Origin of the sequence: Nonomuraea bangladeshensis, from assembly GCF_039529455.1 — a bacterium.
GTDB classification, from domain to species: domain Bacteria; phylum Actinomycetota; class Actinomycetes; order Streptosporangiales; family Streptosporangiaceae; genus Nonomuraea; species Nonomuraea bangladeshensis.
Genome location: NZ_BAAAMV010000021.1, coordinates 1 through 56179, shown reverse-complemented (window position 1 = coordinate 56179; position 56179 = coordinate 1). Strand labels below are relative to the sequence as shown.

General features: G+C 73.6%; 51 protein-coding genes (1 of these 51 cut by a window edge). 17 read left to right on the top strand and 34 right to left on the bottom strand.

The genetic code is table 11. The annotated features are described in order from the left end of the window. Positions 1 to 1375: the 3' portion of an FAD-dependent oxidoreductase gene (locus ABD292_RS46005; RefSeq protein ID WP_344219244.1), read on the top strand. It extends 284 nt beyond the left edge of the window; only the last 1375 of its 1659 coding nucleotides appear in the window; the start codon falls outside the window, past its left edge; its stop codon occupies positions 1373 to 1375. Between the two features lie 20 nt (positions 1376 to 1395). Here the strand turns inward: ABD292_RS46005 and ABD292_RS46000 are convergent, their stop codons facing one another. From ABD292_RS46000 to ABD292_RS45960, 9 genes are all read right to left on the bottom strand, one after another. Beyond that, the gene (locus ABD292_RS46000) at positions 1396 to 1593 is read right to left on the bottom strand and encodes a hypothetical protein (protein WP_344219242.1); all 198 of its coding nucleotides are present in this window, start codon (positions 1591 to 1593) and stop codon (positions 1396 to 1398) included. A 160-nt stretch (positions 1594 to 1753) separates the two neighbouring features. After that, entirely contained in the window at positions 1754 to 2926 is a 1173-nt protein-coding gene (gene manA, locus ABD292_RS45995) for a mannose-6-phosphate isomerase, class I (RefSeq protein WP_344219241.1), read from the bottom strand. A 69-nt stretch (positions 2927 to 2995) separates the two neighbouring features. Further along, positions 2996 to 4222, bottom strand: coding sequence for a cytochrome P450 family protein (locus ABD292_RS45990; protein ID WP_344219239.1), 1227 nt, complete (start codon positions 4220 to 4222; stop codon positions 2996 to 2998). A gap of 3 nt (positions 4223 to 4225) precedes the next feature. After that, positions 4226 to 5317 (bottom strand): NAD(P)/FAD-dependent oxidoreductase, encoded by a 1092-nt coding sequence (locus ABD292_RS45985; RefSeq protein ID WP_344219237.1) that lies wholly within the window; start codon positions 5315 to 5317, stop codon positions 4226 to 4228. Then, complete coding sequence (locus ABD292_RS45980) at positions 5314 to 6255, bottom strand: cucumopine synthase-related protein (protein WP_344219235.1); 942 nt, start codon at positions 6253 to 6255, stop codon at positions 5314 to 5316. The genes ABD292_RS45985 and ABD292_RS45980 overlap by 4 nt, the downstream gene beginning before the upstream one ends. Positions 6256 to 6345: 90 nt before the next feature. Continuing rightward, on the bottom strand, positions 6346 to 7773 hold the full coding sequence (locus ABD292_RS45975; protein WP_344219233.1) for an RICIN domain-containing protein: 1428 nt from the start codon (positions 7771 to 7773) through the stop codon (positions 6346 to 6348). A gap of 16 nt (positions 7774 to 7789) precedes the next feature. Beyond that, complete coding sequence (locus ABD292_RS45970) at positions 7790 to 8611, bottom strand: carbohydrate ABC transporter permease (protein WP_344219231.1); 822 nt, start codon at positions 8609 to 8611, stop codon at positions 7790 to 7792. Beyond that, positions 8608 to 9558: a carbohydrate ABC transporter permease gene (locus ABD292_RS45965; protein WP_344219229.1), complete on the bottom strand. Its 951-nt coding sequence runs from the start codon at positions 9556 to 9558 to the stop codon at positions 8608 to 8610. Before ABD292_RS45965 ends, ABD292_RS45970 begins: the two co-directional genes overlap by 4 nt. Next, positions 9555 to 10850: an ABC transporter substrate-binding protein gene (locus ABD292_RS45960; protein WP_344219227.1), complete on the bottom strand. Its 1296-nt coding sequence runs from the start codon at positions 10848 to 10850 to the stop codon at positions 9555 to 9557. Before ABD292_RS45960 ends, ABD292_RS45965 begins: the two co-directional genes overlap by 4 nt. Before the next feature lie 216 nt (positions 10851 to 11066). On the opposite strand from ABD292_RS45960, the gene ABD292_RS45955 reads away from it, so the two are divergent. The 4 genes from ABD292_RS45955 to ABD292_RS45940 all read left to right on the top strand — a co-directional run bounded on the left by ABD292_RS45955 (position 11067) and on the right by ABD292_RS45940 (position 15964). After that, complete coding sequence (locus ABD292_RS45955; protein ID WP_344219225.1) at positions 11067 to 12155, top strand: LacI family DNA-binding transcriptional regulator; 1089 nt, start codon at positions 11067 to 11069, stop codon at positions 12153 to 12155. 130 nt (positions 12156 to 12285) lie between these two features. Beyond that, entirely contained in the window at positions 12286 to 13278 is a 993-nt protein-coding gene (locus ABD292_RS45950) for a hydroxyacid dehydrogenase (RefSeq protein WP_371247575.1), read from the top strand. Then, positions 13278 to 14933, top strand: coding sequence for a heparinase II/III domain-containing protein (locus ABD292_RS45945; RefSeq protein WP_344219221.1), 1656 nt, complete (start codon positions 13278 to 13280; stop codon positions 14931 to 14933). The genes ABD292_RS45950 and ABD292_RS45945 overlap by 1 nt, the downstream gene beginning before the upstream one ends. Positions 14934 to 15049: 116 nt before the next feature. Next, complete coding sequence (locus ABD292_RS45940; RefSeq protein WP_344219219.1) at positions 15050 to 15964, top strand: ornithine carbamoyltransferase; 915 nt, start codon at positions 15050 to 15052, stop codon at positions 15962 to 15964. 2 nt (positions 15965 to 15966) lie between these two features. Here the strand turns inward: ABD292_RS45940 and ABD292_RS45935 are convergent, their stop codons facing one another. From ABD292_RS45935 to ABD292_RS45925, 3 genes are read right to left on the bottom strand one after another with little or no spacing between them, the layout of a single operon-like run. Beyond that, entirely contained in the window at positions 15967 to 16608 is a 642-nt protein-coding gene (locus ABD292_RS45935; RefSeq protein ID WP_344219217.1) for a GvpL/GvpF family gas vesicle protein, read from the bottom strand. Positions 16609 to 16610: 2 nt separating this feature from the next. Next, entirely contained in the window at positions 16611 to 17930 is a 1320-nt protein-coding gene (locus ABD292_RS45930) for an SRPBCC family protein (protein ID WP_344219215.1), read from the bottom strand. 5 nt (positions 17931 to 17935) lie between these two features. Next, a complete protein-coding gene (locus tag ABD292_RS45925) occupies positions 17936 to 18517 on the bottom strand; it encodes a hypothetical protein (RefSeq protein WP_344219212.1) in 582 nt (193 codons plus the stop codon). 185 nt (positions 18518 to 18702) lie between these two features. Between ABD292_RS45925 and ABD292_RS45920 the strand changes: the two genes are divergently transcribed. Continuing rightward, positions 18703 to 19875, top strand: a complete 1173-nt coding sequence (locus ABD292_RS45920; RefSeq protein WP_344219210.1) for an SRPBCC family protein — start codon at positions 18703 to 18705, stop codon at positions 19873 to 19875. Positions 19876 to 19886: 11 nt separating this feature from the next. Here ABD292_RS45920 and ABD292_RS45915 read toward each other — a convergent pair whose 3' ends face one another. Further along, positions 19887 to 20147 (bottom strand): hypothetical protein, encoded by a 261-nt coding sequence (locus tag ABD292_RS45915; protein WP_344219208.1) that lies wholly within the window; start codon positions 20145 to 20147, stop codon positions 19887 to 19889. 81 nt (positions 20148 to 20228) lie between these two features. Between ABD292_RS45915 and ABD292_RS45910 the strand changes: the two genes are divergently transcribed. Further along, positions 20229 to 20804, top strand: a complete 576-nt coding sequence (locus ABD292_RS45910) for a carboxymuconolactone decarboxylase family protein (protein WP_344219206.1) — start codon at positions 20229 to 20231, stop codon at positions 20802 to 20804. Between the two features lie 26 nt (positions 20805 to 20830). Here the strand turns inward: ABD292_RS45910 and ABD292_RS45905 are convergent, their stop codons facing one another. Then, positions 20831 to 21280 carry a MarR family winged helix-turn-helix transcriptional regulator gene (locus ABD292_RS45905; protein WP_344219204.1) on the bottom strand — a complete coding sequence of 150 codons (450 nt, stop codon included), beginning with the start codon at positions 21278 to 21280 and terminating at the stop codon, positions 20831 to 20833. 78 nt (positions 21281 to 21358) lie between these two features. On the opposite strand from ABD292_RS45905, the gene ABD292_RS45900 reads away from it, so the two are divergent. After that, positions 21359 to 22807 (top strand): MFS transporter, encoded by a 1449-nt coding sequence (locus ABD292_RS45900; protein WP_344219202.1) that lies wholly within the window; start codon positions 21359 to 21361, stop codon positions 22805 to 22807. Between the two features lie 10 nt (positions 22808 to 22817). On the opposite strand, the gene ABD292_RS45895 is transcribed toward ABD292_RS45900, so the two are convergent. Beyond that, positions 22818 to 23567: an SDR family NAD(P)-dependent oxidoreductase gene (locus tag ABD292_RS45895; RefSeq protein WP_344219200.1), complete on the bottom strand. Its 750-nt coding sequence runs from the start codon at positions 23565 to 23567 to the stop codon at positions 22818 to 22820. Positions 23568 to 23631: 64 nt separating this feature from the next. Between ABD292_RS45895 and ABD292_RS45890 the strand changes: the two genes are divergently transcribed. Beyond that, positions 23632 to 24192 carry a TetR family transcriptional regulator gene (locus ABD292_RS45890; RefSeq protein WP_344219198.1) on the top strand — a complete coding sequence of 187 codons (561 nt, stop codon included), beginning with the start codon at positions 23632 to 23634 and terminating at the stop codon, positions 24190 to 24192. 13 nt (positions 24193 to 24205) lie between these two features. Here the strand turns inward: ABD292_RS45890 and ABD292_RS45885 are convergent, their stop codons facing one another. Beyond that, entirely contained in the window at positions 24206 to 24487 is a 282-nt protein-coding gene (locus ABD292_RS45885) for a hypothetical protein (RefSeq protein WP_344219196.1), read from the bottom strand. 91 nt (positions 24488 to 24578) lie between these two features. Beyond that, positions 24579 to 25031 (bottom strand): hypothetical protein, encoded by a 453-nt coding sequence (locus tag ABD292_RS45880; RefSeq protein ID WP_344219194.1) that lies wholly within the window; start codon positions 25029 to 25031, stop codon positions 24579 to 24581. A gap of 322 nt (positions 25032 to 25353) precedes the next feature. Here ABD292_RS45880 and ABD292_RS45875 point away from each other — a divergent pair, with 322 nt between their 5' ends. Continuing rightward, positions 25354 to 26913, top strand: a complete 1560-nt coding sequence (locus ABD292_RS45875; protein WP_344219192.1) for an alpha/beta hydrolase — start codon at positions 25354 to 25356, stop codon at positions 26911 to 26913. A gap of 18 nt (positions 26914 to 26931) precedes the next feature. Here the strand turns inward: ABD292_RS45875 and ABD292_RS45870 are convergent, their stop codons facing one another. Further along, positions 26932 to 27738, bottom strand: a complete 807-nt coding sequence (locus ABD292_RS45870; RefSeq protein WP_344219190.1) for a peptidoglycan recognition protein family protein — start codon at positions 27736 to 27738, stop codon at positions 26932 to 26934. Between the two features lie 124 nt (positions 27739 to 27862). Next, complete coding sequence (locus ABD292_RS45865; RefSeq protein ID WP_344219188.1) at positions 27863 to 28855, bottom strand: NAD(P)-dependent alcohol dehydrogenase; 993 nt, start codon at positions 28853 to 28855, stop codon at positions 27863 to 27865. Positions 28856 to 29018: 163 nt separating this feature from the next. Here ABD292_RS45865 and ABD292_RS45860 point away from each other — a divergent pair, with 163 nt between their 5' ends. Further along, on the top strand, positions 29019 to 29696 hold the full coding sequence (locus ABD292_RS45860; RefSeq protein WP_344219186.1) for a DUF2306 domain-containing protein: 678 nt from the start codon (positions 29019 to 29021) through the stop codon (positions 29694 to 29696). Here the strand turns inward: ABD292_RS45860 and ABD292_RS45855 are convergent. The 6 genes from ABD292_RS45855 to ABD292_RS45830 all read right to left on the bottom strand — a co-directional run bounded on the left by ABD292_RS45855 (position 29669) and on the right by ABD292_RS45830 (position 36452). Continuing rightward, positions 29669 to 30343: a response regulator gene (locus tag ABD292_RS45855; RefSeq protein ID WP_344219184.1), complete on the bottom strand. Its 675-nt coding sequence runs from the start codon at positions 30341 to 30343 to the stop codon at positions 29669 to 29671. The genes ABD292_RS45860 and ABD292_RS45855 overlap by 28 nt on opposite strands. Continuing rightward, positions 30340 to 31494 carry a sensor histidine kinase gene (locus ABD292_RS45850; protein ID WP_344219182.1) on the bottom strand — a complete coding sequence of 385 codons (1155 nt, stop codon included), beginning with the start codon at positions 31492 to 31494 and terminating at the stop codon, positions 30340 to 30342. Before ABD292_RS45850 ends, ABD292_RS45855 begins: the two co-directional genes overlap by 4 nt. 27 nt (positions 31495 to 31521) lie before the next feature. Then, the gene (locus tag ABD292_RS45845) at positions 31522 to 32955 is read right to left on the bottom strand and encodes an L-fucose/L-arabinose isomerase family protein (RefSeq protein ID WP_344219180.1); all 1434 of its coding nucleotides are present in this window, start codon (positions 32953 to 32955) and stop codon (positions 31522 to 31524) included. Between the two features lie 17 nt (positions 32956 to 32972). Then, positions 32973 to 33905 carry a discoidin domain-containing protein gene (locus ABD292_RS45840; RefSeq protein ID WP_344219178.1) on the bottom strand — a complete coding sequence of 311 codons (933 nt, stop codon included), beginning with the start codon at positions 33903 to 33905 and terminating at the stop codon, positions 32973 to 32975. Between the two features lie 16 nt (positions 33906 to 33921). Continuing rightward, positions 33922 to 35502 (bottom strand): alkaline phosphatase D family protein, encoded by a 1581-nt coding sequence (locus ABD292_RS45835; protein WP_344219176.1) that lies wholly within the window; start codon positions 35500 to 35502, stop codon positions 33922 to 33924. A 164-nt stretch (positions 35503 to 35666) separates the two neighbouring features. Then, the gene (locus ABD292_RS45830; RefSeq protein WP_344219174.1) at positions 35667 to 36452 is read right to left on the bottom strand and encodes a DeoR/GlpR family DNA-binding transcription regulator; all 786 of its coding nucleotides are present in this window, start codon (positions 36450 to 36452) and stop codon (positions 35667 to 35669) included. 150 nt (positions 36453 to 36602) lie between these two features. Here ABD292_RS45830 and ABD292_RS45825 point away from each other — a divergent pair, with 150 nt between their 5' ends. Genes ABD292_RS45825 through ABD292_RS45810 form a run of 4 tightly spaced genes read left to right on the top strand, consistent with a single transcriptional unit; the run spans position 36603 to position 43400 of the window. Then, on the top strand, positions 36603 to 37907 hold the full coding sequence (locus tag ABD292_RS45825; RefSeq protein WP_344219172.1) for an extracellular solute-binding protein: 1305 nt from the start codon (positions 36603 to 36605) through the stop codon (positions 37905 to 37907). Further along, positions 37904 to 38815: a carbohydrate ABC transporter permease gene (locus tag ABD292_RS45820; RefSeq protein ID WP_344219170.1), complete on the top strand. Its 912-nt coding sequence runs from the start codon at positions 37904 to 37906 to the stop codon at positions 38813 to 38815. The genes ABD292_RS45825 and ABD292_RS45820 overlap by 4 nt, the downstream gene beginning before the upstream one ends. Beyond that, positions 38815 to 39627 (top strand): carbohydrate ABC transporter permease, encoded by an 813-nt coding sequence (locus tag ABD292_RS45815; RefSeq protein ID WP_091086146.1) that lies wholly within the window; start codon positions 38815 to 38817, stop codon positions 39625 to 39627. The genes ABD292_RS45820 and ABD292_RS45815 overlap by 1 nt, the downstream gene beginning before the upstream one ends. After that, positions 39624 to 43400, top strand: a complete 3777-nt coding sequence (locus ABD292_RS45810; RefSeq protein ID WP_344219167.1) for a hypothetical protein — start codon at positions 39624 to 39626, stop codon at positions 43398 to 43400. Before ABD292_RS45815 ends, ABD292_RS45810 begins: the two co-directional genes overlap by 4 nt. Here the strand turns inward: ABD292_RS45810 and ABD292_RS45805 are convergent. The 5 genes from ABD292_RS45805 to ABD292_RS45785 form a co-directional block, all read right to left on the bottom strand. Beyond that, positions 43385 to 45808 carry an ATP-binding protein gene (locus tag ABD292_RS45805; RefSeq protein WP_344219165.1) on the bottom strand — a complete coding sequence of 808 codons (2424 nt, stop codon included), beginning with the start codon at positions 45806 to 45808 and terminating at the stop codon, positions 43385 to 43387. The genes ABD292_RS45810 and ABD292_RS45805 overlap by 16 nt on opposite strands. Positions 45809 to 45890: 82 nt before the next feature. Next, positions 45891 to 47285, bottom strand: a complete 1395-nt coding sequence (locus tag ABD292_RS45800; protein WP_344219163.1) for an amino acid permease — start codon at positions 47283 to 47285, stop codon at positions 45891 to 45893. A gap of 108 nt (positions 47286 to 47393) precedes the next feature. After that, positions 47394 to 48572, bottom strand: a complete 1179-nt coding sequence (locus ABD292_RS45795; RefSeq protein WP_344219161.1) for a glycosyltransferase family 4 protein — start codon at positions 48570 to 48572, stop codon at positions 47394 to 47396. Beyond that, positions 48569 to 49444, bottom strand: a complete 876-nt coding sequence (locus ABD292_RS45790; RefSeq protein WP_344219159.1) for a sulfotransferase family protein — start codon at positions 49442 to 49444, stop codon at positions 48569 to 48571. The genes ABD292_RS45795 and ABD292_RS45790 overlap by 4 nt, the downstream gene beginning before the upstream one ends. Before the next feature lie 47 nt (positions 49445 to 49491). Beyond that, complete coding sequence (locus tag ABD292_RS45785) at positions 49492 to 51054, bottom strand: acyl--CoA ligase family protein (protein ID WP_344219157.1); 1563 nt, start codon at positions 51052 to 51054, stop codon at positions 49492 to 49494. Between the two features lie 140 nt (positions 51055 to 51194). On the opposite strand from ABD292_RS45785, the gene ABD292_RS45780 reads away from it, so the two are divergent. After that, complete coding sequence (locus ABD292_RS45780; protein WP_344219155.1) at positions 51195 to 51578, top strand: hypothetical protein; 384 nt, start codon at positions 51195 to 51197, stop codon at positions 51576 to 51578. Here the strand turns inward: ABD292_RS45780 and ABD292_RS45775 are convergent. From ABD292_RS45775 to ABD292_RS45760, 4 genes are read right to left on the bottom strand one after another with little or no spacing between them, the layout of a single operon-like run. Further along, entirely contained in the window at positions 51575 to 52594 is a 1020-nt protein-coding gene (locus ABD292_RS45775; protein WP_344219153.1) for a nitrilase-related carbon-nitrogen hydrolase, read from the bottom strand. The two genes, ABD292_RS45780 and ABD292_RS45775, sit on opposite strands and share 4 nt — an antisense overlap. After that, positions 52591 to 53031, bottom strand: coding sequence for a hypothetical protein (locus ABD292_RS45770; RefSeq protein ID WP_344219151.1), 441 nt, complete (start codon positions 53029 to 53031; stop codon positions 52591 to 52593). The genes ABD292_RS45775 and ABD292_RS45770 overlap by 4 nt, the downstream gene beginning before the upstream one ends. Positions 53032 to 53034: 3 nt before the next feature. Next, positions 53035 to 54429 (bottom strand): aldehyde dehydrogenase family protein, encoded by a 1395-nt coding sequence (locus tag ABD292_RS45765; RefSeq protein WP_344219149.1) that lies wholly within the window; start codon positions 54427 to 54429, stop codon positions 53035 to 53037. Continuing rightward, a complete protein-coding gene (locus ABD292_RS45760) occupies positions 54426 to 55223 on the bottom strand; it encodes a DUF1838 family protein (RefSeq protein WP_344219147.1) in 798 nt (265 codons plus the stop codon). Before ABD292_RS45760 ends, ABD292_RS45765 begins: the two co-directional genes overlap by 4 nt. A 247-nt stretch (positions 55224 to 55470) precedes the next feature. Between ABD292_RS45760 and ABD292_RS45755 the strand changes: the two genes are divergently transcribed. After that, positions 55471 to 56179: SRPBCC family protein (locus ABD292_RS45755; RefSeq protein ID WP_344219145.1), on the top strand; the 709-nt coding region annotated here is incomplete at its 3' end.

Genomic DNA, 56179 nt, shown 5'->3' with positions numbered 1-56179 from the left:
CCGGGTGACGCTGGCGGACGGGACGGAGGTCGTGGCCGAGCGGCTGCTGCTGGCCACCGGCCTGGTGGACGAGCTGCCGGACGTGCCGGGCCTCGCCGACCGGTGGGGCAAGGACGTGCTGCACTGCCCGTACTGCCACGGGTGGGAGGTGCGTGACCGGGCCATCGGGGTGCTGTCCACCGGGCCGCTGGGGGTGCACCAGGCGCTGCTGTGGCGGCAGTGGAGCGAGCGGGTGACGTTCTTCCTGCACGACGGGCCCCGGCCGGACGACGAGCAGCGCGAGAAGCTGGCCGCGCGGGGCGTCACCGTGGTCGAGGAGCGGGTGGCCGGTCTGGAGATCGACGGGGACCGGCTGACCGGGGTGCGGCTGGACGGCGGGCGGGTGGTGCCGTGCGAGGCGCTCGCCGTCGGCTCCCGGCTCAGCGCCCGCGCCGACCTGCTGCCCGGCCTGGGACTGGAGACCGAGGAGCTGGTCATGGCCGGGCACGTGATCGGCACCCACGTCCCCGGGGACGCGACCGGCGCCACCCGCGTGCCGGGCGTGTGGGTGGCGGGCAACGCCGTCAACGTGACCGACCAGGTCATCGCCGCGGCGGCGGGCGGCGTACGGGCGGGGGCGGCCATCAACGCGGACCTGATCGAGCAGGAGAACCGCCAGGCGGTCGCCGCACTTCGCGCGACCGCCCAGAACCAGCACGGTCACGGTCACGGGCATGGGCACGGTCACGGGAACAGCGGGTTCGAGGTGCCGGAAGGGGTCACGGCGGAGGAGTTCTGGGACGGCCGTTACGGCGAGCAGGACCGCATCTGGAGCGGCGCGCCCAACGTCGCCCTCGTCCGCGAGGCCGCGGACCTGCCGTCCGGCCGCGCGCTCGACCTCGGCTGCGGCGAGGGAGCCGACGCCGTCTGGCTGGCCCAGCGCGGCTGGCGGGTCACCGCCGCCGACATCTCCCAGGTGGCGCTGGACCGCGCCGCCGAGGAGGCGGAGCGGGCGGGCGTGGCCGACCGGATCGAGTGGCGCCGCCACGACCTGGCGACGTCCTTCCCCGACGGCTCCTACGACCTGGTGAGCGCGAGCTACCTGCACTCCCCGGTGCAGTTGCCGCGCGAGGAGGTCCTGCGCAAGGCCGCCGCGGCCGTCGTCCCCGGCGGGACGCTGCTGATCATCGGGCACCTGGGCTGGCCGTCCTGGGTGGAGAAGCCGCCCGTCGAGGTCGCCTTCCCGACGCCGGGCGACGTCCTCGACGCGGTCGAGCTGACCGGGCCCGGGTGGGAGGTGCTGACCTGCGAGGAGTTCACCCGCGAGCGCACCGCGCCCGACGGCACCCCCGGCGCCCACGTGGACTACGTCATCAGGGCTCGCCGGCGCCCCTGACGCCCGGGGGCCGGGAGGTCTCAGGGAGTGGGGGCCAGGGGACGATCGTCCTCGCGGGCGCGTACGCGCTCGTCGAGCCCTTCCATCGCGCGGACGAGGGCCAGGTTCGCCGCGCTGAGCGTGCGCACCTGCTCCTCCAGCTCGGCGAGCCGCTTCTTGACCGCCAGCAGTTCGACGTCGAGAGCCGGCGCCTCCATGAGCATGCGACCGCCAACCATGATCGGTTCACCTCCGATGAGCGGGGACACCATGATGATGGCCGGGCGGCGGAACCTGGGGGTAGTGGCGAAGGGCCGCGGGCACCGGGACCTACGGCACTGTTCGCCGCGGATCAAGCTGCATCGTCGAGATGCCCGGTTTGTCAAGCATGCCCGGTTTTCAAGCTCCTGGGGCCGCCCGGTAGGCCGTCCCCTTACCCTCAAGGCGGGTGGTCGAAACCTCGGCGGGGATGAAAGCCGACTCTCCGGGGCGCAGCGCCGTGGCTCCGGCCAGCCGGGCCTCGCCCTCGACGCAGACCACGATCTGCGGCACCCCGCCCGGCAGCTCGTGCGCCCGCTCGCCGTCGAGCTCGTGCCGGGCCAGCGCGAACTCCGGCGCGGGCGGCAGGTAACGGTGCTCGCCGGGACCGCCCGGCTCGGCGGCCACCCGGTGCGGCTCGCCGGGCGCGAAGCCGACCACCCGCATCAGCTCGGGCACGTCGATGTGCTTGGAGGTCAGGCCGCAGCGCAGCACGTTGTCGGAGTTGGCCATGATCTCGACGGCCACGCCGCCGAGGTAGGCGTGCGGCACGCCGGCACCCAGGTAGAGGGCCTCGCCGGGGGCCAGCTCGACGTGGTGCAGCAGCAGGGCGGCGGTCACGCCGCGGTCGCCCGGGCAGGCGCGGGCGATCTCCGCGTACGGGGCGAGCTCGGGGTCGCCGGCGGCGAGCAGGGCGCGCTCGACCTCCGCGCGCAGCGGCGCGGCCGCGTCGGCGAGCATCTCGGCGAAGACCGTCCGCAGGGCCGTGGCGGGCTCGCCGTCGCGCAGCGCGCCGATCCAGGGGCGCAGGCCGGGCACGCCGAGCCGGTCGAGCAGGCCCGCGGTGGCGGCGGGGGAGCGGAAGCCGCACAGCCCGTGGAACGGCGTGACGGCGCACACCATCTCGGGCTTGTGCGCGTCGTCCTTGTAGGTGCGCTCGCGGGCGTCGAGCGGGATGCCGCGCGCGTTCTCCGCGGCGTAGCCGGCGCGGGCCTGCCCGGCGCTGGGGTGCACCTGCAGCGACAGCGGGCGGGCCACGGCCAGGATCTTGAGCAGGTAGGGGAGCCGCCCGCCGAAGCGCGCGGCGGTGCCGGGGCCGAGTGCGGCGGCCGGGTCGGCGGCGATGACGGCGTCGAGCGGGACGCCCCCGACGGTGGAGGGCGCGCCGGGATGGGCGCCCATCCAGAGCTCGGCCTGCGGCTGCCCGGTCGGCTCCGTGCCGAACAACTCGGGAAGGGCCGTCACCGACCCCCAGTCGTAGGGGCGGATGGTGGTCGCCAGGCGCATCGGAGCGCGCAGATCGAGCTGAGACACGGTAAGAGGCTATCGCCCCCGGGGACGGCCGGGACGCCGGAGCCGCTCCGGCGTCCCGGCCGCCGCCGGCTACCGGGCGCGGGGCCCGAGGACGACCGGCATCGTACGGGTGCTGTTGCCGAGCAGCGTGTCGATCTGGCGCAACTCCTCCCGGGGCCCGGCGGCCCTGATCGCTGGGAAGGCCGTGAACAGGGCCCGCAACGCGATCTCCGCCTCCAGCCGGGCCAGCGGCGCGCCCAGGCAGAAGTGCGGCCCGTGCCCGAAGGCCAGGTGCGAGGCCGGCGGATCGGTGAGGTCGAAGCGGTCGGCGTCCTGGCCGAACTGCTCCGGGTCCCGTCCGGAGGAGGCGAAGCAGGCCAGCACGGCCTCGCCCGCCCGCAGGTGCACGCCGTCGATCTCGACGTCGCGCTTGGCGTACCGGAACGGGAAGTAGGCGATCGGCGAGTCCCAGCGCAGCGTCTCCTCCACGGCCGCGCTGAACGGGCACTTCCCCGAGCGCAGCAGGGCGAGCTGGCCGGGCGTGTGCAGCAGGGCGCCGACGGCGTTGGTGATGAGGTTGACCGTCGTCACGTGGCCGGCGATGAACAGCAGGTCGATGGTGGCGAACAGCTCGTCCTCCGAGAGCCTGCCGCCGTCCTGCTCGCGCAGCCTGATGAGGTCGGTGATGATGTCCTCGCCGGGCGAGCGCCGCCGCTCCTCGATGATCCGGTGCAGCAGCGCGTGCAGCTCCTCGCGCACCCGCGGGCCGTCCGCCAGGTCCTCGCTGACGTGCGCGACGGCGTCGGTCAGCTCGTGCATCCGCTCCTGATGGGCCGGCGGGATGCCGATCATCTCGGAGATGACGTCACGCGGCAGCGGATAGGCGAAGCGCGCCCGCAGGTCCACGGGCTCGTGGGCCGGCAGGGTGGCGAGGTCGTCGATGAGCGCGGCGGTCAGCGCCTCGATCTTGGGCCGCAGGCCCTGCACCCGGCGCGGGGTGAAGCCGGCGGCGAGCGGCGCGCGCAGCCGCCGGTGCTCCTCGCCGTCGGCGTTCAGCATGGAGATGTCGGTGACGATGCGGTCGATGGCGGTCCCCGGCGGCAGTGTGGAACGTTCCAGCGGGTCCCAGTACTGGATCTCCCTTGTGAGGTCGGGATGGGTGAGGACGGTCATCAGGGTCGCGTACCTGGTGGCCGCCCAGGCGTCCACGCCCTCGGCGGTCACCGGCACGAGCGGCCCGGCCGCGCGCAGCCGGTCGTTGTCGGCGTGCGGGTCCGGCGCCGCGGGATCGATGATGAAACGCACGAGCTCGGTCATGGGTCATCCCGTTCGTTGTCTGCCGACCGCGAACGCGGTCACGTCGATGCCGGGGTCCTGGTCGAGATAGAGGTCGCGGACGAGCTCGCCGGCGGCCGGCGCGTTGCACAGGCCGTGCCCGGAGAAGCCGGTGGCGTACAGGAACGCCGGCGGCCCCGGCAGGTGGCCGATGAAGGCGCGCCGGTCCGGGCTGGCGTCGCGCAGCCCGGTGACGGCCGGGCGCAGGCCCAGCCCCGACAGGCCCGGGTACACCTCGGCGAACCGCTCCGCCACCTCGCGCCGCCACGCCTCCCGGTCGGGACCCGGATACCCCATGCCGACGAGCAGCCGGTCGCCGCGGGTCCGCGACAGCAGGCCGCTCGCCGCGTGCAGCGTGCACGGGATCTCCGGCGTGCCGGGCGGCAGCGGATCGGTGAGCAGCAGCTCCTGCTCGATGGGCTCGGTCATCGGCAGGTCCACGCCCGCGCCGCGGACGAGGGCGGGCGACCAGGCGCCGGCCGCGCAGATGACCGCCTCGGCCGTCAGCTCGCCGCCGTCCTCGGTGAACACCCGCCCGGCCGAGGAGTCGATCCTCGAGACCGGGCGGTCGGTGATCAGCGTGGCGCCGGAGCGCCGGGCCGCCTCGGCGTAGGCCGTGACGATGGCGGCGGTGTCGGAGACGTACGCCTGCGGCGACCAGGCGGCGGCCAGCAGCGGGAGGTCGCCGATGAGCGGGTTGCGCTCCCTGGCCTCCTCCACGCCGATGAGCCCCACGTCCACGCCCGCCCGCCGCTGCGCGGGCAGGTCGGCCTCGAAGGCGGCGACCTGCTCGGGCGTGGAGAACAGGACGAGGTAGCCGACCTGCCGCAGCGGCAGGTCGGCCCCCGGCCGGACCGGGAAGTCCCGGTAGGCCGCAAGGCTCCGTACGGCCAGCGCCGAGCTGACGGGGTTGCCGGCGAAGTACGACCGGACCACGTCGGCGGTGGCGCGCGAGGCGCCGGAGCCGAGCGCGCCGCGTTCGAGCAGCGTCGTCTCGACTCCGGCCTCCGCGAGATGGTAGGCGATCGACAGGCCGATGACGCCGCCGCCGATCACCGCCACGCGCGTGTCGGTCATACGTGGGCCTCCACGCGGCGCAGGCTGTCGCCCGCCTCCCACGGGAACAGGTGCAGGTTCCACCCGCCGAGGCAGTTGCAGTAGAGGGCCATGGTGGCCATCACCGACATGAAGTCGACGTGGTCGTTGATGCGGTCGAGGTTGTCCAGGAGCCGCCGGGTGAACCCCCACAGCGTGTCCAGGCCGCAGTAGCCGAGGAACTCCGCCGGGGTGTGGGCCAGCAGCCGGGTCATCTGCCGCAGCCACGGCATCGGCATGCCCTCGATGGCCGCCCGGACGAGGCCGCCGTAGCAGCTGTAGCCGAGCGGGCGGGTCTCGCCGTTGACGAACAGCAGCGTGGTCAGGACCGTCTCGTAGCTTCCCGCTCGGGAGGCGATGCGGCCTTCGTGCAGGTCCACCAGCTCGCGCGGCGGGTCGAGCCAGATGCGCTCGGTCTCGGCGTGCACGTCCGAGATGAGCGCGTTGACCTGCGGGTCGCCGACCGGGAGCCGGGGCAGCTGGTGCCCGCCGCTCTCGCCGGCGCGGCGCACCTCGGCGATGACCGGCTCCTTGGTGGTGTAGACGGCCCGCCAGACCTCGCGGCCCGCCTCGATCAGGCCGTCCAGGTGCTCCGGCAGCACCTGGCCGATGGGCGTGGCGGTCATGGGTTCGGTGAGCTCGCCGTACTTGATGCCGAGGTGCTGCAGGCGAGAGCCGAACAGCGTCCCGTCGGGGACGGTGCGCCGGTCCACGCGGTGCTCCGCGGGCGCGTGCAGCAGCGAGTGGACCGGTGCGACGTGGTAGAGGTGGTGGCCGGCGACCAGGGCGTGGCCCTGCAGGCTCCGGTACGGCAACGCGTCCCAGAAGCACTGCGCGAGGGCCGGGTTCCGCTGGTCGAGTTCGGCGGCCACGGTGATACCGAGGCCGGGCCAGGCTATTTCCACGAGCTTCTCGTTCACAATTCGTCACTGTATCGTCACAAATTGTGCCGATTCGGGCGGGGGTGGGCCTTTTACCAGGTCATGACCACTTCTGGGGACGAGGCACCCCTACAGCGGGGTGCGCAGGAACTGCTGGTTCTGGCCGCCGTTGCACGGATACTGCTTGAACTGCACGTCGTCGGCCTGCGACGACGACGGCAGGTCCGCGCACTTGCCCGAGTGCCTGGCCACCAGCCGTACGTACCCGCCGCCCGCGTCCTGCACCGACCACTGCTGGTTGGCGCCCGAGCCGCAGGCGTACTGCTGGATCGCGGCCCCGTCGGCGGTGCTCTGCCCGTTCACGTCCAGGCACTTGCCCGAGTGCCTGGCGACCACCTGCACGTAGCCGCCGCTCACGGACTGGACGCGCCACTGCTGGTTGAAGCCGGAGCCGCAGGTGTACTGGATGACGGCGGTCAGGTTCGCGCCGGAGGCGTTGCGCACGTCGGCGCACTTGCCCGAGTGGCGCACGGTCAGCCGGTCGTGGCCGGAGCCCACGGCGGTGATCGTGCCGGCCGTCGCGTCGATCGTCAGCTCCCGCGCGTACGACAGGCTCATCGACGTCGCGGAGGGGAACTGGACGGGCAGCCACACGTAGCGCGAGTCGTTGACCGGCCCGCCCCACGCCCCGGCCCACCGGTCGCCGAGATACAGGTACGAGGTGCCGGACGTGCCCTGCACCGGCAGCACGTACGCCGGCTGCGAGCCGAAGGTGGTCGCGTCGCCGACGTCCTGCCAGGCGCTCCAGGAGCCGGTGATGGAGGTGGCGGTGGTGTACCTGGCCTGGTTGGGCTGCCAGCCGGTGGCGCCCGAGGTCAGCATGAAGTACACGCCGCCCCGCTTGAACAGCGCAGGGGCCTCCCGGTGGTCGCCGTCCCACACCCGCACCAGCGACGCGACGTCGGTGAAGTCGGCGCTCAGCCGGTAGACGTGCAGGTCGTAGTTCTCGTCCGCGGCCGAGATCATGTAACCCGCGCCGTCGGTGTCGGTGAAGGTCGTGATGTCGCGGGACATGTGCCCGAGCGGCCGGAAACTCCGCAGGTAGGTGTAGTTCCCGTCCACCGTGGCCGACACGGCGACCGCGGCCCGCGCCTCGCCGTAGTCGCTGCCGTTCTCCTTGTGCATCCACATGACGAACCGGCCGGTCGCCGCGTTGTACATCACCTTCGGCCGCTCGATGTTGGCCACCTGCAGCTCGGCCGCGCTGGACTGGGTGAGCACGTGGTTCCTGAACTCCCAGCTCCGCAGGTCCGCCGACCGGTAGGCGGAGACGTAGCGGAAGGTGCCGTCGGCGTTGCGGTTCTCGCCGAACCAGTAGTAGTACGAGCCGACCTTGAGCACCCCGCCGCCGTGCGCGTGCAGCGCGCCGCCCGAGGTGTCGGTGAACGGCGCGCCCACCGGCACGGTCACGGGCGCGTTCGCGGGCGCGGCGCGGGCGGGCGGCGCGGGCAGCAGGACGAGTAACAGCCCGGCCAGCAGGGGCAGCACACGGGGCATGGGAAGCTCCTTCGGATCAGCCTTTGACTCCGCTGAGCAGGACGCCCCGCACGATCCAGCGCTGGGCGACCAGGAAGAGCACGACGAGGGGCAGGATCGCCACCAGCGCGCCGGCGAACAGCGCGGGCAGGTTGAGCGCCTGCTGGTTGAGATTGGTGGACAGCGCGACCTGCACCGTCCAGTACTCCGGGTCCTGGCCGATCACCAGCGGCCACAGGAACGCGTTCCAGTGCTCGATGAACGACAGGATGCCGAGCGAGGCGAACAGCGCCCCTGAGTTCGGCAGCGCCAGCCGGACGTACAGTCCGAGGTGGCCGAGGCCGTCCACCCGGCCCGCGTCCTCCAGCTCGCGCGGGAAGCGCAGGTAGAAGCCGCGGAACAGCAGCACCGCGAACGCGCTGAACAGGCCGGGCGCGATCAGCCCCCACAGCGTGTTGACCCCGCCCATCGACCCGACCACGACGAACGTCGGGATGAACGTGGCCGCACCCGGCACCATCATCGTGGCGATGATGAAGAAGAACACCGGCCGCGCCGCCGCGACCGGGATGCGGGCCAGCGCGTACCCGGCCATCGAGGCCAGCAGCGTGGCGAGCGGCGCGGAGATCGCCGAGATCAGCGTGGAGTTCCCGAGCGCGTGCGCGAGCGGCACCGCGTCGTTGCCGAAGGCGTCGGCGAACCCCTGGAACGTCACCGTCTCCGGCCACCAGTGCCAGTCGAGCGAGCCCAGCTCCCGCTTGGTCATCAGCGCGTTGCGGACCAGCAGGTAGAACGGCAGCAGGAACGGCACCGCGAAGACCACCACCGCCGCGTACGAGCCCAGCCGCAGCCTCCTCATCGGGCCTCCTCCTCGGCCGTCCTGCCGAACCCGGCGAAGCGCCCCTGCAGCAGCGTGAACGCCACGATCAGCGCGGTCACCACGAACGCGCCCGCCGATCCGGCCCCGTAGTTCTGCTCGCCGAGCGCGGTCTGGAACAGGTAGATCAGCGGCGTGCGGCCGTCCGCGCCGCCCAGCCCCGACAGGTTGGAGGCCAGGATGTTGTAGAACTCGTCGAACGCCTGGAACGCGTTGATGATCAGCAGCAGCGTGACCGCCACCGACGTGTTGCGCAGCATGGGCCAGGTGATGTGCCGGAACAGCGTCCACTCGGAGTGCGCGCCGTCCACCCGCGCGGCCTCGTAGAGCTGGGCGGGCACCTGCTGGATCCCGGCCAGGAACAGGATCATGTAGAACCCGGTCTGCAGCCACAGCCGCACGGTGACCAGCACGATCCAGTAGAGCGGCGGATCGACCGTCGCGACCCAGCCGATGGCGTCCTCGTGGCCCAGCAGATAGGCCAGGCTGTTGGCCACCCCGGACGGCGTGCCGTTGAACAGGCTCATCTTCCAGATCAGCGCGCCCACCACGTACGACACCGCCGCCGGCACGAAGAACGTGGTGCGGATCAGCGCCCGCCCCCGCCGCAGCCGGTTCACCAGCACCGCCAGCCCGAGCGCCAGCGCGAACGTCACCGGCACGATGAACAGCGTGAACAGCAGGATCGTCACCAGCGACCGGGTGAAGGCCGGGTCCGACAGCAGCCGCCGGTAGTTCTCCAGCCCGTTCCAGGAGCCCAGGCTGATCGTGCCCCGGGCGTCGTTGAAGCTGAGCAGCAGCCCCCAGCCGATGGCGACGTACTTGAACAGGAACAGCCCCGCCACCATCGGCAGCGTGAGCAGGACGAACGCGCGCCAGGCCGGCCAGCGGCCGGTGCGCAGCCTGGCGAGGCCGGCCGGGGTCGTCATAGCACGGGCACCTTGTCCAGGATGTCCTGCGAGCGTTCGGCCGCCTCGGCCAGCGTCTTCTCCGGGTCGGCGCCCTTCTTGACGATCGCGGTGACGGCGTCGGTGTAGGGCTGGCGCACCTCGGCGGTCCAGAGCGCCGGCTGCTTGACGCCGTGCGCGGCGACCGCGTCCATGACGGTCTTGGCCGGGCCGCTGGTCAGCTTGTCCGCCTTGGCGGCGGCGCTGATGCGCGGCGGCACGTGGAAGCCGTAGGCGAGGCTCCAGTCCGTCTGCGCGGCGGTGTTCTCCACCCACAGCCAGCGCACGTACCGCTTGGCCGCGTCCAGGTTGCGGCTCTTGCCGTTGACGACCTGCACCCAGCCGCCCATGTTCACCACCGGGCGCCCGCCCGGCCCGAACGCCGGCAGCGGGAAGGCGTCGAAGTCGTCGCCCAGGGCCTCGGTCATGCCGGGCACCGCCCACAGGCCCACCCACTGCATGGCCGCCGCGCCGTTGATCAGCGCGCCCGGGTCCCACCAGTCGGTCGAGTAGCCCTGCAGCGTCGTCTTGGCGTCGTAGAGCTCCTTCAGCCCGGTCAGCGCCTCGACCACCTTGGGGTCGTCGTAGATGATCTTCCGGTCGTCGATCAGCAGGTTGCCGTTCGACCAGGGCACCATCGTGTTGAGCGCGCCGACGCCGTCGTTGCCGGCGAACAGTCCCTTCTGCTTGCCCGCCGTCAGCTTCTTCGCCGCCGCGACCAGCTCGGCGAAGCTCCCCGGCACCGCCACCCCCGCCTTCTGGAAGAGGGACTTGCGGTAGAACAGCAGCATCGGGTCGATGATCATGGGCACCGCGTAGACCTGACCGCCCCACGTGTACGGCGCCAGCACCTTCGGGTCGAAGTCGGACTTCTCCGCGCCCAGCACCTCGTCCAGCGGCGTCACCTGGCCGGCCTTGACCATGTTGGGGCTGACGTCGTTGACCTCGTACACGTCCGGTCCGTCGGCGGTCAGCACGGCGGCGGTCCACTTGGTGGCGTAGTCGCCGGGAATCCACGAGACCTTGACCGCGATGTCGGGGTTGGCCTTGGTGAAGTCGGCCGCGTAGCGCATCGCCGCCTGCTGGGTGCCCTCCTCGCCGTACTCGTGGTACCAGTGGTTGAGCGTGACCTTCGGGGCGCCGCCGGCGGGCGTGGATTTCGTCTTGGCGAGCGGATCGCCGCCGCAGGCGGCGACGGCGGCGCCGGCGACGAAGAGCACGGATCCTCTGAGCAGTCCGCGCCGGGTGAGTGGCCGGGGGAGTGGTCCGTCCATCGGGGCCACCTCTCTGGGGGGAAGGATCGGGGCCGATGCCAGGTAACCGGTTACTTCAGACGTCGTGAGCCGGACGGTAAACGCGATCGACGTGACGAGTCAACACGCTGTTAACTTTTCGTTACAATCGCGGTGCAGGTGGGGTTGACGGCGGAAAGCGGATCTCTTACCGTCCAGGACAGCGATCAGGTAACCGGTTACCAGCAGGAGGCCCGCATGACCCCGTCCAACCGCGTCACCATCAGGGACGTGGCCAAGCGGGCCGGCGTCTCGGTGGCCACGGTGTCCCGCGTGCTCGGCGGCGAATACCCGGTGCTCGCCGCCACCCGCAACAAGGTCGTCCGGGCCGTGCGCGAGCTCGACTACGTCCCCAACGCCCACGCCCGCGCCCTGTCCGCGGCCCGCCCCGGGGCCATCGCCATCGTCGTCAACAGCGTCGCCGTCCCCTACTACGCGCTCATCGCCCAGGGCGTCGAGGAACAGGCCGCCCAGGAGGGACGGCTCTCGCTCATCTGCACCACCGGCGGCGACACCGGCCGGGAGCTGTCCATCGTGCGGCTCCTGCGCGAGCAGCGGGCCGAGGCCGTCATCCTCGTCGGCAGCGTGGTCGTCGACGACGAATACCGCGAGCGCATGACCGAGTACGCCCACGCGCTCGCCGCCGCCGGCTCCCGCCTGGTGCTGTGCGGCCGGCCGCCGCTGGGGGAGGGGGTGCCGGCGCTGGTCGTCGGCTTCGACAACACCGGCGGCGCGCACGCCGTCACCGCCCACCTGCTGTCGGCCGGCCACCGCAGGATCCTCTACCTCGGGCTGCGGCCCGGCCACACCACCTCCGACAGCCGCGTGGCCGGTTACCGCGCCGCCCTCGCCGAGCACGGTGTCCCCGCCGACCCCTCTCTGGAGGTGGAGGCCGAGTTCGACCGTGAGGCCGGCTACGCCGCCATGCGCCGCCGCCTCGCCGCCGGCCCGCCGACCTTCACCGCCGTCTTCGCCGGCAACGACCTGGTGGCCGCCGGCGCCATCCAGGCGCTGCGCGAGCACGGGCTGCGCGTGCCCGAGGACATCTCGATCGTCGGCTACGACGACGTCCCCCCGGCGCAGGACCTCGGGCTGACCACCGTGCACCTGCCCCACGACGAGCTCGGGCGCACCGCGGTCCGGCTGGCCCTCGGCCGCCTCACCCCCGGTCCGCCCTCCACCGGCGCCCCGGACGGCGTGGGGGGCGCGCGCGTCCTCACCCTCGGCACGCACATCGTCGTCCGCGGCTCCGTCCGCCGCCTCGGACCGCCGGTGGCGTCGCGATGACGGCCCGAGCGACCGGCCGGGTGACGACCTGGGCGACGGCCCGAGCGACAGGCCGGGCGACGCCCGGAGCGCAGGCCGGAGCGACGACCTGGATGACGGCCCGAGCGGCGACCCGGGTGACGGCCGGATGATGCCGCGCGTGGCGTTCGCCATGCAGCCGCTCCTGCTGCCCGAGCTGTTCCCTCGCGACCTGATGCGCCGGCTCGCGGCCGTGGCCGGGGTCGCCGGGGGCGTGATCGACTCCTTCGACGGCCCGCTCGACGCCGACATCCTCATCACCGGCTGGGGCTGCCCGCGCATCGACGCCGCCGTGCTCGCCGCCGCGCCGCGCCTGCGCGCGGTCGTGCACGCCGCCGGCAGCGTCAAAGGGCACCTGACGCCGGCCGTCTTCGAACGCGGCATCGCGGTCTCCTCGGCGGCGGCGGCCAACGCGGTGCCGGTCGCCGACTACACCCTCGCCATGCTCGTCCTGGCCGCCAAGCAGGCGTTCGCGCGGGCGCGGGCGTACGCGGCGGCCGGCTGGTCCGGCGACGCCCTGCCCGGCGTGGCCACCCCCGGCGACGGCGGCGGGCTGACCGGGGCGGCCGTCGGCGTCGTCGGCGCCTCCCGGGTGGGCCGGCTGGTCATCGCGCGGCTGCGCGAACACGGGGCCGACATCCTGCTCAGCGACCCGTACGTCGGGCCGGACGAGGCCGCCGCCCTCGGCGCCAGGCACGTGCCGCTCGACGAGCTGTGCCGCCAGGCCGAACTGGTCACCGTGCACGCGCCGGAGCTGCCGGAGACCCGCCACCTGCTCGACGGGCGTCGCCTTGCGCTGCTGCGGGACGGCGCGGTCGTGGTCAACACCGCCCGGGGCGCGCTCATCGACACCGCGGCCCTGGTCCGGCACTGCGCGAGCGGGCGCATCGGCGCCGTGCTCGACGTGACCGAGCCCGAGCCGCTGCCCCAGGGGCATCCGCTGCTCGGGCTGCCCAACGTGCTCGTCACCCCGCACATCAGCGGGGCGCGGGGGCGGGAGCTGCGCCGGCTCGGCGAGTTCGCGGTCGCCGAGGTCGAACGCCTCGCCCACGGCCACCCCCTCCACGGCGCCGTCCACCCCTCCGACCTCCCCCACATCGCCTGATGCCCGCCCCATCCCCCTTGCCTGCCGTGCTGGAGCGGTTCGTGCGGGAGGTTCGGGTGGAGGCGGTGCGGGCGCGGGGGACGGAGGCGCCCGCGCTGACCCTCTCCCTGTGGCGGCGCTTCGCCGAGTCCGGTGACCGGCTCGCGTACGAGGCCGTCTACTTCGAGCGGCGCCGTCGCCTGGCCGGACTGCTCCTCGCCGCCCATCTGGACGACCGGCCCGACCCGGCGCTCGACGACCTTCTCGGGTCCGTCTGCGACGAGCACACCTGGATCCTGCCCGCCCATGCCCCGGACGGCGACGACCCGGCGGACCGGGGCCGGCACGTGGACCTGTTCGCCGCCGAGACCGCCCACACCCTGGCCGAGGCGGTCACCCTCCTGGGAGACCGGATCGCGCCGGCCATCAGCGCCCGCGTCCGGGACGAGGTGGACCGGCGCGTCCTCGCGCCCGTGCAGGAGCGCCGCTGGTGGTGGGAGACGTGCGCGCACAACTGGGCCGCCGTCTGCGCCGGCGCGACCGGGATGGCCGCCCTGGCCCTGGACTCCGACCGGCTGCCCGTCCTGCTGCCCCGCGTCGAGGCGGCCCTGGCGTCGTACCGGTCAGGGGTCGCCCCCGACGGCGCCTGCCTGGAAGGCCCCGACTACTGGGCCTACGGTTTCGGGTATTTCGTCTACTTCGCCGAGGCGCTGCGCGCACGCACCGGCCGCGACCTGCTCGACGACCCCCACGTACGCGCCCACGTACGCGCCATGGCCGCCTACCCCGCGGCCATCGACCTCGGCGGCGGCCACCGCCCGGCCTTCGCCGACGCGACCGGGCACGGGACGTACCCGGCCGGGCTGCTCGACCGGCTGGCCGTACGCCTGGACGTCCCCGTGCCCGCCCGGCCGGGGTACGGGCCGTCCTTCCACGACGACCCCTGCTACCGCTGGGCGCACCTCAGCCGTACCCTCTGGTGGACCACCGGCGCGGCCCGCCGCCCGCCGGCCCCGCAGGCGTTCCTTCCGCACGCCGGGATCGTCGCCGCCCGCACGGAGGGGAGCGCGTTCGCCGCGAAAGGCGGCCACAACGACGAGCCGCACAACCACCTCGACCTCGGCCACTTCGTCCTGTACGCGGGCGGCGAGCCGATCCTGGACGACCTCGGCGCGCCCGAGTACACCCGCGACTACTTCGGCCCGCTCCGCTACCGCACCCCGCAGGCCGCCGCGGACTGGCACTCGGTCCCCCTGATCGACGGCGCGGCCCAGCTCCCGGGGCGGGAACGCGCCGCGCGGGTCGTCGCGCACGCCCCCGGCGATCCGCTGCTGCTCGCCCTCGACCTCAGCGCCGCGTACGGCACGCCGCGCCTGGCCCGCCTCGTCCGCACCTTCACCTGGCGTCCCGGCCGGCTCGACGTCGCCGACGCCTTGACCTTCCACGGCGGGGAGTGCCGGGTGGAGGAGGTGTTCGTCTCGCGCCGCCGCCCGGTCGTGGGCCGGGGAACGGTCTCGTGGGGGCCGGTGACGCTCCGCGTGCCCGAACCGTGGCGCGCCTCGCCGGAGGAACTGGAGGTGCGCGGCCACGACGGCCGCCCGGAGACCGTCCATCGGGTCCGGCTGACCGCCTCCATCCCCTCCGGCACCTGCGTTTTCACCTTCCGGCTGCCGTAGGGACGAAAGTCCGTCCATTTGGATTCCTTAGCCTCCGTACTCGTGGGTAGGCCCAGTGGTGTGCTGGGATGGCGAACCCCCTTCGCCCGCGTCGCCCGCCGAGAGGAGCGGCTTCTGTGAGGCACCTGCTGCGCATCGCCGACCTGGACCGGCACGAGCTGCGGTTCCTGCTCGACCGTGCCGACCACTTCAAGGCCCGGCCGCTCGCGGCGCCCGGGCTGCTGCGCCGGCGTACCGTGCTGATGTACTGCACGCGGCCGTGCGCCCGGATCCGCGTGCCGATCGAGACCGCCGTCGCCCGGCTGGGAGGGACGCCGCTGCACGCCGGGCCCGGCACGCGGCGGCGTGGCCGCGAAGGGCGCCTGGGCGAGCCGTCCCAGATGATCGGCGCGTACACGGCGCTCGTGGTCCTGCAGATCAGCGACGACGCCGAGGCGGTCAGGTTCGCGCGGGCGGCGCACGTGCCGGTGCTCAACGCGCTGACCGACGACCACCACCCGCTCCAGACCCTCGCCGACCTCATGACGCTCCGCGAGCACCTCGGCGACCTGCGGGGCCGCAAGCTCGCCTGCGTCGGCCCGGCCTCGAACGTCACCCACAGCCTCATCGAGGCCGTCGCCCTGACCGGCCTGACCCTGGCCGTCGCGGCTCCGGAAGACGCGGGACCGGATCCCGCCGTCCTGGCCAGGGCCGAGGAGGCCGCCTCGGGCGGCGGCGGAAAGGTGATCGTCACCCCCGACCCGTACGAGGCGGTCAAGGAGGCCGACGCGGTCTGCACCGGCGCCTGGCCCGTCTCCACGGCGGCGACGGCGGCGCTCGCCCCCTACCGGGTCACCGCCGACCTGCTCGCCGCCGCCGGGCCCGACCCGATCTTCCTGCACCACCTGCCGCTCCGCCGCGGGGCCGAGGTCGAGGCCGCCGTCGTGGACGGGCCCGCCTCGCGGGTGCTCGCCCAGGCCGCCAACCTGCTGCCCGCCGCGCAGGCCGTCATGGAGGCGCTGCTCACCAACCGCCTGGCCGCCTCCCGCTGACCTCAGCCGGACGGCACGAAGTCGTACGGGGCCAGCGGGCCGAACAGACGCAGCTCGATCCGGCCCGCCCAGCCTTCGGCCAGGGTGTCCAGGGCGCGCTCCAGCTCGCCCGCCCGGCGGGTCTCGGCGAGCACCGCCAGCCGGGCCGTGTCCCGCCTGCCGGTCGGGCGGCCCGGCGACAGGCGTGCCGAGACCGGGGCGAGCGCCTCGACCAGGGCGCGCACGTCGGGTTCGCGTGGCCGCTCCTGCGCGGCGTAGCGGAGCTCGACGAGGTACTCGGCCCGCCCCTCCAGCTCCCGGAGCGCGCGGGCGAACTCGTCGTGACGCGGCTTCAGCAGGCCGTCGAGGACGGCCGCCCGGTCCGGGACGACCGTCCCGCAGGGGAGCGGCAGCACCGGGACCTCGGCGGCGGTGGCGTCCAGCAGGTCCTCGTGCGCGGCCCTGTCGGTCGGCCGGGGTGTGTTCTGGTCCGTCTCGCTCACGAGGGCGGCGATCTCGCGGTGGCGGATCACCCGCATGGTGCCAGCTTCGCCGACGCCCTGGGCCTGCCCGTCCACCTCGACGTCGGCGGGGACGATGCCGTACACGTAGAGGGCGGGCGCCCGGAGGCGCGCGCCCTGGTTCTGCTCACCCGGCACCGGCATGGTCACGACCTGCGGCGGATCGGGCGCATCGACTCCCTGGGATTGCCCGCACGGCGCGGCTCCGCCCGCACCCCGCGCTTCTCCTCGGCAGCCGGCTGCTCCTCCTCGGGCTCCTCTTCCTCTTCGGGCTCCTCCTCTTCCTCAGCCTCCTCGTAGTCCTCCGGCTCCTCAGGCTCCTCTTCCTCCTCTGGCTCCTCTTCCTCCTCTTCCTCCTCTGGCTCTTCCTCTTCCTCGGCGCCCTCTTCCTCGGGCTCCCCCTCTTCGGGCTCCTCTTCCTCGGCGCCTTCCTCTTCCTCGGGCGCTTCCTCCTCGGGGCCTTCCTCCTCTTCGGGTGCGCCTTCCTTTTCCGCTTCCTCCGGCGGGGTCACCTCGCCGTCGTGGATCTTGCCCCGCCAGCCGTCCTCGGCGATCTCCTCGGGACGCAGCATCACGTGGGACATGACGTGCCGGGCGAAGTGCTTGAGCTCCAGCCGTACCCGCCGTCCCTGGGCCCGCCACAGGTTGCCGGTGTGCTCGAACAGCCCCTTCGGGTAGTACTCCAGGATCACCACGACACGGGTCAGATCGGGCGTGAGCTCGTGGAAGGTGACCGAGCCGTCCACGTACCCCTTGTCGCCCTCCGACCGCCAGATGATCCGCTCGTCCGGCGTCTGCTCCAGGATCTTGGCCCGCCAGGCGCGGTGCGACCAGAAGACCTGCGCCTTCCAGTTCAGCCTCTCGTCGGACTGCTGGTCGATGTTCTCGACCTTCTTCATGAACGTCGGGAAGTCCCGGAACTGCGTCCACTGGTTGTAGACGATTCGGCGGGGCGCTCCGATGTCGATCGCCTCGACGATGTTGGTGACCTTGAGCGACTTGCCGCCCGAGCCTTTACCGCGCTTGAAAATCTTGCCGATCTTGCCGAACACGCCCTTGATGGCGCCCTTCGCCGCTCCGGCCAGCGTCGAGCCGCCGATCGAGCCGCCTCCCGACCCGCCGAGCAACTGTTTGGCGCCGCTGAGCAGCCCGCCTCCCGAGCCGCCCTCCGAGCCGCCGCCGGGGTCATCGCCGGGGTCATCGCCGGGGTCACCGCCCGAACCGCGGCCCGAACGGCGGCGCGAGCGACCCGGCGTGAAGTCGTTCAGTCGCCCGTTCACGCCCTCGACCTTGCCGATCGCCGACGACAACGCCCGCCCGGCGGCGGCCACCCCCAGCCGCTTCAGCGCGGAGCTGAGCTCTCCCGTCGGCAGCTTCGAGACCGCCTTGCCGGCCACCGGGGTCTTCTTCAGGGTTTCCTTGCCTTTGCCGACGACCTTCTCCGCCGCCCTCAGCGCTTCGGTCATCGCGCTCACTCCTTCGTCTTGTCCCGCTCGGCGGACCGGCGGCGGGCCACGCCCGACGCGGCCGCTCTGACCCGATCGGCGGCCCTGGGCACGTGCGGCTTCGGCACGTGCGGCTTCCGGAGGCGGGATTTCTTGCTGCGGGGCTCTTCCTCCTCCTCCTCCTCGTCCTCCTCGCCGCCGCCCTCCTGGTCGGCGTCCTCCTCGGCGCCTTCGTCAGTGCCCTCTGCAGTGCCTTCTTCGGTGTCCTCTGCAGTGTCCTTCTCTGGGCCCTTCTTGGTGCCTTCCTCGGCGCCCTCTTCGCTGCCCTTCTCGGCCTGCCCGGACTGCTCCAGCCGGTCGGCCAGGGCCTCTATCTGCCGGACCGCGGCCGTCATGGCGGCGGACTTGGTCAGATCCAGCAGTTCCCCGCGCAGCCGTCCGGTCAGCTCGCCCAGTTCCGGCGAGCCGCTCAGCAGGTCGCCTCCGTTCCGCTTGAGCTTGCGGAAGAGCATCGTCGCCGCCATGGCCGAGGCCATGCGCAGCTTGTGCCGCCTGCCGAGGTAGTAGCCGGCGACGAGGGCCAGCGCGACTTTGCCCGTTTCGTTCATGGCCCGCTCCTTTGCGCGTACGCGCCCGGTCGGAATCCGTCCCTCCATGCCCCGACCTTCCCTTGAAAAACGACATATGCCGACAAAAGGGACATATTTTGGGCCGGTGCGATGAACAGCGATGACGCATGACAGGGGCCGGAGGCGGGTAGCCGCTGGTCGAGGGGCGGACGAGGGGGGACACCATGCGCCTGAGCACGGACGACAGAGCCGCCGGAGGGCGGCGCGGGCCGGGGAGGGCCGTCACGGCGGGGGCGGCGTTCTGCGCCGGGGCCGCGGTGGCGTACTTCTGCGACCCGGTACGAGGACGCAGCCGCCGGGCCATAGGGCGGGACAAGGCCGCCCACGCCACGCACAAGCTGCGCGACGGCCTCGGCGTCCTGAGCCGCGACCTGACCAACCGCAGCCGGGGGCTGGCCGCGGCGGTCCGCTACCGCTGCAGGAGCCAGTCCGTCGACGACCGGGTGCTGCACGAGCGCGTACGCGCCGAGCTGGGCCGCCACGTCAGCCACGCGCACGCCGTCGAGGTCCGGGTGGACGAGGGGATCGTCACGCTCGCCGGCGACGTGCTGGCCGCCGAGGACGAACGGGCCCGCCGGGCGATTCGCCGCGTTCCCGGCGTGCGGGGGGTCGAGGCCGTCTGGACCGCCCACCGCGAGGCCGGAGGGACGTCCCGGCTGCACGGCGGCAGGCTCCGGCGGCCGGTGCCCGAGCTGCTGCAGGTCCAGTGGTCGCCGTCCGCCCGCTTCCTGGCGGGCACCGCCGCGGTCGTCCTCTGGACCCTGCGGCTGCCGGGCCCGTTCTCGACGGCGGCGCGCGGCCTGGCCGGGGTGCTGGCCGTGCGCGCCGCGACGAACCTGCCGCTGCGCCGCCTGACCGGGATCAACGCCGGGCGCCGCGGGGTCGACGTCACCGCCGCCGTCACCGTGAACGCGCCCCCGGCCGCCGTCTGGGGGCTGATCAGCGACTACTCGGCGTTCCCGAAGTTCATGCCGCACGTGTACGAGGTACGCCTGTCCGTCGACGGCCGCACCTCCCACTGGCTGGTCAGCGGCCCGGCCGGCACACCCGTACGGTTCGACGCGAGCGAGACCCGCCGCGTGGAGGGCCGCGAACTCGCCTGGAAGTCGGCCGAGGGTGAGCTCATCGCGCACGCGGGCACGCTGCGGCTGGCCCCGGGACCGGGCGGCCGGACGCAGGTGCAGGTGCGGCTCTCGTACAACCCGGTGGCGGGGGCGGCGGGCCACATCGTGGCCCGGCTGCTGGGCACGGACCCCGAACGCCGGCTGCGCCAGAGCCTGGCGATGCTCAAGACGCACGCCGAGCACGCCGCGCTCCCTGCCGTGGCCCGCGCGTGACCGCCGGCCTCCTACCGTGAGGATGAGGGCGACGGGGTCGCAGTGGGGGAAGCCGCCGGCGAAACGGACGCGGTCGGGACGGCCGGGGCGGCCGTCTCCGGCGGCTTGCCGAGCGAGGTGACCACCAGCACCCCCGTGGCGACCGCCACCACCGCGACCAGCGCGACGGCGACCAGCGCGAACCTGCGCACCGCCCGCCTGTGCCTGACCTGCCGCGCAGCCTCCTCGCGCCGCAGCTCGGCGCGCCTGCGCTTGACCTTTCTCTGTGACATGAACGCTCCCGAGAGTTCCTCGGGCGTCACGATAGGAGGCAGGCTGTAATGCGCAGCTAAACGGACGGACGGAGGCCGTGAGTGGAGCGGAGCGACCCCGGGCGACGCCTGCCCGGACTGCGCCCGGACGAGCTGGACGAGGAGCAGCGGCAGGTCTACCAGGCCATCGCCGGCGGCCCCCGGTCGCGGGGCCCGCAGCCGTTCGCGCTGGCCGACGCGGAGGGGCGGCTGCGCGGCCCGTTCAACGCGATGCTGCTCAGCCCGCCGGTCGGCGGCGCGCTGCAGGCGTTGGGGGCCGCGGTGCGCTACGGCTCGGTCCTGCCCGCCCGCGTACGGGAGCTGGCGATCCTGGCCGTGGCCGCGCACTGGGACAGCGCGTTCGAGCGCGAGGCGCACGAGGCGGTCGGCCGCGCGTGCGGCCTCACCGAGGACGAGCTGGCGACGCTGCGCGAGGGCGGCCTGCCCGAGCCGGACGACCCCGCCGAGCGCGCCGCGCTGCGGGCCGTCGCGGCGCTCACGGCGCGCGGCCGGCTGGACGATGAGGAGCACGCGGGGGCGGTGGCGGCGCTGGGGGAGCGCGGCCTGTTCGAGCTGACGACGCTGGTCGGCTACTACGGCACGCTCGCCCTGCAACTGAGGGTCTTCGCCGGCGAATGACCGCGGGAGAGACCGGGTGGACGTTCTCAGCGCTCCATGCTGGCGTTGAAGTGCGCGAGCCCGCCGGCGAAGGACTCCAGCTCCTCCGTTGTCCAGCCCTCCAGCACCTTGGCCAGCCCGCGCAGCCGGCCCTCCCGCTCGGCCCGCGCCCGCCGCAGCCCCTCCTCGGTGACGCGGAGCTTGCGCGCCATGCCGCCCTCCGGGTCGGGGATGCGCTCGGCCAGCCCGGCCCGCAGCAGCACGGCGGTCTGCCGGTTCACGGTGGAGGTGTCGAGGCCGAACGCCCGCGCGAGCTGCCCGATCGACAGCGGCCCCTCGGCCTCCAACCGGCTCAGCAGGATGTAGCTGCTGCGTTCCAGCGGCCGCTCGTCGGGCCGGCCGGCCGCCGCCAGCTCCTTGTAACGGCCGATCAGCATGAGCTCCCGCTCGATGTCGGCGATCTCCCTGCGCACCTTGCCTCCCGTCGCGGGAGTCAAGAATATCCGTTGAGTGGGCATGTGTATGATGCACACCATTTGCGCCTGGCGTGCAGGCCGACATCGGGGGAGCGACGCATGGACGAACCGGGCACGGTGCCGCGCAGCGGACTGATCGTCGGGGTGCTGGCGGCGGCGGGCATCACGGTCTCGCTGATGCAGACCCTCATCGTCCCCCTCATCGCCACCCTCCCGGCCCTCCTCCACACCACCACCGCGAACGCCTTCTGGGCCATCACCGCCACGCTGCTCGCCGGCGCGGTCGCCATGCCCGTCTCCGGCCGCCTCGGCGACCTCTACGGCAAACGCCGCGTCATGGTCGCCAGCGCCCTCCTGCTGTCCGCCGGCTCGTTCGTGTGCGCGCCCGCCGAGACGCTGGTCCCCATGGTCGCCGGCCGCGCCCTCCAGGGCCTCGGCATGGGCGTCATCCCGCTCGGCATCGCCATCATGCGCGACGTGCTCCCGCCGCAGCGGCTCGGCTCGGCCATCGGACTCATGAGCTCCTCGCTCGGCGTCGGCGGCGCGCTCGGCCTGCCCGCCGCCGCGCTCGTCGCCCAGTACGTGAGCTGGCACGCGCTGTTCTGGGCGGCGGCCGGGCTCGGGCTGCTGATGAGCGTGCTGATCCTGGTGATCGTGCCCGAGTCGCCGGTCAGGTCGCCCGGCCGCCTGGACGTGGTCGGCGCGATCGGCCTGTCGGCCGGCCTGGTGCTGTTCCTGTTGCCCGTCTCCAAGGGCAGCGAATGGGGCTGGACCAGCGGGACCACGCTCGGCATGTTCGGGGCCTCGGTGCTCGTCCTGCTGCTGTGGGGCTGGTGGGAGCTGCGCGTGCCCGCGCCGCTGATCGACCTGCGCACCTCGGCCCGCCGCCAGGTGCTCATGACGAACCTGGCCTCCGTCGTGATCGGCTTCGCCATGTACGCGATGTCGCTCATCACCCCGCAGCTCCTCCAGCTCCCCGTCGCCACCGGCTACGGCCTGGGCCGCTCGATGGTCGAGGCCGGCCTGTGGATGGCGCCCGGCGGGCTGGTCATGATGGCGATCTCGCCCGTGGCGGCCCGCCTGTCGGCGGCGCGCGGGCCGAAGACGTCCCTGCTGCTCGGCGCGCTCGTCATCGCCGCCGGCTACCTGCTGGCCCTCGTCCTCATGAGGCATGCCTGGGGCATCCTCATCTTCTCTGCCGTGGTGGCCGCCGGGATCGGCTTCGCGTACGCGGCCATGCCGTCGATCATCATGTCGGCGGTCCCGCGTACCGAGACGGCCGCCGCCAACGGCCTCAACAGCCTCATGCGCTCGATCGGCACCTCGTCGGCCAGCGCCGTGCTCGGCGCGGTGCTGGCCAACATGACGATCCAGGTCGGTCCTGCGACGCTGCCGTCCGAGGCGGGCTTCCGTACCGGGTTCGTCATCGGGGCGGGCGTGGCGGTGCTGGCGGCGCTCATCGTCACCGCCATCCCCGGCCGCCGCGCCGCCGCCCGCCACCTCGCCGGCGCCCCGTCCGGCCTGGACGAGGAGCTGCCCGCCCGCTGAACGCCCCTTCCTACCCGGCCGACCAGCCGCCGTCCACGGGGACGATCGCGCCGTTGACGAACGAGGCGGCGTCCGAGGCCAGGTAGAGCGCGGCGTCGGCCATCTGCTCCGGCTGCGCCATGAGCTCGCCCAGGGCCAGCACCGGCGACAGGCGGGCGGCGCCGGCCGGGTCGAAAGTGGCCCCGTCGGCGATGTTGGTCGCGGTGGGGCCGGGCAGGATGGCGTTGCAGCGGATGCCGTCCTTGGCGTACGCCCAGGCGACGCTCCTGGTCAGGCCGATGAGCCCGTGCTTGGAGGCGGTGTAGGCGGCTCCGGCCGCGCCGCCGCGGATGCCCGCCTCGGAGGCGGTGTTGACGATCGCGCCCCGGCCCTGGCGCAGCAGGTGCGGCAGCACCGCGCGGGTGACCAGGAACGCGCCGGTCAGGTTGACGCGGATCACCCGGTCCCACACCTCGGGGGCGATCTCGGCGGGCAGCGCCATGGTGTCCAGGATGCCGGCGTTGTTGCAGAGCACGTCGATGCGCCCGTACGCGCCGATCGCCGCCTCCGTCAGCGCCGCCACCGACGCCTGGTCGCCCACGTCGGCGGTGACGGCGAGCGCGGCCTCGCCGACGACGGCGGCCGTCTCCTCGGCCCGCGCCCGGTCCACGTCGGCGGCCACCACCCGGGCGCCGGCCTTGGCGAAGGCCACCGCCATGGCCCGGCCGATCCCCGACCCCGCTCCCGTGACGAGGGCGACGCGGTCGTCGAATGCGTTCATGAGCCTGTCCTTCCTGGGGGTGCTCGGCAACCGGACATCTCTGTCCGGTTGTACGATAGCCCTCATGCCGGGGCCGCGTCGACCGAACAGAGGACCCAGCGCCGCCGCCGAGAACCGCGCCGCGCTGATCACCGCCGCGCGTCAGGTCTTCGCCTCCGAGGGCTACGGCGCGCCGCTCAGCTCCGTCGCCCGCGCCGCCGGCGTCGGCCAGGGCAGCCTCTACCGGCACTTCCCCGACCGCGTCGCGCTGGCCATGGCCGTGTTCGAGGAGCAGGTCGCCGCCCTGGAGTCGCTCGCCGCCGAGCCGGGCAGCACCATCGACGACCTGCTCGCGGTGATGACCGAGAACGCCGTCGCCTCGACCGCGTTCATCGAGCTGGTCTCACGGGCCTCCGCCGAGCCCGACCCGCGCATCCTCGGCCTGCGCGAGCGCGTGGTCGGCCTGCTCCAGGGCGTCCTCGACGACCCGCGGCGGGCCCCACGCATCCGTCCCGGCGTCTCGGCCGACGACCTCGTGCTGATCTTCGGCATGATCGCCGGCGCCCTCGCCCACATCCCGGCCCCTGAGCGCCACGCCACCGTCCGCCGCGCGTGGTCCCTGCTCCGCGAGGGCGTGGGGCTCTGACGCCCGCCGCCGATCAGCCCTCGGCCGGCAGCCCGGCCTTCTTCCTGCCGTACCGCCGGGCGATCAACCAGGACTGGAGCGCGAACAGCGCCAACGCCACCAGCCCCGCCACGGCCGACATCTCCTCCTCGGAGAGCCCGCCCGCGCATTCCGTGATGTTGCCGCCCTCGTACGGGGAGACGCAGCCCGACCCCAGGATCAGGTCGGCGACGAGCCAATTGACCAGCAGAAGAGGGACCGCCACCAGGACGAGCAGCAGCGCGACGCGGCTCGCAGGTGATGTCCGACGGTTCATCCCGACCACATAAGCAGAGCCGGATGATCACGGCAAGACCGCGACGGCGGAAGGCCGCGTCAGCGCGGCCTTCCGCCGTCGTAAGGGATCGTCAGTTGTAGGGGTTGTCGTAGGTGAAGCCGCTGCGGTGTTCCCTGTAGACGTTGTTCGGGAAGCTGGACCCGATCAGCTCGAAGGTGACGTTCCGGACGACGGCCCCGTAGTCCACCTCGCCCGAGTGCGGGGAGGCGAAGCCGGAGTAGAAGCACCAGGGAACGGTCGTGGAGGGGTTCCAGAAGAGGGTGTTGTAGAGGACGCCGTTGACGTAGATCCTGACGTACGGCGCCTGGAAGCTCGAACGGCGGCACAGCACCAGCGAATAGGTGTACCGCGTGTTCCCGTCGTCGAAGGCGACCGTGCCCTCGACGCGGGCGAGCTGGGTGCCGTCGCTCGCGTTCACCTGCAGGACGATCGGGCTCGGGGGTCCGTACGCGGCCTGTGCCGGGCTGAGCGGCAGCAGCGCGACGGCGATGGCGGCGAGCAACAGCGCGATGCGGCTTCGCATGCACGTCCTCCTGATGGGGGAGTAGGGCGGGTCCACTCGCGGCGAGATTATGGTCGGACGTGCACGGGGTCCGGTGCCGGCGTCATCCGGCCGGGCACGAACCGGGACGCCGGCACACCCCTTTTCGCGGGCCACGCCGCCCACCAGCCCGGCGACCGGAGCAGGTCCGGCAGGGGCCGATGAAAGTTTCACCCGCCCCGGGGCAGGACGTCGATGACGTGGTCGTGGCCGCGCCAAGGCGCGGGAAATCGCCGTACGCCGGAGCGTGCGGGCCGCCAGGATGTCGTCGCGCGGCGACCGGCCGCCTGCCCGAGGAGCGTGCATGAGGAGATCCGCGGCCATGGCCGCCCTGCTTCCCCTGGTGGCCACCACTGTGGCCGCCACCGTGGCCGCCCCGCCCGCCACCGCGACCGCCACCGCGACCGGCCAGGAGCTCACGTGGAAGCGGTGCCCGGCCCAGGAGAACGGCGACCGGCCGGAGCCGCTGTCCGACGGCACCGCCTGGGAGTGCGCGACGCTGAAGGTGCCGCTGGACCACGCCCGTCCGGACGGTCCGCGGCTGCGGCTGGCGCTCATCCGCGCCAAGGCCAGGCCAGGCGCGGGTGAGCGGCGGCTCGGCTCGCTCGTCTTCAACTTCGGCGGCCCCGGCGAGTCCGGCGTGGCCACGCTGCCGCCGATCGCCAAGGACCGCTACCTGAAGCTGCACCGGCGTTACGACCTGGTCAGCTTCGACCCGCGCGGCGTGGGCCGCAGCGACGGGGTGCGCTGTCTGGACGGCCGGAGGTTCGACGCCTGGCGCGACCTGGACGGCACCCCCGACGACCCGGCCGAGGAGCGCACCCTGATCGGCGGCTTCCGCGCGTTCACCGCCTCCTGCGCCCGCCACGCCCGCGCCGTGCTGCCGTACGTCGGCACCGAGAACGCCGCCCGCGACCTCGACCTGCTGCGGCAGGCGCTCGGCGAGGAGCGGCTGCACTACTTCGGCATCTCGTACGGCACCAAGCTCGGCGGCGTCTACGCCCACCTGTTCCCGCGGCGGGTGGGCCGGATGGTGCTGGACGGCGCCGTGGACCCCACGGAGAACGCCGAGCAGGTCGCCCTGCACCAGGCGAAGGGGTTCCAGCGGGCGCTGGGCAACTTCCTGCGCGACTGCGCCGGGCGGCGCGACTGCCCGGTCCCCGGCGGGCGGGCCGCCACGCGGAAGGGCGGGGAACAGGACAACCGGAGGGGCGAGCGGCGGATCGCCCGGCTGCTCGCCCGCCTCGACTCCCGCCCGCTGCCCGCCGCCGGCGGACGCCGGCTCACCCAGACCCAGGCCCTGTACGGCATCGCCGCCGCGCTCTACTCCCGCGAGTCCTGGCCGTACCTGCGGCTCGCGCTGCGCTCGGCGATCGAGGACGGCAAGGGCGACCTGCTGCTGTACTTCTCCGACGCCCTTTACGGCCGGGGCGACGACGGCCGCTACACGAGCCTGCAGTCCGCCAACGCCGCCGTCAACTGCGCCGACTCCAGCGACCGGTACACCGCCGCGCACGTACGCGCCCGGCTGCCGGAGTTCCGCACCGCCTCGCCGGTCTTCGGCGAGCTGCTGGCCTGGTCGCTGCTGCAGTGCACGGGCTGGCCGGTCGCCGGCGCGGCGCCCGCGACCGACGTGCGCGCCCCGGGAGCGCCACCCGTCCTCGTGGTCGGCACCACCGGCGACCCGGCGACGCCGTACGAGGGCGCGGCCACGATGGCCGAACGGCTGGGCGTCGGCGTGGAGCTCATCCGCCGGGGCGAGGGCCACGGCGCGTACGGCTCGGGCAGCTCCTGCGTGGACGACACCGTGAACCGGTTCCTCCTGGACGGCACGGTCCCGGCGGACCGCACCACCTGCCCATGACCGGGTCGCGGCCGGGGGTCAGACCCGCAGCAGCGGCGGCCAGGTCTCCGGGCCGACGACGCCGTCCGCGCCGAGCCCCCTCGCCTGCTGGAACGCGCTCACCAGCGCCATGAGGCCCTCGTCGGCGACCGTGGACTCCAGCCAGGCGCGCAGCCCGCCGGGGAGGTCGGCGTACGCGGCCGGGGGCACGTGCCCGCGGGCGAACAGGCAGCCGCGCACGGTCTTGACGTCGTAGTTGTCGTCGCCGAGCCTGATCACCGGCAGGTTCCTCACGAGTTCCTCCGTCCAGAAGGCGCCAGGGCCGGCCTTGATGATGGCGGCCACCGACGCCCGGAAGTCGTTCATGTCGATGGAGTGGGGGTCGGGCTTGGCGGTGTTGACCTCGCGGTGCGCCTTGACCCGCGAGGCCGGCAGCTTGAACTCGCGGCACAGCTCCGCGCACAGCCGGACGTAGGACTCCCGCTGCGCGGCCGGCCAGGGCTGGGTCCCGTTGTTCTCGGCCTCGATGCCGAGCGAGCTGGAGTTGTCGTGCCAGGGCGAGGTCGAGGGGGCGTTGTGCCAGCACCGCCCGGCGGCGATCACGTAGATGCGGCCGGAGCGGCCGAGCCCGAAGTGCGACAGCGGGCCGTCGAGGCCGGGCCGCCCGTCGCGCACCACGGCCAGCGACGGGTAGTCGCCGCCGCCGGCCGGGCCGGCCGTGTGGTGGCAGACGACGCCCTGCACCTCCGGCTGCGGCCCGTGGCCCCGGGTCCGCCACCCGGCCACCTCGGTGACCGGGCTGCCGGTGCGGCGGGCGACGTCGGCGAGCTGGGTCAGGAACGGCATCAAGGACTCCCATCGCTGTCGTGCGTCCTGCGCGGTTCCCTAGAATGCCCGACAAAATCGGGATTATGAGCGCTTTCCCCGCCCCGGCCCCCGGCCGGGCGGCTGACCTGCGCGAGCGCGGACGTCAGGACTCCGTCACGGTGACGACGACCTTGCCGCGCGCGTGGCCCTCCTCCTGGTAGCGGACGGCCGCCGGGATCTCCTCGAAGGTGTACCGCCGGTCGATCACCGGCCGCACCTCGTCCGCGTCGATGAGCGCGCCCAGCGTGATCAGGTTGCGCCGGGTCTCCTTCCACGGGCCGTTGGTGAGGGCGACCTGGTGCGGCAGGAACGGCGCGGCCGCCAGCGTCCCGAACATCCGCCCCATCGGCTGCAGCCACCGGCTGCCCCGCCCGCCCACCTGCACGTGCCGCCCCTTCGGCCGGATCAGCCGCCGGTAGGCCCGCCCGGGGTGGCTGCCCGCGACGTCGACGACCAGATCGAAGCGGCGGCCGAGGCCCAGGACGTCCTCCTTGGTGTAGTCCACGACCTCCTCGGCGCCGAGCGAGCGCACCAGGTCCAGGTTCGCGGGGCTGCACACGGCGGTGACCTTCCCGCCGAACGCCCGCGCGAGCTGCACCGTGAACGTGCCCACGCCGCCGGAGGCGCCGTTGACCAGGACCCGCTGCCCCTCCTCCAGGCCGCCGTCGTCGCGCAGGGCCAGCAGGGCGGTCTGCGCCGCCATCGGCACCGCCGCGGCCTCCTCGAACGACAGCGTCCGCGGCTTGGGCGCCAGGTCGGCGACCTTGACGGCGGCGTACTCGCCGAAGCCGCCGCCGCCGGACATCGCGTACACCTCGTCGCCGGGGGCGACCTCGGTCACGCCGGGGCCGGTCTCCTCGACGACGCCGGCGACGTCCGCGCCGAGGATCGGCAGGCTCGGCCGGAACAGGCCGGGGCCGCCGGGCATGAGGCGGGCCAGGCGCGGCTCGCCGCGCATCAGGTGCCAGTCGAAGGGCTGGACGGACGTGGCACGCACCCGCACCAGCACCTCACCGGGGCCGGGCACGGGGCGGGGCAGCTCGGTGAGCTTCAGCGCGTCGGGGGAGCCGTAGGAGTCGAGGACGAAGGCCTTCATGGGGCGCTCCTTGTTCTGGTGGGGACTGACGAACGCCAGTGTGGGCGCGGCCCCGCCCCGTCGTAACCGCCGAAAGTACGACCTCCCGAGTGGCCTTTGGGACGCCTGGATCAGGGCCGAAGCGCCGATGAGCGGGCCCCGTCCCGGCCGCCACCATCGGGGCATGACCCAGGCATCCGTTCCCACCGGCTCAGCCGGGCGCCGCGCGTCGCGGCTCGTGCCCGTCGCGCTGATCGCGCTCTCCGTCGTCCCCCTGGTGGCCGGCGCGCTCCGGCTGTCGGCCCTGTCCGGCGGCCCGGACGTCATGCCGGACGGCGCCCGCTTCGCCGCCATGCCCGTGCCCGTCGTGGCGCACATCATCGCGGCGACCGGCTACACCGTGCTCGGGGCCTTCCAGTTCGGCGGCAGCAGGCCGCCCGCCAGGCACCGGCTGATGGGGCGGATCCTGCTGCCGCTCGGGCTGGTCGTGGCGCTGTCCGGCATCTGGATGACGCTCTCCTACCCGCGCCAGGACGGCGACGGCGACCTGCTGGCCGCCTTCCGGCTCGGGTTCGGCTCGCTCATGGCGGCCGCGCTCGTCCTCGGCCTGGCCGCCGTGCTGCGCCGCCGCTACGCCCGCCACCGCGCCTGGATGATCCGCGCCTACGCGCTGGGACTCGGCGCGGGCAGCCAGGCGCTGATCCTGGGCCTCTGGACGGGCACCGCGGGCGGCGATCCCACGGGCACGACGCGGGCGCTGCTGCTCGGCGCCGGATGGGCGGTCAACCTGGCGGTGGCCGAAGCGCTGATCCGCCGCGGCACGGGCCACCGGGGTCAGCGCCTGACCCGGTCCGTCTCGTAGGCCCACATCGCGATCTCGACCCGGTTGCGCACGCCGAGCTTGGTCATCAGGCTCGCGACGTGGCTCTTGACCGTGCTGAGCGAGATGTGCAGCTCGGCGGCGATCTCGCTGTTGGTCCGGCCGCGCGCCACCGTCGCCAGGATCTCCTCCTCCCGCTCGGTCAGCGGCTCGACCGGCTGCGCGGGCGGCGCCGACGGGGCCGACCCGGCGAACGCGCCGAGCAGCCGGGCCGTGACGTTCGGGGCGATGAGCGCGTCGCCGCCGGCCGCCGCCCGCACCGCCTGCGCCAGCAGGTCGGGCCCGGCGTCCTTCAGCAGGAAGCCGCGGGCGCCGGCCCGCAGCGCGGCGTAGACGTACTCGTCCAGGTCGAAGGTGGTGATGACGACCACCGCGATGGGGTCGGCGACGGCCGGGCCGGCCAGCAGCCGGGTCGCCTCGATGCCGTCCAGGGCGGGCATGCGGATGTCGAACAGGCAGACGTCCGGGCGCAGCCGCCGGGCCAGCTCGACCGCGCGCCGCCCGTCGCCGGCCTCGGCGATCACCTCGATGCCGGGCTGGAGATCGAGGATCATCCGCAGGCCGGTCCTGGCGATCTCCTGGTCGTCGGCGACGATCACCCTGATGGGGCTCTGGTCCTGGTCGCTCACGTCGTCGCCCCCGTCCTGGGCAGGACCGCGGTGACGGTCCAGCCGCGGCCCGGGTTCGGGCCCGCCTCGCAGGTGCCGCCCAGCAGGCCCGCGCGTTCGATCATGCCGATGAGGCCGTACCCGGCCGAGGAGATCTGCCGGGCCACGACGCCGTCGCCGTCGTCGGACACCCGCAGCCGCACCGCCGCGTCGTCGGCGGCGACGTCCACCTCGATGCGGGTGGCGTGCCGGGCGTGCCGCCGGGCGTTGGTGACCGACTCCTGCGCGATGCGGTAGATCGCCGCCCCCACCGACGGCGGGACGCCCTCGACGTCGCCGCTGATCCGTACGTCCACGGCCGGCCCGACCCGCGCCCGGCCGGCCAGCTCGGTGAGGTCGCCCAGCTGCTTGCCCGGCGTCAGCTCGGCCGGCTCGTTGCGGCGCAGCACGTGCACCATCGTGCGCATCTCGGCCAGCGTGCGCGACGCCTCGGCCTCGATCACCCGGAGGGCGTCGGCCGCGGCGTCCGGCTGCTCGGCCGCCGCCGCGGCCAGCCCCGCCTGCGCCCTGATCGCCATCGCCGAGACGTGGTGGGCCACGAGGTCGTGCAGCTCGCGGGCCAGCTGCTCGCGCTCCAGCAGCTTCACCTGGTCCAGCTCGCGCGAGCGGGCGCCGGCGCGGAAGCGCAGCGCGCCGCCCAGCCCGAGCGCCGCCGCCGTCACCGCCAGCCCCGCCACCAGGTCGCCCAGCTCAAGGCGGCCCTGCGCCGCCGACAGCCCCAGCGCGACCAGCGCGATGCCGAGCCCGGCGACCGCCTCCCGCCCCGACCCCCAGCGGAACAGCGCGTAGACGAGAATCAGCACGAACGCCATCGTGTACGTCTCGACGTCCTGCCCGCCCGCGGCCAGCCCCGCGGCCCCGCTCACCACGAACGCGGTCACCAGCATGAGCAGCGGCCGCCGGCGCCGCCACAGCAGCAACGGCACCAGCACGACGGTGAGCACCACCGCCGGCACCCGCAAGGGCAGGTCCGGCCGCAACACGCCCTCCAGGACCGCGACCGGCACGAGCACCGCGACGAGCGCCCAGTCCCGCCAGACCCGCCGCGGCGCGCCGGGCGCCCGCGGCTCGTTCCACACTGAGCGCCCTAACGAGCGGATGAGTCCGCGCACGCCCTCATCGTACGGGTTTACCCCCGTTCATCGCCCCGGCTGGACGTGCGTGATCCCGGCGCCGAGCAGGTCGGCGAGCGCGCGGAGCTCGGCCAGGCGGTGGCCGGTGCCGAGAGCCCAGTGGTGGGAGATGCCGCTGGCGCTCCAGGCGTCGGTCCACTCGCCGGGGTCGCAGCCGAAGTCCACCCGCGAGGTCGTGTTGCCGATCTGCAGCAGCGGACCCTCGACGACCTCGCCCTCCGAGACCACGAAGCCGTAGCCGCCGTCCCGGTCCTGGCGCAGCCCGAACGCGGTGACCGGGCCGCGCGTCACGTCGAACTCGACCGACACGCCCCAGCCGCGCTTGCCGTGGTAGACGCCGAGGCCGCGCAGCAGCGGGCGGCGGGAGCTGATCGCCAGGTGGGCGGGGCCGTCGTGGCCCATCTCGACGTGGCCGCGGGCGAAGTCGAGCGCCTGCAGCTCGGTGAAGGAGCCGCCGCCGCCCAGCCGGTCCATGATCAGCATGGCGAGCGAGGTGCGCAGCTCGTACTCGCCGGCCGCCGGGACGCCGCGGGCCGTGAGCAGGGACGCGCCGAGGATCATGCCGGCGCCCAGCCGCTCGTGGATCTCGCCGTCCAGGCCGCGGTGGTAGTAGGCGAGGCTGTCCAGGGCGAAGTCCTCGACCAGCCGGTCCAGGCCGACCGAGACGCGGGCGGCCCACTGGAGGTCCTCCTCGTTGACCGAGCCGTCCAGCTCGAAGACCTCGCGGGCCAGCGCCACCCGGCCGGCGGCCTCGTCGTCGCCGACCTTCTCCACCCGTACTCGCAGGTCGTCGAACTCCAGCACCTCGACGTGGCCGCCGAAGTTGGCGCTGACCAGCGTCAGGTCGGTGGCCACGTCCAGCATGCCGGGGTAGAGGTGGCCCATGAGCCCGTGCCGGCCGCGGCCGAGCGCGGCCCGCACCCCGGCCGCCTTCACCCAGCGGCCGATGCGCTCCCACGCCCGCTCGTCCTCCAGGTAGCCCGACACCGAGCGGAACGGGATGCCGCAGCGGGTGAAGGCGTTGGCCATCTCCGGCAGCGGGCAGGCGCCGCAGTAGGCGAGCCACTGGCCGGTGTCGAAGGTGGCGTGGTCCATCGACTCGGTCGGCTGCAGGTTGATGAGCAGCACGGGCGCGCCGCTGCGCTGCGCGATCGGCACGAGCATGGTGGCCGTCATGTATGTCGTCAGGAACCCGACGATCAGGTCGCACCCGGCGGCGCGCAGCTTCTCGGCCGCCGCCGCGCCCTCCTGCGCGTCGGAGATGAAGCCGACGTCCACGACCTCGCAGTCCAGCGCCTGCATGCGTTCGGCCACCCGCGCCGACGAGCGCCGCAACTGCGGCAGCAGGTCGGGGAACTGCGGCCAGTACGCCCCCAGCCCTCCGGCGACCAGCCCCACCTTCACGGGGCGCGGTGTGATCCGAGTGAACGTGCCGCTCACCGGCGTTCTCCCTTCGCTCAGCGGACTTCGACCTCGATGATGCGGGTGTAGTCGTTGGCGCCGTTCGAGGCGAGCGCCACGACGCGGACCGCGTCCGCGGTGACCGGCGCGAAGTCCGAGCGCACGGTCCCCGCGGTGTTGCCGCGCACCTGCGCGACCGTCTGCCACTGGCCGCCCACCTGGGCCTGGACGTCCCAGTCGCGCACGCCGTAGCGGTAGGCCGGGTAACGCTCGGTGTCGAGCGTGTACAGGTCCACGCGGGAGATCTGGCGCGCGCCGCCGAGCGCGATGGCGACCGTGTCGGGGAACGATCGCGCGGTGGCGTCGTTCCAGCCGTTGCCGCCGGCCCAGCCGTTGGAGGAGCGGTCGCCGTCGGCGACGCTGCACGGCGGGTAGTTGGCGTTGGTGTGCTGCGAGGAGGCGGTGACGGGGCGGCGCAGGGCGAAGTTTCCGCCGTTGTCGAGCCGGTCCACGGGCATGACCTCGACCGGCACCTCCAGGCTGCGGGCAGAGGTGCGCAGGCGCAGGCCGTAGGTGCCCTCGGCGGTGCCGGGCGGCACGGCCACCAGCAGCTTGGCGGACAGCTCGTAGCCGGGCGGCAGGTAGCTGGTGAGCATCGCGCGGGACGCGGTCAGCGGCGGGTCCACCTCGACGGCGGCGGTGGCGTAGCCGGCCTTCTTCGCGTCGCTGCGCAGGCCGATGTCGATCCTGGCGGGGCAGGCCGGGTCCACGCCGAGCGGGGCGATCAGGCGGTCGGCGCCGGCGATCGGGGTCAGCGCGCCGCTGCCCTTGGACGTGCCCGGCCGCACCTTGACCGAGACCGACGACGGCGGCTCCGACGCGGGGGAGGGCAGCGAGGGGGACGGGGGCGCGGGCGTGGCGGCGGTCGTGAGCAGGACCGTCGTGACCAGGGCCGTGGTCGCGGCGAGCGCGGCGGTGAGGTGACGCATGTTCGAAACCTTCCTCCTAGAGCGCGTGCAGGCCGGGGGCGCCGTCGAGGGCGACCAGGCTGGCCCTGGTGGAGACCGGCGCGCCGGGCCGGTCCACGTACGGGACGACCCGGAAGTCGGCCCGCCACTGGCTCCGCGTGACCTCGCAGGAGACGTAGCCGCGCTGGTAGCTGGAGAAGCGCACATGCGGGTTGACGGGATCGCTGCCGCCGGGCGGCACGCCGGTGTTGGCGTTGCCGTTGCCGCCGCTGCTGACGGACGTGCACACCAGCTCGACGCCGACGGCCGGCGAGGCGGGGTCGTCGAAGTTCGTCCGCAGGTCGCCCGCGAGGTTGTAGTGGATGTCGCCGGTCAGCACGACCGGGTTGCTGACCCGGCGCTCGACCAGGCCGGTCAGCAGGCGGTCCTTGGCGGCCTTGTAGCCGTCCCAGAGGTCCATGCTGAGCTTCTGCGCCGGTCCGGCGTCGAAGTCGAGCTGCATCATGGCGACCTGCTGGGCGAGCACGTTCCACCGGGCGCGGGACGCGCCGAGGCCGTCCAGCAGCCACTTCTCCTGCTCGGCGCCGATCATCTGGCGGGCCGGGTCGAGCCGGTCGGCGCAGTCCACCTGCTGGCCGTCGCCGCAGACCTGGTCGTCGCGGTACTGGCGGGTGTCGAGCACGTTGAACTCGGCGAGGTCGCCGAAGGTGAAGCGCCGGTAGACGCGCGCGTCCGGGCCCTCGACCGAGGGCAGGCGGACCGGCATGTTCTCCCAGAAGGCGCGGAAGGCGTTGGCGCGGATGACGAGGTAGTCCTGCTCGCTGACCTCGCCGCCGGGGCCGTACCGGCCGGCCCAGTTGTCGAGCACCTCGTGGTCGTCCCAGGTGACGATCCACGGCGCGGCGTGGTGGGCGGCCTGCAGGTCGGGGTCGCTCTTGTAGAGGCCGTACTGGACGCGGTAGCGGTCGAGGGTGTCGCACTGCACCCGGAACTGCTCGGGGACGGGCGTGTTGCGGTTGCCGCCGGTCGGCACGATGCCGAACTCGTAGATGTAGTCGCCCAGGTGGAAGACCACGTCGGGGCGCTCGTCGGCGAGGTGGCGGTAGGCGCTGTAGTAGCCGTCCTGCCAGGACGCGCACGAGGCGAAGGCCAGGCGCAGCGCCTCCGGACTGGCGTCGCGGGCGGGCGCGGTCCTGGTGCGGCCGGCGGGGCTCAGCTCGCCGCCGGCGCGGAAGCGGTAGTGGTAGTCGCGGCCAGGCCGCAGGCCGGTGGCGTCCACGTGCACCGAGTGGCCGTACTCGGGCCTGGCCCAGGCCGAGCCGTGGCGCACGCGCCGGGTGAACGCCTCGTCCTCGGCGATCTCCCACTCCACCTTGATCTTCTGGTACGGCAGGCCGCCGAGCGGATGCAACGGCTCGGGCGCGAGCCGGGTCCAGAGCACGACCCGGTCGGGGAGCGGGTCGCCGGAGGCGACGCCGAGCCGGAAAGGGTAGTCGCCGCGAGCCAGGGCGCGCGAGTCGGCCCGCGCGGTCCACGGGTCGGCCAGGTCGGAGGTGAAGGCCAGGGCGAAGGCGGCGCCGCCGAGGCCGAGGAAGGATCTACGGGAGGGATGATCCATGCTCCTGCTTCCTACGCTGGGGGGCGAAAGCCCTCACTTTGTAGCAAGCAGGATGTGCTCTTAACAAGAGTGGAGTTACAAATAACGTCCTCGACGTTACATTCGCCGCCCGCCGGGTGCCGGCAGAGTCACCGGCAGGGTCCCCGGCAGAGTCCCCGACAGGGTCACACGTGCGCGACCAGGACGTTGCGGTGCCGGTCGTGCAGGCGTTGCAGCAGGTCGGCGGGCGCGCCGGAGTCGACCACGATGACGTCGAAGTCGTCGAGCGGCGCCACGCGGTGCAGCGCCACCCTGGCCAGCTTCGAGCCGTCCACGGCCAGGATGCGCCGGGTGCCCGAGCGCAGCATCGCCCGCTTGACCAGGACGATCTCCTGCTCCTGATGGAAGGCGTACTGGTCGGAGACGGCCGAGGTGGACACCACCACCACGTCGGTGCTCACGGCCTCGGCCGCGTCCACGCAGCCGAGGCCGAGAAACGAATCATGGCTCGCGTGATATTCGCCGCCCAGCGCGATGAGCCGGATGTCGGGGACGCCGGCCAGCAGCCGGATCGCCTCCAGGAAGTTCGTCACCACCGTGAGCGGCGCGAGCTCCCCGAGATGGCGGGCCACGGCCAGGGCCGTGGTGGAGTCGTCGAGCATGATCGAGCTGCCCGGCTCGATCTGGGCCGCCACCACCCGCGCGATGGCGTCCTTCTCGGCGGTGTGGGCCTGCAGCCGGTAGGCGATGTTGCTCTCCCACACGTTGCTGGCCTGGGCCGTCGCCCCGCCACGGACCTTGCGGACCATGCCCTGGCGTTCGAGCTCGTCGAGGTCGCGGTGGACCGTCATCACGCTCACGCCGAAGCTCTCGGCGAGCTCGGCGACCGAGGCCGAGCCCTGGCGCACGATGTGCTCGGCCATGCCGCGCCACCGGGCGGACCTGCTGGGGGTGTGCTGACGCGAATCCACCGAAGCCCTCTCCGCCCTCTCCACACTGGTGAGACGGCTGCGCATCCTACTCTTGACACCCCGCTGGGGCGACTCGTAACCTCCCTGCATCCATCACTTGTAACAGAATTGGCTGTTAAATTAACAATCAATTCATGGAGGTAGGCGAGCATGACCGGCCTTCTGCACGACGCCCGGGTGAGCCGCGGGCAGTTCTTCCGCCTGATGGGTGGCCTGGCGCTGGCCAGCGCGGCCACCGCCTGCTCCACCCGGCCGGAGACGACCGCGACGACGGGCGGCGGCGGCACCACCACCGACCTCAAGTTCGTCGGCGTCTCCGACCAGAAGGCGCCGATGGACAAACTGGCCGCCGCCTACGCCCAGGCCACGCCCGGCGTGCGCGTCACGCCCTCGTACGCGCCCACCGACCAGGTGCAGACCTCGCTGCGCACCCAGCTCGGCGCGGGCAACGCCCCCGACCTGCACGTGGTCTATCCCGGCAGCGGCAGCGCCATGTCGATGACCCAGATCGCCCAGGCCGGCCTGCTCGCCGACCTGTCGGCGCAGGCGTGGACGCAGACCATCCCCGCGGGCTTCAAGCCCGCCTTCCAGCTCGACGGCAAGACCTACCTGTACTCGGCCGGCTCATCGGTCATCGGCGCCGTCTACAACAAGAAGGTCTTCCAGCAGGCCGGCATCGACGCGCCGCCTGCCACGTGGACCGAGTTCCTGGCCGTCTGCGACAAGCTCAAGAAGGCCGGGGTCGTGCCGATCGCGCTCGGCGCGCAGACGCCGTGGGTCACCCAACTCATCACGTACGCGCTGGTGCCCTCCACCGTCTACGCCAAGGACCCCACGTTCGACGACAAGCAGCAGGCCGGGCAGGCCACCTTCGCCGGCTCCGGCTGGCAACAGGCCTTCGAGATGTACCTGGAGCTGCAGAAGCGCGGCTTCTTCAACGACAAGCCCAACGGCACCACCTTCGAGCAGCAGACCTCGATGGTCGCCACCGGCAAGGCCGCCATGGCCGTGCAGGTCTCGGCCGTGCTGCCCGACTTCCGCAAGGCCGCCTCCTCGCCCGACGACCTGTCGATGTTCCCGCTGCCGGGCGCCGACGACGCCGCCTCGGTGTGGATCCCGGCCGGCGTCGTCGTCGGCCTCGGCGCCAGCGCCAAGGGCAGGAACGCCGAGGCGGCCAAGGCGTTCATCGACTTCCTCGGCAAGCAGGAGAACATCAACGCCTGGGCCAAGGAGATCGCCGCCATCCCGCTCACCCAGGACGCCTCCTCGACCATCGACCCGGCGGTGGAGTCATTCCTGCCGTTCACCAAGGACCGCGCCGTGCCGTTCATGGACCAGCGCTGGCCCAACGCCGAGGTCCAGCCGGTGCACTTCGCGGTCGTGCAGAAGCTGCTGGCCGGCGACTCCACGATCGACGAAGCACTGAAGAAGATGGACGAGGCTTACCGCAAGTGACCCCTTTGACCGTCCGGCGCGCGCGGCCGGCCAGTGCCGCCCGCCCGCGCCGCAGCGCCACCACCCCGCCCTGGCTGTTCGCCGCCCCCGCCCTCGCGGTGTACGCGCTGGTCGTGCTCTACCCGGCGATCAGCGGCGTCGTGTACGCCTTCACCGACTGGAGCGGCATCGGCGAGGACTGGTCGTTCGTCGGCCTGGCCAACTTCCGCACCCTGCTCGGCGACGAGCAGGCCATGGGCTCGATCGGCAACACACTGCTGCTGACCCTGGCCGTCGTCGCCGTGCAGAACGGCGTCGGGCTGCTGCTGGCGCTCGGCGTGCACGCGAAGCTGAGGAGCCGCGCCCTGCTGCGCGTGGTCTTCTTCGCGCCGGTCGTCGTCAGCCCGGTCATGGTGGCCTTCCTGTGGAAGTACATCTACAACCCCGACCCCGACGCCGGGCTCAACGGCCTGCTCGGCCTGCACGTGGACTGGCTCGGCGACCCGTCGGTGGCGCTGTGGTCGATCGCCGGCATGGTCGTGTGGCAGTACGCCGGCTACTCCATGGTCATCTTCCTGGCCGGGCTGGAGGGCGTGCCCAAGGAGCTGCACGAGGCCGCGATGATCGACGGGGCGGGCACGTTCCAGCGGTTCAGGTACGTCACCTGGCCGCTGCTCGCGCCAGCCGTCACGATCAACCTCATGCTGTCCACGATCGGCGGGCTCAAGCTGTTCGACCAGGTCTTCGCCGCCACCAACGGCGGCCCCGGCTACGCCACCGAGACTCTGTCCACCGTGCTGTACAAGCAGGCGTTCGTCTTCGGCAAGTTCGGCTACAGCACCGCGGTCGCGCTGGTGCTGGCGCTGTTCGTGGCCGCGGTCTCGCTCATCCAGGTCTCCTACCTGCGCGGCCGGGAGGTGAGCGTGTGATGCGGCGGACGTTCCTGCTGGAGATCGTCATGATCGCGGTGGCGGTGGCGTTCCTGTTCCCCGTCTACACGCTGGTGTCGCTGGCGCTGAAGGACCCGGCGCAGATCTCGCAGGCGCCGCTGGCCCTGCCCGACCCGCCCACGCTGGACAACTTCGCCACCGCCTGGTCGGCCGCCGCGCTCGGCCCTTCGCTGGTCAACAGCACCGTCATCACCGTGGTCAGCCTGGTCGCGCTCATCGCGCTCGGCTCGTTCGCCGCCTACTTCCTGGCCCGGGTGCAGACCCGGCTCGGCTACGGGCTCTACATCCTGTTCCTGCTCGGCATCGTGCTGCCCTTCCAGCTCGGCATGATCCCGCTCTACCGGCTGGTCACCGACCTCGGGCTCATCGGCACGCACGCCGGGATGATCCTCTTCTACACCGGGATCCAGCTGCCGTTCACCGTGTTCCTCTACACCGGCTTCATCCGGGCGCTGCCCCGCGAGTACGCCAGCGCCGCCCAGATCGACGGCGCCGGCCACCTGACGGCGTTCACCCGCGTCGTCTTCCCGCTGCTGCGGCCCATCACCGGCACCGTGCTCATCCTGAACGCGGTCTTCATCTGGAACGACTTCTTCACCCCGCTGGTCTACCTCGGCGGCTCCGGTTTCGAGACGGTCCCGGTCAGCGTCTTCGCCTACGTCGGCCAGTACGTCTCCCAGCACGGCCTGGTCTTCGCCGGCCTCGTGCTCGGCGCGCTGCCCATCGTGGCGGTCTTCCTCGCCCTGCAGCGCTACGTCATCAAGGGCTTCTCCAGCGGGTTGAAGGGATGAGCGAGGCCGCCCGGATCTTCCGGGACCCGCCGCGCGCGTACTCGCCGGCCGCCATCTGGTGGTGGAGCGGCGAGCCCCTGCGCCGCGACCGGCTGCGCTGGCAGATGGAGCGGCTGGTCGCCGGGGGAGTGCACAACCTCGTCATACTCAACCTCGCCCCGTCGGGGCCGCTGTTCGGCGCCGACGCCGACGACCCGCCGTTCCTGTCCGAGGCGTGGTGGGAGCTGCTGGACGGGGTGTGCGCCGACGCCTTCGAGCTCGGCGCCCGCCTGTGGTTCTACGACCAGCTCGGCTTCTCCGGCGCCGACCTCCAGGCCCGCCTGGTGCAGGAGCGGCCGGAGTTCGCCGGGCAGTGGCTCGGCCCCGGGGGTGAGGTCACCACGCGCGGCTTCGACTACCTGTCGGCCGAGGCGTGCGCGGTGCTGCTCGACCGGGTGCACGGCGAGTTCGAGCGGCGGATCGGGCACTGGTTCGGGCGGGTCGTCGCCGGGTCGTTCCAGGACGAGCTGCCCACGCTGCCCACCTGGTCGGCCCGCTTCGCCGAGGAGCACCTGGCGCGGCGCGGGAAGGAGTTCTCGCTCGCCGACCCCGACTGGGCCGCCTACCAGCGGACCCGCGCCGAGCTGGCCGAGGAGGCGTTCTTCCGTCCGCTCGCCGCCTGGCACGAGCGGCACGGCCTGCTGAACGGCTGCGACCAGCAGGACCCGGCCCGCGCCGGGCATCCGGTGGCGGGCGTCGAGCTGTACGCGGACTACGCCCGCACCCACCGCTGGTTCTCCGCGCCCGGCTCCGACCACCACGGCGACGCCCGCCTGCACGCCTCGCTGGCCCACCTGTACGGCCGCTCCCGCGTCTGGATCGAGGCGTTCCACTCGAGCGGCTGGGGCGGGACCCTGGAGGAGACCTTCGACTGGCTGCTGCCGTGGCTGCGGGCAGGGGCGACGCTCTACAACCCGCACGCGGTCTACTACACGACCCGGCGCGGCTGGTGGGAGTGGGCGCCGCCGTCCACCGACTGGCGGCAGCCGTACTGGCGGCACCACCGGGTGTTCGCCGACGCGGTGACCCGCCTGTGCGCCGCCCTGTCGCTGGGCCGCCACGCCTGCGACGTCGCCGTGCTGCTGCCGACCACGACCGTCCAGTCCGGCACGGCCCTGGCGGGCGGCGCGCCCGCCGGGCCGGAGGCGGCGCGAGCCGACGAGGTCTACCGGGCGCTGGTGGGCGACATGGCGTGGTTCGCCACGAAGCCCGGGGTGCTCGACCTGCTGGGCCTCGACGCCGACGTGATCGACGAGGACTCGGTACGGCGCGCGGAGGTCGCGGACGGGCGGCTCGCGGTGTCCACGGAGGCGTACCGGGCGATCGTGCTGCCCGCCGTCACCGCGCTGGACGGGGACGTGGCCGCGCGGCTGGCCGCGTTCGCCGACGCGGGCGGGCTGCTCGTGGCCGTCGGCGCCGTGCCGCCGGAGCTGCGCGGCCGGGCCAGGCTCGCCGCGACCCCCGAGGACGTGGGGGAGGCGCTGGCCGCGATGCCGCGCCGGGTGGAGGCCCCGGTGCCCGCGCTGGTGCGCGAGACCGGCGACGCCACGCTGGTGTTCCTGACCGCCACGCATCCGATGGCCAGCAGGATCGGCGTCGGCCGGCCGGAGGAGCGGGGTGTGGACCTGGGCTGGCTGGACGCCGACATCGACTTCGACCCCGCCCGGTACGCCCGCGAGCTGCGCGTCACCGTGCGGGACGTGGCGGGCGCGCCCCGGCTGCTGCGGCCCTTCGCGGGCGGCGACCCGGTCCCGCTGCGGCACGTCCGGCGCGGCGACGCCGTCGAGGTGGTCGTGCCGTTCGACGACGGGCCCGCCGCACTGCTGGTCTTCGACGGCTCCGCCGCCGACCCGGCCAACGACCCGGCCAACGACCCTGCTGTCGACCCGGCCGCCGATCCGGCCAACGACCCTGCTGTCGACCCGGCCGCCGATCCGGCCAACGACCCTGCCGCCGACCCTGCCGCCGACCCTGCCGGCGACCCGGCCGACGACCTCGCCGCGGACCCGGCCGCGGATCCGGCCGCCGACCTCGCCGCCGGCCCGGCCGCCGGCCCGGCCCACGACCTCGCCGACGGCCCGGCTTCGCCGGAGCCGGCGTACCCCGTGGAGACGGACCTCGGGGACGAATGGGACGTCGAGCTGGTCCCCACCCTTGACGACACCTGGGCGGACTTCGGCGGCGGCGGCGCCGGCGTCGAGCTCTGGACGCTGCGCACGCCCGGCGGCGAGCCCGTGCACGTCACCTTCGGCCCGCGCGGCGAGCAGCGGGTCGGCGACGGCCCGTGGACGCCCTCGGTCTGGTCGGCCTCGCGCGGCCTGCGCAAGGACCCCGTGCACCGCGACACCCTCGGCCCCAAGGGGCACGTGCCGGTGGAGTTCCTGGCCTTCGGCCGGGTCGCCGCCGGGGCGGAGGCCCGCTTCCGCAGCGTGCTCACCGTGCCGCCGGGCCCGCCGCGGTGGCTGGCGCTCGGCGCGGGCGCGGCCAAGACGCTCTGGCTCGACGGCGAGCCGCGCCCCCTGGACGACGCCGGGTACGCCGCCGTCACCCGTGACCCCGTGCCGCCCGGCGAGCACCTGCTGGAGCTGCTGCTCGTCCCTGACGAGGAGCTGGACCTGCGGGCCTACGCCTGCCTGGCCGACGACCCGGCCGACGCGGCCCGGCCCGAGTGGATCGCCGGGCCCCGCCTGGAGACCGTCGTGGAGGCCGGCGACGGTGACCAGGTGCTGCAGGTGGCGTCCACCACGTTCTGCCGGGTGCTGGTCAACGGGGTGGAGGCGGGCCGGCAGGGCGGGTTCGACCCGTACGTGGAGGCCGACATCCCGCGCGTGCGCCGCTACGACCTCGCCCCCCTGCTGCGGCCCGGCCGCAACACGATCGCCGTGGAGTCGGACGGCTGGATCCTGGCCGACGGCCTGGCCGTCTCGGGACCGCACTGGTCGCCGCGGCCCCGGGTCCGCCGCCGTCAGCACGGCGACCCCGCCGCGCTCTGGCTGCGGCCCCGCCCGCACCCGCTGCCGGGGGCGGGCTGGCTGGACGGGCGGCCGTCCGCGCCGCCCGCCCGGTTCGCGGTGCCGGGCGACCGGCCGGGGGAGGAACGCTTCCTGCTCGACGTCCCGCCGGGCGCGACCGCCGTCGAACTCCCCACGACCGGCCGCGTCGAGGTCCGCGTCGCGCTCGGCTCGACCGGCCACGCCATCGAGCCGGGCCCCGGCCTCGAAGGCCGGGTTGTCGAGTTGGGTGGTGGGCTCGGAGGCCGGGTCGTCGAGCTGGGTGGCGGGCTCGGGAGCGGGCCCATCGAGGTGCGGGTGGTGACCGAGCCGGGGGCGCGGGCGGGGGCGGCCTTCGGCGGGCCGGTCCGCTTCGCCTGCGGCCCCGGCCGGATGCGGCTCGGCGACTGGGAGGAGCGGGGCCTGCCCGGCTACAGCGGCGGCGTGCGCTACCGGACCACCGTCACCGTCCCGGCCGCCGGTCCCGGCCTGCTCGACCTCGGCCGGGTACGGGGCACGGCCGAGGTCGTGGTCAACGGGGAGCCCTGCGGGGTGCGGGTCTGCTCGCCGTACCGCTTCCCCGTCGAGCTCGCTGAGGGCGCGAACGTGGTGGAGATCCTGGTGCTCGGCACGCTGGGGCCGTACCTGGACGAGGTGAGCCCGACGCACTTCGTCTTCGCCGGCCAGCGCGCCAGTGGCCTGTTCGGTCCGGTACGGCTGCGCACGCCTCAGCCCCCGGCCTGATCGCCCTGCCCGGCGACCCAGGCCGCGATCTGGGCCCGGGAGGTGAAGCCGAGCTTGCACAGGATGTGCTCGACGTGCGCCTCGGCGGTGCGCTGCGCGATCACCAGGGTGGCCGCGATCTCCTTGTTGCTCATGCCGCGGGCGACCAGCGCCGCGATCTCCCGCTCGCGGCGGGTGAGCGGCGAGGTTTCGCCGGTCCGCGCGGCGCGGGGCTGCCGTTTCCCGCTGCCCGTCTTCTCGCTGCCCGCCGCGTACCCGGGCACGTCGCCGGGAGGCAGCTCCACGCCCTTGCGGAAGGCGGCGGCGAACCCGCGGGCGCCGAGGTGCTCGCGCGCCACCGCCTCGGCGGCCTCGTGGTAGCCCTCCAGGTAGCCGAACAGCGGCCCGCCGAACGCCCGCCAGCTCTCCTGCGAGGCACCGAGCAGCGTCGCGGCCCGCTCGGCCGAGGCGTCCGCGGTCATCCAGGCCAGCGCCTCGACGCAGAGCGCGACGCCGAGCCGGTCGTCGAACGGCTGCTTGAGCCGGATGGCCTCGCGCTCCATCTCGATCGCGCGGGCCGGGTCGCCCTGCCGCCAGGTCTCGATGCCGAACATCCACAGCGTGTAGGAGCGGAACCAGTGCTCGTGGCGCGCCTCGCACCGCGCCAGGCACTCCTTGAACCGGTCGATCGCCTGCTCGTCGTCGCCGAGCAGGCCGTGCGCCGTCGCCAGGTACATCAGCGCGTTGACCACGCCGCTCTCCTCGCCGGCCGACCGGTGGCCGTCGGCGGCCTCGCCGAGCAGCCTCACCGCTTCCCTGAGATCGTGGCGCATCAGCGCGGCCAGGCCGGCGACGTACGCGACGGGCGCGGCCGGCGGCGGGTCGGGCAGGGCGTCGCCCAGCTCCCGGCACTCCCGCAGGAGCGTGTCCGCCTCCTCGAAGTCGCTCTGCAGCACCGCGAGGCGGGCCTGGACGCACAGCGCCTCGGCCCGCTCCGGCGTCGGCTCGGGCGCGGCGGCCAGCAGCCGCGCCAGCCACACCCGGCCTTCGCGCAACGCCCCGGCCGCGATCCAGTAGAAGCAGAGCGCCGTGGCGAGCACCAGCCCGTCGCGGAGGCCGTCCGGCCCCGGTGCGTACGGGGAGGAGCCGGGCGAGCCGGACGGCAGGGCGGAGTCGAGGGCGGTGCGCAGGTTGCCGTGGTCGGCGCGCAGGCGGGCGAACCAGGAGACCTGGTCCGGCCCGTACCAGCCGCGCCGGGCGCGCAGGGCCAGGTCACGGAAGTAGGCGCGGTGCCGGGCACGCAGCTCCGCCTCCTCGCCCGACTCGCGCAGCCGCTCGCGCCCGTACTGCCTGATGGTCTCCAGCAGCCGGTATCTCACGCTCTGCCGGTGCTCCTCGCGGGCCAGCACCGACTTGTCCACCAGCCCGCCGACCAGGTCCATCACGTCCTCGGGCGGGATGCCGCCGCCGGAGCACACCTGCTCGGCCGCCTCCAGGTCGAGCCCGCCGGAGAACACCGACAGTCGGCTCCACAGCAGCCGTTCCTGCTCGGTGCAGAGGGCGTGGCTCCAGTCGATGAGCGAGCGGAGGGTCTGCTGGCGCGGCATGGCGGTCCTGGCGCCGGTGGTGAGCAGCCGGAAGCGGTCGTCCAGCCGTTCCAGGAGCTGCTCGACCGACAGCGCGCGCAGCCGTACGGCCGCGAGCTCGATGGCGAGCGGGATGCCGTCGAGCCGGCGGCAGACGCGGGCGACGGCCTCGCGGTTGGCGTCGGTGATCTCGAGGCCGGGCAGCACGGCCCGCGCCCGCTCGGCGAACAGCCGCACCGCGTCGGTCTGTCCGTCCGCCCGCGCACCGGTCTCGGCGTCCCCGGCGGTCTCGGCGGCCTCGGGGACGGCCAGCGTCGGCACCTGCAGCACCTGCTCGCCCGTGACGCCGAGCGCCTGCCTGCTGGTGGCGAGGATCCGCAGGCCGGGCGCGGCGCGTACGAGCCGGTCGGCGAGGGCCGCGCACGCGTCCAGCAGATGCTCGCAGTTGTCCAGCACCACCAGGGTCCGCCGGTCGCGCAGGTGGGCGGCCAGCACCTCGATGGAGGGCCGCGGCGCCCTGTCCTGGATGCCCAGCGCCGCCATGACGGTCGCGACCAGCAGCTCGGCGCTCTCCAGCGCGGCCAGCTCCACCAGCCACACCCCGTCGTGGTATGCCCGCCGCAGGTCGAAGGCCACCCGCAGCGCCAGCCGCGACTTGCCGACGCCGCCCACGCCGGCCAGCGTCACCAGCCTGCCCTCGCCCAGCAGCCGCTTGACCTCGGCGATCTCCCGCCGGCGGCCCACGAAGCTGTTGAGCTCGGCCGGCAGCGAGCCGGCCGGTGACACGGCCCGCCACCTGTCCGGTCCGAGATTCGGCCCGCCCTTCGGCGCAGCGATGGTCATGATGGAAGCCCCCAAGGACCCAGGCTATGCCGTGACCCTTTTCGTACGCCTTTGTCTTGGTATGGGGTTGGCAAAACCCGCTTCAGCCCGGGTTGAGCGCCGAGTGCCGCCGGCCGTAGGAGAGGTAGACCACGAGCCCGATCAGGAACCACACCGCGAAGCGCAGCCAGGTCAGCGGCTCCAGGAACGTGATCAGCCAGAGGGAGAACACCACGCCGATCGCCGGCACCACCGGCATCCCCGGCGTGCGGAACTCCCGGTGCAGGTCCGGCTGCCGGTAGCGGAGCACGATCACCGCCGCGCACACCACCACGAACGCCAGCAGGATGCCGATGTTGGTCAGCTCGGCCGCCTCCCTGATCGGCAGGAAGCCGGCGATCAGCGCCGAGGCCACGCCCACGATCCAGGTGACCCGCGAGGGCACCCGCCGCACCGGGTGCAGCCGGGCGAACCAGCCGGGCAGCAGCCCGTCCCTGCTCATCGAGAACCACACGCGGGTGACGCCCAGCATGAACGTGAACATCACGGTCAGGATGCCGACGATGGCGCCCACCGCGATCAGCGCCGCCAGCCCCCGCAGCCCGACGGAGGCGAACGCCGAGGAGAAGCCGCTCTCCGGGTCGATCTCCCGGTAGTTCTGCATGCCGGTGAGCACCAGCGTGGCCAGCACGTACAGGATCATCGAGACGACCAGCGAGTAGATGATGGCCTTCGGCATGTGCCGCCGGGCGTCGCGCGCCTCCTCGGCCGCCGTGCTCATGGCGTCGTAGCCGAACACCGCGAAGAACACCGTGGCCGCGCCGGTGATCGCCCCGCTGACGCCGAACGGGAAGAACGGCGAGTAGTTGGCCGGGTCGATGAAGAAGAACCCGACCACGATCACCACCAGCACCACCGCGACCTTGGTCGCCACCACGGACGTCTCGAACCGGGCGGCCGTCTTGATGCCGCGGTTCAGCAGGAAGGCGATGAGCAGGCACAGCAGCACGGCGAACAGGTCCACCACGTGGCCGTCCCCGGTGCCGGGCGCGCCCAGCATCCAGGCCGGCAGCCGCAGGCCCAGCTCCTCCACCAGGAAGCCGAAGTAGCCGGAGATGCCGATGGCGACCACCGCCACGATCGCGGTGTACTCCAGCAGCAGGTCCCAGCCGATGAACCAGCCGACGATCTCGCCGAGCACCGCGTAGCCGTAGGTGTAGGCGGAGCCGGCCTTCGGGATCATGCCCGCGAACTCGGCGTAGGAGAACGCCGCCGCCCCGCTCGCCACCCCCGCCAGCAGGAACGACACCAGCACCGCGGGCCCGGCCGTCTGGTTGGCCACCGCGCCCGCGAGGGCGAAGATGCCCGCCCCGATGATGCCGCCGACGCCGATCGCGGTGAGCTGCCACAGCCCCAGCGACCGGGAAAGCTCGCCCTCGTGCTCCTCCGCGATCTGTTCGACCGGTTTGCGGCGGAACATGCTGTGTGACGCGGCCATGACGACCTCCTGAGCACCCTGTCGGTTCTCAGGAGGTCCTTTCCCGGCCCGCTCCCGGCATGCCCCGGCGACGGCGGACCGGACCGGGATTTGACGCGTACGGCGAGGTCAGCGTGCCTTGCCGAAGTCGGCGGGCACCGGCCGGCCGGTGCTCAGCAGCGTGAACAGCTCCTCCCACAGCGGCATCACGACCTCCGGCGTGTAGGCGTGCGCCGTCGCCGCCGCGGCGGCCCCGAGGCGCGCCCGCAGCTCGCGGTCGGCCATGAGCCGGCCCAGCTCCTCGCCCAGCTTCTGCACGTCGCGTGGCGGCACCAGGACGCCGTTCTGGCCGGAGACCAGCACGTCGGCGGGCCCGGTCGGGCAGTCGAAGGCGACCACGGGCAGGGCGTGGCCCATCGCCTCGATCATCGCCATCGGCAGGCCCTCGATGCGCGAGCTGAGCGCGTAGATCGACGACCGCGCGAGCTCCTCGTGGATGCGGTCGCTGCGGCCCATCAGCGTGATCCGCCCGTCCATGCCGGTGTCGGCGATGCGCTGCTGCAGCTTCTGCTGCGAAGGCCCGGTGCCGAAGATGCGCAGGCGCCACTCCGGATGCTCCTCCGCCACCGAGGCGAAGGCCGGGATGAGCATGTCGTAGCCCTTCTGCGGCACCAGCCGCCCGGCCGCGATCACCACCGGGTTGCTCTGGTCGGAGTGCTCGCGGTGGTCCATGTGGACGGCGTTGGGGATGCGCACGATGGGCGTGTCGTCCAGGATGGCGTGGTATTCGGCGCGGCTGGTCTCGGTCAGCACGGCGACCGCGTCGAAGCGGCCGTAGTGGCGGGCGATCTGCTCGCGTACGGCCTCGTGGTAGGCGGCCAGGTTCATGTGCTCCTGGGCGATCCTGATGACCTTGCGGGAGGCGCGGCGGGCGGAGATCAGGTTGAGTGCCGGGCGGGTGGTGACGAGGATGCCGTCGTTCAGCGACGACACGTAGTCCATCACGGCGGCCTCGACGCGCTCGGTGAACCACTCGGCGGCGAACTCGCCGTACGGGACGATCTTGCCGCGGGCCCGCCGCCACACCTTGCGCACCAGGGAGTCGGCCGACACCCCGTCGCGCTGGTCGACCAGCGCGGACAGGCGCACCCGCGGGTCGATGGCGAACTGCGGCTTGCCGCGCCGGCGCACCACGCTGACGATCTCCACGTCGTGGCCCGCCTCGGCCATCGCGTTGGCCTGGTTGACGACCGTGCGGATGGTGCCGCCCATCCCGTACGCGTGCAGCAGCATGTAGCGGATCCTCACGGGAGGTACCCCCACGTGCGCGCCATCCCCTTGAGGACGTCGGGCACCTCCTCGGGCCCTGGCAGCTCGCGGCCCGGCTGCACCTGCCCGGAGCGGATCTTGTCCTTCCAGTCGCCGAGACCCTTGGTCACCACCTCGGGGGTGCCGTAGCTGAGCATGGCGGGCTCCCACGCGATGGCGAGGAAGTCGCAGATCCCGCGCAGCGTCCGCTCCGGGTCGGCGGTCAGCTCCTCGTAGCGCACGGTGAGGCCGGGCAGCGCCTTCCTGGCACGCTCCACCGCCTTCATGTAGCGCAGCGCGTCCTTCGCCGCCTCCTCGGGCGTGCGCTTGTCCGGGCTGGCCTCGTGCCAGGAGGTCGCGATCGAGGCGGGATGGCGCAGCAGGAACACGAAGCGCGCGTCCGGCCAGCAGGCGGCCAGGCGCTCGTAGGCGAAGGCGTTGGCGGGCGTCTTGTCCACGACGTACCGCTTGCCGCTGCGGACCAGCTCCCGGTGCAGCACCCGGTCCCACAGCAGGTGCTCCAGGTCGGCCTTGTTGTGGCCGAGCGCGGCCATCGCCTTCTCGGCCAGGCTCGTGCCGAAGTCGACGCCGAGCCGCCGGACGTGCAGCTCGTGCGGGGCGTGCAGGTCGGGGTGGGAGTTCAGCATCGAGCGCAGCAGCGTCGAGCCGGACCGCACGGGGGAGATGACGAACACGGGCGCCCTCAGCAGCCGGTCCGCCTCGGGGTCCGCCGGCGGGCGGAACGAGACGTCGGCGGCCTTCTTGGCGGGCACGACCGATTTGGCGGCCGGGCCGGAGGTCTTGGACACCCGCTCGATGCGCAGGCCCGTGTGCCTTTCCAGCGCGGTGGTGATCTTACGCTGCCACTTCATGGTGGGGGAGGGTACTTACCTTTTCTGCAGATTGTCTGAAAGCGGCCTCAGTGGATGCGGCGCTCCCGGCCTGCCCAGGCCTCGTCCCGCAGGACGTACTTCTGGATCTTGCCGGTGGAGGTCTTCGGCAGCTCGCCGAACTCCACGCGCTTCGGCACCTTGAACCGCGCGAGCCGCGCCCGCACGTGCTCCCTGATCTCCTCCGCGGTGGCCGTCGCGCCCTCGCGCAGCGTCACGTACGCGGCGGGCACCTCGCCCCAGTGCTCGTCCGGCACCGCGACGACCGCCACCTCCAGCACCGCCGGATGGTCGGCGATGGCCTGCTCGACCTCCACCGAGGCGATGTTCTCGCCGCCCGAGATGATCACGTCCTTGCTGCGGTCGCGCAGCTCCACGTAGCCGTCGGGATGGCGGACGCCGAGGTCGCCGGTGCGGAACCAGCCGTCAGGCGCGGCCGCCGCGGTCGCCTCGGGATCGCGGTAGTAGCCGAGCATGACGTTGTTGCCGCGCAGCGCGATCTCCCCGACCGTCGTGCCGTCGGCGGGCACGTCGCGGCCGTCCGCGGCCACGACGCGGGCGGTGCAGGCGATCATGTTGCCGACGCCCTGGCGGGCCTTCAGCCGCGCCTGGCGCTCGCCGGTCAGCTCGTCCCACTCCGGCCGCCAGTCGCAGATCATCGCCGGGCCGAACGTCTCGGTGAGCCCGTACAGGTGGATGACGTCGAAGCCGAGGCCCGACATGCGGCGCAGGATCGCGGGGGACGGCGGCGCGCCGCCCGTCGAGACCCGCACCGTGCGCTCCAGCGGAGCCGCGTCCGGCGCGTGGGCGATCATGGACAGCACGGTCGGCGCGCCCTCCAGATGGGTGACGCCCTCGGCCCGCAGCAGCCGCCACACCTCGGCAGGGTCCGGCTTCGGCAGGCACACGTGCGTCCCGGCCGCCGCCGTCACCGCCCACGGAAAGCACCAGCCGTTGCAGTGGAACATCGGCAGCGTCCACAGGTGCACGGTGGCCGGCGACAGCCCGGCGTGCCCCACCATGGCGAGGGCCTGCAGATAGGCGCCGCGATGGTGGTACATGACGCCCTTCGGGCGGCCGGTGGTGCCGGAGGTGTAGTTGATCGACAGCAGCGCCCGCTCGTCGGCCGGGGTGAGCGCCAGCGGCGACGCCTTCGCGAGCAGGTCCTCGTACTCCGCGCCGGCCCGGATCCGGAGCGGCGGCTCGGCCAGTCCGGCGCAGGCCGCGTCCACCAGGCCGTCGAAGACCGGGTCGTGCACCAGCACGCCCGCCCCCGAGTGCTCCAGGATGTAGCCGACCTCGCCCGGCGCCAGCCGGGTGTTGATCGCCACCAGCGGCACGCCCGCCCACGGCACCCCGAAGTTCGCCTCCAGCAGCACGGAGGTGTTGGGCGCGAGCACCGCCACCGGGCGGCCCCGGGCCAGGGACGCCAGCGCGCCCGCCATCCGGCGGCAGCGCTCGCGCAGCTCGTGGTAGGTGACGCGGCGGTCGCCGTCGATCACGGCGATCCGGTCGCCGTGCGCGTCGGCGGCCCGGTCGAGGAAGGAGACGGGGGTCAGCGGCTCGTACGACAATCCGTCCAGATCGGGCATGCGATGGTCCTCCGGCCGAGAGGCGGGCTCACCGCCATCCTGAGCCGCGTTCCCACGCCGCGTCCACCCAGTTCGGCAGGACTTTCCGCCCCCGCGCTGGGTAGTCGTGACGGCCGGACCGAGAGCGAAGGAGCGTTGCCGTGCAGATCCCTCAGCGGCCCGGCATCAGCCAGGTGCACACCGGCATGAAGGTCGTCGACCGCGACGGCAAGGAGGTCGGGACGGTGGAGCTGGTCAAGATGGGCGACCCGCAGGCGGCCACCACCGACGGACAGCAGATCGACGGGCAGCAGACCGGGCGCGGCCCCGGCTTCGTGCCCGTGCTGTCGGACGTCTTCAGCCACGCCGAGCCCGACCTGCCGCCCGTGCTGGCGGCCCGGCTGCTGCGGACCGGCTTCGTGAAGGTGGACGGCCGCGGGCTGTTCGCGCGCGACCTGTACGTCGCGCCCGAGCAGGTCGCCAGGATCGAGGACAACGTGGTGCACCTGTCGACCGACGGCGACTCCCTGGCCAAGGAGAGCTAGGCCGGGGGTTCCTCCGGGCCGAGGAGGCGGGCGATGGTCTCGGACTGGCGGGCGCGGAACCAGGCGCGCTCGCGAGGGCCCGCCTCCAGGCCGCAGGGGCGTTCGACGTCGTGGCGGGCGTACTCGTCGGCCCACAGCGCGGCCTTGACCCGGCTCGGCAGGTTCGCCAGGCCGGGGCGGCGGCGGGCGCGGCGCAGCGCCGCGAGGTCCAGCTCGGCCGCGGCGACCAGCGTCTCGCCCGACCCCGCCCGTGCGAGGGCCCGGCCCTGGGGGTCGATCAGCTCCGAGCCGCCGTTGACGGAGTCGCCGGGGACGGCGGTGCCGGTCAGGCCGCCGGAGTTGGCCGCCACCACGTACGCCAGGTTCTCCACGGCGCGGGCGCGGCGGGCGATCGCCTTCGGCGTCAGGTCCGGCGAGGACGCCTCCGAGGTGGGGTTGCAGAACACCTCGGCCCCGCGCAGGGCGAGCGCGCGGGCCAGCTCCGGCATCTGGACCTCCTCCGAGGCCAGCGCCGCCAGGTTGCCGATCTCGGTGCGGGCCACCGGCAGCACCCCGTCGATGCCGTACACCTCCGTGTAGCGCTCCCACACGTCGTACGGCGAAGGCGTGAACAGCGAGTGCAGCCGCCGGTAACGCAGCACCACCTCCCCGGCGGGGGAGAGGATCACCGTCGCCTGGAAGTACAGCCCGGGGAAGTGCTCGTCGCGCTCGTAGGCGTTGACGCACAGGAACACCTCGTCGCGGACGGCGATCCCGGCCAGCATGCGGTATTCGGGCCCGCCGGGGTCGAGCGCCGCCCGCTCGCGCCACTCCGGCAGGCTCTCGCGCATCGGGAAGCCGGTCAGCGCGTACTCGGGCAGCACCACCAGCCGCAGCTCCGGCCCGAGCCACGCCTTGGAGCCCGCGACCCGTTCGGAGACGTGGGCGACGGCGGCGGCGATCTCGGCGCGCGGGTCGGCGGCCGCGTTGATCGCCCGCGTGCCGAGCTGCAGGGCCAGGGCCAGGTAGGCGGTCACGCGCCGGTCCTCCGCTCGTCGATCAGCGTCCTGCGCACGCACACGCCGTCCTCCAGCCACTGCCACACCCGGCTGCGGGAGCGGCCGTCCTCGCTCAGCACGATCAGCTCGAACAGCCGCAGCGGCCGGCCCTTGTAGCGCCAGGTGAGGTAGATCGTGCTGTCGTCCACCTCGCGGAACTCGCCCTCCAGCCGGTCGGTGTCGATGCGGCACCGGCCACCGCCCAGGTACGCGGCCGGGAACTCGTGCACCTCGGCGCGGCCGTCGTCCCAGGTGTAGCGGTTGGTCTGGTGGTAGGCGGCGTCGCCGGCGATGCGGCACGTCATGTGGACGCGGTGCCGGTCGAGCAGGGCGCCGTCGCGGCCGAGGTGGAGGTATTCGCCCTCCCACTCGCCCTCGTGCCGGGCCAGCAGCGGCATCTCCTCGCGCAGTCCCATCGGCTATTCCTCCGTCGGGTGCCACCAGGGGTCGGCGGCGGGGGATCGGTTGATGAGGAAGGCCCGGCGGCGCAGGAACCGGGCGATCGACGCCGGCCCCATGCGCGAGCCGCCGAGCCCGGACAGGCGGAAGGAGTGCTTCTCGCCCTCGTGCACCAGCGCGGTGAGCGCGGCGTCGTTGACGCTGACCGCGCCGACCGGCAGCCGGGCGGCCACCGCCATGGCCTCCTCCTCGGTGGCGGCGAACACGGCGGCCGACAGCCCGTACGCCGAGTCGGACGCCAGCGCGACCGCCTCGTCCGGCCCGTCCACGGCCATGACGGGCAGCACCGGCCCGAACGTCTCCTCCGTCATCACCAGCATCGAGTGGTCCACGCCGGACAGCACGGTGGGGCGGCACCAGTGGCCGCCGCCGTGCCGCTCGATCGTCCCGCCGGTGTGCGTGACCGCGCCCCGCGCGGCGGCGTCGGCCAGGTGGGCGGCGATCACGCCGGGCCGGTCGGGCGCGATGATCGGCCCGATGGGGCCGCCCTCGCAGGTCAGCCGGGTCCGCTCCGCCTTGGCCGCGAGCAGCGCCAGGAAGTCGTCGTGGACCTCGCGGGCGACGTAGACCCGCTCGATCGACTGGCAGGACTGGCCGGCGTTGGCGGTGCCGCCCCACAGGATCGCCGAGGAGGCCCGGTCGAGGTCCGCCCCGGCCAGGACGATCGCCGGGTCCTTGCCGCCGAGCTCCAGGTGCGCGGGGACGAACGCGCGGGCCGCCGCCTCGGCCACCTGCCGCCCGGTGGGGACGCTGCCGGTGAACACCACGGCGTCCACCAGCCCCACCAGCGCCGCCCCGGTGACCGGCCCGCCCTCGACGACGGCCAACGGCAGCTCGCCGGGCACCAGCCGGCTCAGCGGCTCGATGAAGCGCGGCGTCACCTCGCTCGGCTTGACCAGCACCGCGCAGCCGGCGGCCAGCGCCGGGGCGGCGTCGAGGAGGCCGAGCAGCAGCGGGAAGTTCCACGGCGTGATCGCCCCGACCAGCTCGTACGGCACCGCGTCCCCGGCCACGTGCACCCCGGGCAGCTCGGCGGCGAACCCGGCGGGCGGGGCGAGGAGCGCGGGCGCCCGCCGCGCCCACCGCTCGACCGCCCCCGCGACGACCTGCCGCTCCAGCACCGACTCGGCGACCCGCCCGGTGTCGGCCACCAGCGCGGCCAGCAGGTCCTCGTCTCGGGCCAGCGCCGCGGCGAAGCGGGCGAGCACCGGGCCGCGCCCGGCCGGCCCCGCCGCCGCCCACCCGGCGGCCCGCGCGCGCAGCCCGGCCGCGATCCCGGCGAGCCGGTCCGGCGGGACGGGACGCAGGGGCCGTTCGATCCGGCCGGTCAGCGGGTCGAGGACCGGCGTGCTCACGGCCGGCCGTGGGCGGCGCACCAGCCGGCCCACGTCATGGCGCCCTTGTCGAGCTGCTTGGCGTGGAAGGAGGTCCAGGAGTTCTGGCTCGGCCCCGGCTCGTCAGGCGCGGCCGTGTAGAGCGGGTGATGGGCCTCCACCTCGGCGCGCAGCCACGGCTCGACGTCGGCGTACGAGTCGAGCGACCAGGCGTGGGCGCGGTAGGTGAGCTGCCCGCGCACCTCGCTCTCGGCCAGGCCCATGAACGGCGCCCACGGGGCCGTGCGCGTCCAGCTCACCTTGACCTTCATCGCGCCGTCGGGGATCTCGCCGGGGACGGTGCGCGCGGCCACCTCGCGGTCGTCCACCTGGAACTCGAACATCTCCTGCGCCGTGTAGACGCCGCCGACCAGGCCGAACGTCTCGCCCAGGGTGGCGCCGTAGTCGGCGCGGACGGCGATGTCGCTGGTCCAGACGCTCTCGTCGTGCAGCCGGCGGACGGGCGGCCCGGCGAAGGCGGGGGTGATGGGGAACGGGCCGAAGTTGACCGCGTCGTTGTTGATCGGCACGACCGGGTAGGTGCGGCCGTCGAGGGGGTTCGCCCATTCGCGCAGGACGCGCACGGGGTCGCCGGGGTCGGTGTAGCAGACGATCTCGCGGGAGAGCTGGTGGAGCCGGTCGGTGCCGGGCACGCGGTACAGGCGGCGAATGTTGTAGCCCTCGATCCCGAACAATTTCCGGCCATGCGGAATATCAGGTTTCAGCGCGTCACCGGGAATGTTGGCGTAGACGGAGCCGGAAATGCGGAAAACCATGTCCTCCCCATCCGGACGTCCGAAAGTTTGGAGGGCCAGCATTCCGCTCGGGTCGGTCACCGTCCGGTAAACGGGGCCGGGATGCGTCGAGTCCATGACGATCAGAATAAAGGCTTAACGCTGCGTGTATTTCGTGCCGGAAACTGGGTGTGTCATCCCTTTTGTCAGGGGTACGGGGCGCGAAGGGCACCGGGAGGCGTGGCGTCTCCCGGCGCTCGCACGTACATCCGACACCTGTGAGGACCGCATGATGACCGACCGACTCGGCCGTGCGCTGGGCTGGACCAGCCTCGCGCTCGGCACGGCGCAGCTCGCGGCGCCCCGGGCCGTGACCCGCCTGTGCGGCGTCGACGACGCGCCGGGGGCCACGACGATCGCCAGGCTCGTGGGAGGACGCGAGCTGCTGCACGCCGCGCTGCTGCTCGGCGGCAAGACGCCCGCCCGGTGGACGTGGACCAGGATGGCCGGCGACGCGATGGACCTCGGCCTGCTCAGCACGGCCGCCGCCAACCGCACCGGCGGCCGGCGCCGCCGCGCGCTGTGCGCGCTCGGCGCGGTCGCCGGCATCGCCGCCCTCGACGCCGCCTGCGCCGGGATGCGCGCCCGTAAGGCCCGCAGCCCGCTCCAGGTGCGCGCCTCCATCACCATCAACAAGCCCCGCGCCGAGGTCTACCGCTTCTGGCGCGACCTGGAGAACCTGCCGACCTTCATGACCCACCTGGAGTCCGTCCGCACCCTCGGCGGGGGCCGCTCCCGCTGGCGGGCCAAGGGCCCGGTGGTCGACCTGGAATGGGAGGCCGAGATCATCGACGAGCGGGCCGGCGACCTCATCGCCTGGCGCTCGGTGCCCGGCAAGGGCGTCCGCAACGCGGGCCTGGTCAGCTTCACCGACGGCCCCGGCGGGCGCGGCACCGTCGTGGACGTCTCGCTGGAGTACGGCATGCGCGGCCGCAAGC

Bases quoted from the DNA above. Each gene is read 5' to 3' on its own strand.
- ABD292_RS45815 (WP_091086146.1), top strand. From the start codon at position 38,815: ATGCGGCGGACGTTCCTGCTGGAGATCGTCATGATCGCGGTGGCGGTG.
- ABD292_RS45880 (WP_344219194.1), bottom strand. From the start codon at position 25,031: ATGCGAAGCCGCATCGCGCTGTTGCTCGCCGCCATCGCCGTCGCGCTG.
- ABD292_RS45925 (WP_344219212.1), bottom strand. From the start codon at position 18,517: ATGAACGAAACGGGCAAAGTCGCGCTGGCCCTCGTCGCCGGCTACTAC.
- ABD292_RS45975 (WP_344219233.1), bottom strand. From the start codon at position 7,773: ATGCCCCGTGTGCTGCCCCTGCTGGCCGGGCTGTTACTCGTCCTGCTG.
- ABD292_RS45835 (WP_344219176.1), bottom strand. From the start codon at position 35,502: ATGGATCATCCCTCCCGTAGATCCTTCCTCGGCCTCGGCGGCGCCGCC.
- ABD292_RS45860 (WP_344219186.1), top strand. From the start codon at position 29,019: ATGACCCAGGCATCCGTTCCCACCGGCTCAGCCGGGCGCCGCGCGTCG.
- ABD292_RS45920 (WP_344219210.1), top strand. From the start codon at position 18,703: ATGCGCCTGAGCACGGACGACAGAGCCGCCGGAGGGCGGCGCGGGCCG.
- ABD292_RS45810 (WP_344219167.1), top strand. From the start codon at position 39,624: ATGAGCGAGGCCGCCCGGATCTTCCGGGACCCGCCGCGCGCGTACTCG.
- ABD292_RS45965 (WP_344219229.1), bottom strand. From the start codon at position 9,558: ATGACGACCCCGGCCGGCCTCGCCAGGCTGCGCACCGGCCGCTGGCCG.
- ABD292_RS45875 (WP_344219192.1), top strand. From the start codon at position 25,354: ATGAGGAGATCCGCGGCCATGGCCGCCCTGCTTCCCCTGGTGGCCACC.
- ABD292_RS45865 (WP_344219188.1), bottom strand. From the start codon at position 28,855: ATGAAGGCCTTCGTCCTCGACTCCTACGGCTCCCCCGACGCGCTGAAG.
- ABD292_RS45770 (WP_344219151.1), bottom strand. From the start codon at position 53,031: ATGGGACTGCGCGAGGAGATGCCGCTGCTGGCCCGGCACGAGGGCGAG.
- ABD292_RS45990 (WP_344219239.1), bottom strand. From the start codon at position 4,222: ATGACCGAGCTCGTGCGTTTCATCATCGATCCCGCGGCGCCGGACCCG.
- ABD292_RS45970 (WP_344219231.1), bottom strand. From the start codon at position 8,611: ATGAGGAGGCTGCGGCTGGGCTCGTACGCGGCGGTGGTGGTCTTCGCG.
- ABD292_RS45935 (WP_344219217.1), bottom strand. From the start codon at position 16,608: ATGCCGGTGCCGGGTGAGCAGAACCAGGGCGCGCGCCTCCGGGCGCCC.
- ABD292_RS45760 (WP_344219147.1), bottom strand. From the start codon at position 55,223: ATGGTTTTCCGCATTTCCGGCTCCGTCTACGCCAACATTCCCGGTGAC.
- ABD292_RS45800 (WP_344219163.1), bottom strand. From the start codon at position 47,285: ATGGCCGCGTCACACAGCATGTTCCGCCGCAAACCGGTCGAACAGATC.
- ABD292_RS45785 (WP_344219157.1), bottom strand. From the start codon at position 51,054: ATGCCCGATCTGGACGGATTGTCGTACGAGCCGCTGACCCCCGTCTCC.
- ABD292_RS45900 (WP_344219202.1), top strand. From the start codon at position 21,359: ATGGACGAACCGGGCACGGTGCCGCGCAGCGGACTGATCGTCGGGGTG.
- ABD292_RS45930 (WP_344219215.1), bottom strand. From the start codon at position 17,930: ATGACCGAAGCGCTGAGGGCGGCGGAGAAGGTCGTCGGCAAAGGCAAG.
- ABD292_RS45950 (WP_371247575.1), top strand. From the start codon at position 12,286: ATGCCGCGCGTGGCGTTCGCCATGCAGCCGCTCCTGCTGCCCGAGCTG.
- ABD292_RS45885 (WP_344219196.1), bottom strand. From the start codon at position 24,487: ATGAACCGTCGGACATCACCTGCGAGCCGCGTCGCGCTGCTGCTCGTC.
- ABD292_RS45955 (WP_344219225.1), top strand. From the start codon at position 11,067: ATGACCCCGTCCAACCGCGTCACCATCAGGGACGTGGCCAAGCGGGCC.
- ABD292_RS45985 (WP_344219237.1), bottom strand. From the start codon at position 5,317: ATGACCGACACGCGCGTGGCGGTGATCGGCGGCGGCGTCATCGGCCTG.
- ABD292_RS45945 (WP_344219221.1), top strand. From the start codon at position 13,278: ATGCCCGCCCCATCCCCCTTGCCTGCCGTGCTGGAGCGGTTCGTGCGG.
- ABD292_RS45870 (WP_344219190.1), bottom strand. From the start codon at position 27,738: ATGCCGTTCCTGACCCAGCTCGCCGACGTCGCCCGCCGCACCGGCAGC.
- ABD292_RS45960 (WP_344219227.1), bottom strand. From the start codon at position 10,850: ATGGACGGACCACTCCCCCGGCCACTCACCCGGCGCGGACTGCTCAGA.
- ABD292_RS45805 (WP_344219165.1), bottom strand. From the start codon at position 45,808: ATGACCATCGCTGCGCCGAAGGGCGGGCCGAATCTCGGACCGGACAGG.
- ABD292_RS45825 (WP_344219172.1), top strand. From the start codon at position 36,603: ATGACCGGCCTTCTGCACGACGCCCGGGTGAGCCGCGGGCAGTTCTTC.
- ABD292_RS45790 (WP_344219159.1), bottom strand. From the start codon at position 49,444: ATGAAGTGGCAGCGTAAGATCACCACCGCGCTGGAAAGGCACACGGGC.
- ABD292_RS46000 (WP_344219242.1), bottom strand. From the start codon at position 1,593: ATGGTTGGCGGTCGCATGCTCATGGAGGCGCCGGCTCTCGACGTCGAA.
- ABD292_RS45890 (WP_344219198.1), top strand. From the start codon at position 23,632: ATGCCGGGGCCGCGTCGACCGAACAGAGGACCCAGCGCCGCCGCCGAG.
- ABD292_RS45915 (WP_344219208.1), bottom strand. From the start codon at position 20,147: ATGTCACAGAGAAAGGTCAAGCGCAGGCGCGCCGAGCTGCGGCGCGAG.
- ABD292_RS45840 (WP_344219178.1), bottom strand. From the start codon at position 33,905: ATGCGTCACCTCACCGCCGCGCTCGCCGCGACCACGGCCCTGGTCACG.
- ABD292_RS45895 (WP_344219200.1), bottom strand. From the start codon at position 23,567: ATGAACGCATTCGACGACCGCGTCGCCCTCGTCACGGGAGCGGGGTCG.